Origin of the sequence: Streptomyces sp. NPDC050610 (assembly GCF_040654875.1) — a bacterium.
In the GTDB taxonomy this organism is placed as follows: Bacteria; Actinomycetota; Actinomycetes; order Streptomycetales; family Streptomycetaceae; genus Streptomyces.
Genome location: NZ_JBFAIV010000034.1, coordinates 1 through 56027, shown reverse-complemented (window position 1 = coordinate 56027; position 56027 = coordinate 1). Strand labels below are relative to the sequence as shown.

Genomic DNA, 56027 nt, shown 5'->3' with positions numbered 1-56027 from the left:
CCGTGAAATGGGACGAGACCAAGGCCCAGCGGCTGTTCCGGTCGATCCGCGAGGACCGCCCGATCGCGGCCCGGCACGGCGGCGGGGCGCACGGCGCGACCCCGGTCGACGTGGCGCCCCAGCAGATCCGGGTACGGGTCCTGAACGGCAGCGGCCACCCCGGCCTCGGCCGCGCCGCCGACCATGCCCTGGCCGCCACCGGCTTCAACACGGACAAGGCCCCCACCACGGCCCAGGGCTCCCCGACGCCCCACACGGTCGTCGGCTACGACCCCCGCTGGGACCGCTCGGCCCAGTCCCTGGCCACGGCCCTCCCCGGCGCGGAACTCCGCCAGGTCCCGAATCAGGGCCCCGTACTCACGGTCACCCTGGGCACCCAGTTCACGGACGCGGCGAAGGGCGTACGGAAGGTACGGGCGCAGGAGCCGCCGCAGGACAGCGACAGCGCGCGGGCGGTGAAGGGGGACGAGGTGGTGTGCCCGTAGGGGGCGGGGCGGATAGGGGGCGTACCCGCTCGTCAGTACGCCGTGGGGCGGACAGCACGACAGTCCGCCGCGAATGATCTACCATCAGCGGAGCGACGCCGATCGCCATAGCGCCTCGTCACACCCTGCCTCCAGCCGTTACCGGCTAACGCGGGGCCTGACCCCGGGGGCAGCAGGGCAGATCACGCGCTTCACCGCAGAACGAGGCCCCTCCGCCGCAGCGCACTTCTCCTTCGGCGCCCCGTTCGCCCGTGCCTGGTACCTCAACGCACAGATCAACACCCGCCGGTCCGCAGCAAGGCGCGGCGGGTGTACTCACCGAGCATGACATTCCGATCATGGCTCCAGCCTTGATCCGACCACACGCGCAGCCAGAGAGGACCACCATCCATGTCTGAGATCATCCGCGCCGAAGTCGCCGTTTCGTACGGCGACCAGAGCGGCGCACCGCGCATGGCCGTCATCACCCACGACATCCCCGTCACAACGTCGGCGCCGGGCGGCAGCCTCTACCTCACTCCGGAGGAGAACGAGGCCGCGCTCAAGGCCGCGGCCCAGGCATTCGCCGCGGCCCTGCCCACCGACCGCGGATACGAAATAGCCGGCTCCCTGGTGAGCGAGACGAAGATCGCCGTCTGACCGCTCCACCCATCCCGCACCGCCGCCCGCGCGTTTCCCCGGAGACGTGCGGGCGGTGTTGCGCGCGGCCGCGTCAGGCCTCGTCCGGCTGCTGCTCGCGCAGTTCCTTGATCGCGCGGCGGCGGGCGAGCCGGTGCGTGCGGCGGATCTGCGCTTCCTTGAAACGTCGCTCGTTCCGCTCCGTGTCCGGGATCACCGGCGGTACGGTCCGCGGCTTGCCGTCGGCGTCGACCGCGGCGAACACGAGGTAGGCGCTGCCGACCTGGGTGGCGGGGGTGGACTCGTTCCAGCGCTCGGCCATGACGCGCACGCCGATCTCCATGGACGTGCGCCCCGTCCAGTTGCACTGCGCGTGGACGTGGACCAGGTCGCCCACGCGGACCGGCGAGAGGAACGCCATCTCGTCCATGGACGCCGTGACCGCGGGCCCGCCGGAGTGGCGGCCGGCCACCGCGCCCGCGGCGTCGTCCACCAGTTTCATGATCACGCCGCCGTGGACGGTGCCCATCAGATTGGTGTCGCTGCCGGTCATGATGTGGCTCAGCGTCGTGCGCGACGCCTCAGTCAGCTTGCCGGGGAGGTCTTCCCCCGGCTCTATAGGGCCGTGATCAGTCATGACACCAGCGTAAACGGCCGGACATGTCCCTCCGGGCGGGAGCGGCCGCACCCCCGTGACCTCGGCGTTCGGCTTGCCCGGTATCGCTGCGTCAGGGCCTTGGGCCTGATTGGTCATGTCCTCCACCAAATGCGGTCCCGGAATGCATCAGCTCTGCAACAGCAGGGCCCCGATCCGGTCCCCGCCCTGTGAGCCGCCGTGTCCTGGCAGGCACACTTCATCCCATGAACGATTGGCCCGAGGGACGGACCGGTGACGGCAGGGACCGGTATGGACGCGGCGGCGCCGGCTCCGAGCCGGAAGGTGCCCGAGCCATGCCGCATATCCGCCGCGGCACACAGCAGCCTTACCTGCCGCAGCAGCCCCAGGGATACGACGACGGCTACGCCGCCCACCAGGCCGGCGGCTACGACGACGGCTACAACACCGGCCAGGTGTACGGCCGGGGCGGCCAGCCCGGCGGACCGGGCGGGCCGGGCGGTTCCGGCGGGCCCGGCGGCGGCGCGTACGGCCATCCGCCGCGCACCAACCCGCCCAACTGGCGCAAGCGCATCAAGATCGGCGTACTGACGCTCGTCGTCGTGGTGCTCGCGGTCTCCGTAGGCACGTACTTCTGGGCCGACTCGAAGGTGCGCCGCGAGGTCGATCTGAGCAAGGTCGAGGACCGCCCGGGGTCGGGCGAGGGCACCAACTACCTGATCGTGGGCTCCGACAGCCGCGAGGGGCTGTCGGACCAGGACAAGAAGGACCTGCACACGGGTTCGGCCGACGGCAAGCGCACGGACTCGATGATGATCCTGCACACCGGCGACAACGGCTCCACGATGCTGAGCTTCCCCCGCGACTCGTACGTCACCATCCCCGCCTTCACGGGCAAGAAGTCCGGCAAGCGCTACCCCGCCTCCACCCACAAGCTGAACCAGGCGTACTCGGACGGCGGCCCGGAGCTGCTCACCCAGACCATCGAGTACAACACCGGCCTGCGCATCGACCACTACGCGGAGATCGGCTTCGGCGGCTTCCGCAGCCTCGTCGACGCGCTGGGCGGCGTGGACATGTGCCTGGACAAGGCGGTCAAGGACAAGGACTCGGGCGCCGACTTCAAGAAGGGCTGCCAGACCCTCGACGGCAAGCAGTCGCTCGCCTTCGTCCGCCAGCGCCACCAGGAGGCCGACCAGGACCTGGGCCGCATGCGCAACCAGCAGAAGTTCCTCAACACCCTGGCCAAGCAGGCCGCTTCGCCGACCACGATCCTCAACCCGTTCCGCCTCTACCCCGTCATCGGCTCGGGGCTCGACACGCTCATCGTCGACAAGGACATGGAGCTGTGGAACCTCACCTCGATGTTCTGGGACATGAAGGGCGTGACGGGCGGCGACGGCAAGCAGATGACGGTGCCGATCTCCTCGGCCAATGTCTCGACGCCGAGCGACGGGGTCGCGGTGAAGTGGGACAAGACCAAGTCGAAGCAGCTGTTCGACCAGCTGAAGAACGACGAGAAGGTCACCGTCTCGGACAAGTGAGCACGTCGGTGAGCAGGGAAATCCCGGACCGCCTGGCGGCGTCGTACTCCAGGACCTTCGGCGAGGAGGGCAGAGCCTGGATCGCGGCGCTGCCGGCGCTCGTCCAGCGCCATCTGGACCGGTGGGAGCTGGTACGGGACGGGGCCGCCGGAGCCGGAGAGGCGTCGCTGGTGCTGCCGGTACTGCGCAAGGACGGTACGGGCGCGGTCCTCAAGCTCCAGCTCCCCAGGCAGGAGACGACCGCCGCGCTCATCGGCCTGCGCACCTGGGACGGGACCGGCACGGTATGGCTGCTCGACCACGACCCGGAGAGCAGCACCATGCTCCTGGAACGGCTGGACGGCGCCCGTACGTTGGCCGCGCTGGAGGACGACGACGAGGCGACGGCGATTCTCGCGGGCCTGCTGGCGCGCCTGGTGAGCGTCCCCGCACCGGAGGGGCTGCGCGGCCTGGGCGACATCGCCGCGGAGATGCTCGCGCGGGTCCCAAGAGCTGCCGCGGCCCTGGCCGACCCGTCCGAACGGCGGCTGCTGCGCGGCTGGGCCTCGGCGGTGGCCGAACTGGCCGACGAGCCCGGCGACCACATGCTGCACTGGGACCTGCACTACGACAACGTCCTGGCAGCCGACCGCGAACCCTGGCTGGCCATCGACCCCGAACCCCTCGCGGGCGACCCCGGCTTCGACCTGTGGCCCGCCCTGGACAGCCGCTGGGACGACGTAGTCGCCAAGGGCGACACCCCCCGGATCATCCGCCGCCGCTTCGACCTGCTCACCGAAACCCTCGGCCTGGACCGCGCCCGGGCGACGGGCTGGACACTGGGCCGCCTGCTCCAGAACGAACTGTGGGACATCGAGGACGGCGGTTCCGCCCTGGCCCCGTCGTCCGTAGCGATGGCCGAGGCGCTCCAGCACTCCCCGTAACCGGCCGCGCCCCTGCTCCCGCCCCCGGCCGGTCACGTCAGGGACGCCGCCGCGTCCGCTACCAGGGAACGAGCTGCCGCACCCCGCGCGGCCCCTTGTGCCAGGCGGTCGAAGGCTCGGGAGTACAGCTCCACCTGGCTCGGCTGTGTGAGCGTGGAGGCGGCGTCCAGCGTGTCCGCGTGCACCCTGCCGTCATCGAAGATCGTGAAAGTCGGCATGGGCCACACCGTCCGTCGCACCGAGAACGGGACGATGCCCACGGCGACGTTCTGAAGGTCCATGACCCCGAGTAGGTGGTCGAGCTGCGCCGCCATGGTTTCGGCGCCGCACAGCCGATATCGCAGCACCGATTCCTCCAGCACGAATGAGAACCGGTGTGCGGCGTTGTTCAGCACCGCGTTGCGCCTCATACGGGCCGCCACAGCGTCGTCCACGTCATTCGGGGTGCCCCGGAAGTCCGCGATGGACGCCAGGAGAGCGGCGGCGTATCCAGGGGTCTGGAGGAAGCCCGGAACCACGTCGGAGACATAGACACGGAAGACCTGGGTCCGCTGGTACAGGACCCGGTGGATTCCTGCAGCCTCCTGAGGCCGCTCCGCTGGAGCCGCTTCCACTCCACATGGGCGTCGGCGGACTGCCGACTCGCCGCGATCAGATCAGGGGCCTGGTCGTCGGCGGCGCAGGCCCGGCACCATGCTCGGATGTCCGCGTCGGAGGGAGGCGTTCTGGCGTTCTCGATGCGGGATGACTTCGACTCCGACCAACCGCAGCTGACGGCCAGCTTCCGCCCGCTGATCCCCGCGTCCTTCCGGATCTCGCGCAGCCGCCCCGCGAGTTCCTCGCGTGCCTTCTGGACGCGTGAGGAGGAGGGGGATGGAGGCATGGAGCCGGGTTTCCGTCAGACCTCGTACCGGTGGTGCGGGACAGCCCGCTCCCAGACCGATTCGAAGGCGGCGGAGCACAGCTTCACGGATTCCGGATCCGCCGTGATCTCGTCCTCCACGACCGCGCCGTCGCCCGAGAAGTGGTGCACCCGGAGCAGTCCGTCGTCGAACAGCCAGAAGTCGTTGCCCGGCAGCGGGATGGCCGTGGCGCGTCGCCTGGGCAGCCAGCGGACCTGCTCCCCTGCCGTGACGTTGGCCCGCGTGACGTAGTGCTCCCACCGGATGTACTCCGATACGGGCTCGGAGACCACTCGCGCCCTTCGGATCACCACTCCCCTGGCCACAGTGTCCGCGATCAATTGGTCGTAGGGATGCCACCAGGTCTCGCGGGCCTCCCAGTCGATCCGCTCGCCTCGCTTCCACGCCTCGAAGCGGTCCGTGGCCGCGTATGCGTCACGGAGTTCCAGGTGAACGGCGGATCGCTCGCACCGGCCGAGCAGTTCAGCGAAGCTGGGCGCGCTCGACGGCATCGCACGCCTCCCTGATCATCGGAACCATCCGGGCGGGAATCCTGACGATGGCCTCGCTGTCGGGCACGGAACCGTTCGCGGGACTTGTCCCCTCGCACTCCGCCTGCGTCTCGGGGCTCGGCTTCCACCCCTGCAACAAGATCTCCTGAGCTTCCGCGTCCGCCCACACGGCAGGGCATTGGTCCCGGTCGGTTTCGGGGTCGATTCCCACGAACTCCACGGCCATGGCCGGCTCCCTGTCCAGGTGATCGCTCGGTCTTGCACAAGCTTCCTCGAACTGGGGAGATGACGTCAATACCACTACGAGGCAGGGCAATTGACGTGCAAGGTTCTGCAAGTTCGTGGCGCTCGCCGGCACCCGGTTCCTACGGTCGTCACATCGGCGCGAACTCGGCCTGGAGGGCGGGCTGCGAGGTGCCGCAACAGGGAGGACCGCAGATGCACGATGCACGCGCACTACTCACCCCCGCCGCGTTCGGGGGCGTCGTCGCGACCGTCCTCGGCAGCCATCCCGGCATGGAGGAGGCCGCGGCGGAGCGGATCGTGGCCGAAGCGCTGAAGTTCGTGGACGCTGCCGCGCAGTTCCCCGCCGTCAAGATCACGCCCTCTGCTGTGGTGGAGGAAGGCTGGCACGCCCTGATCCTGCACACGAACCTGTACGAGGGGCTGTGCGACCGCCTGGGGCGGTTCGTACACCACTGGCCCGGGCGTCCCGGCGCCGAGCGCCCCGACGAGCAGGCGCTGGCCCGTACGGTGACCATGATCGAGCAGGCCGGCCACACCGTGGACGGGGAGTTGTGGGCGGCCTCGGCCAGGGTGCCGGTGCCCGTAGCCGCCGGGGTCCCGGTGGCGCGGCCGGGTTCTGGACCGGCACGGGGAGCCGGAGTCCCGTCCTCGGGCGAGTGATCGCCCGCTCGCCTGCCGACGGACGAACGCCCCCGCCGCGGCCGGCAGGGGCGTTCTCGCGAAAGTCGCGTTACGGCAGGTTCCTCGCCATCACGATCCGCTGGACCTGATTCGTGCCTTCGTAGATCTGCGTGATCTTGGCGTCGCGCATCATGCGCTCCACCGGGTAGTCGCGCGTATAGCCGTAGCCGCCCAGCAGTTGGACGGCGTCCGTGGTGATTTCCATGGCGGCGTCGGAGGCGTAGCACTTGGCGGCGGCGCCGTAGAAGGTGAGGTCTTCCTTTTCGCCGCCGGCGGCGACGCGTTCGGATTTGGCGGCGGCCGTGTAGGTGAGCTGGCGGGCGGCTTCGAGTTTCATGGCCATGTCGGCGAGCATGAACTGGACGCCTTGGAAGTCGCCGATGGGCTTGCCGAACTGCTTGCGTTCCTGGACGTAGCCCTTGGCGTAGTCGAGGGCGCCCTGGGCGATGCCGAGGGCCTGGGCGGCGATGGTGATGCGGGTGTGGTCGAGGGTCTTCATCGCGGTGGCGAAGCCGGTGCCCTCGGCGCCGATGATGCGGTCGGCGGGGATGCGGACGTTGTCGAGGTAGACCTCGCGGGTGGGCGAGCCCTTGATGCCGAGCTTCTTCTCGGGGGCGCCGAAGGAGACTCCGTCGTCGGCCTTCTCGACGAGGAAGGCGGAGATGCCCTTGGTGCGCTTGTCGGGGTCGGTCACGGCCATGACGGTGTAGTAGTCGCTGACGCCCGCGTTGGTGATCCAGCGCTTCACGCCGTTGAGCACCCAGGAGTCGCCGTCGCGGACGGCCTTCGTCTTCATGCCGCCCGCGTCGGAGCCCGCGTCGGGCTCGGAGAGGGCGTACGAGAACATCGCGTCGCCCTGGGCGAGCGGGCCCAGGTACTTCTTCTTCAGCTCCTCGGAGCCGGAGAGCATGACCGGGAGGGAGCCGAGCTTGTTGACGGCCGGGATGAGGGAGGACGAGGCGCAGACGCGGGCGACCTCCTCGATCACGATGACGGTGGCCAGGGCGTCCGCGCCGGCCCCGCCGAATGCCTCGGGCACGTGGATGGCGTGCAGGTCGGCCGCGGTCAGCGCGGTGCGGGCCTCTTCGGGGAAGCGGCCCTCCTCGTCCACCTCGGCGGCGAACGGGGCGATCTTCGCCTCGGCGAGTGCGCGCACCGAGTCGCGGAGCATGTCGTGCTCCTCGGACGGCCGGTACAGGTCGAAGTCCTTTGATCCCGCCAAGGTGTTCTCACTCCCCTGAGAGTTAACTACCGTTTAGTAACTGCGATTCTAGGGCCTGTCGTCAACCTCCGGTCGTTCGCCCGGAGGGCGGGCTCCGCGTCGTCTGGTGCGTGCTCTCGCAAGGCGGAGGGCCGTCCCTGTACTGGGCGTACTGGGATGAGCCCGACAACGCGGCGAGAGTGCGTGCCAGGCGGGGCGGAGCAGACCGGAGGTTGACGACAGGGCCTGGAGCCGCCACCCCGGCCTGGCCTACGTGAGCTTGCCGACAGCTATGCTCGGGCACGGATCAGCCCGTACGCATGTTGGAGCACTCATGGCCCCCAAGATCACCGTGATCGGCACCGGCTACCTAGGGGCCACGCACGCGGCCGCCATGGCCGAACTCGGCTTCGAGGTGCTGGGGCTGGACGTGGTCCCCGAGAAGATCGAGATGCTCTCGCAGGGCCGGGTCCCGATGTACGAGCCGGGGCTGGAGGAGCTGCTGCGGCGGCATGTCGCCGGGTTCGAGGGGGCCAGCGGGCGGCTGCGCTTCACCACCTCCTGGGAGGAGGTCGGCGAGTTCGGCGATGTCCACTTCGTCTGCGTGAACACCCCGCAGAAGCACGGCGAGTACGCCTGCGACATGTCGTACGTGGACAGCGCCTTCGAATCGCTGGCCCCGCACCTGCGCCGGCCCGCCCTCGTCGTCGGCAAGTCCACGGTCCCCGTCGGCAGCGCGGAGCGGCTCGCCGCCCGCCTCGCCGAGCTGGCCCCGGCCGGCGCCGACGCCGAGCTGGCCTGGAACCCGGAGTTCCTGCGCGAGGGGTTCGCCGTCCAGGACACCCTGCACCCGGACCGCATCGTCGTCGGCGTCGCCGGCGAGAGCGCCGAGCGGCGGCTGCGGGAGGTCTACGCCACCCCGCTCGCCGAGGGCTCGCCCTTCGTCGTGACCGACTTCCCGACCGCCGAGCTGGTCAAGACCGCCGCCAACTCGTTCCTCGCCACCAAGATCTCCTTCATCAACGCGATGGCCGAGGTCTGCGAGGCCGCCGACGGCGACGTCGCGAAGCTCGCCGAGGCGATCGGGCACGACGAGCGGATCGGCCGGAAGTTCCTGCGCGCCGGCATCGGCTTCGGCGGCGGCTGCCTCCCCAAGGACATCCGCGCCTTCATGGCGCGCGCGGGCGAGCTCGGCGCCGACCAGGCGCTGACCTTCCTCCGCGAGGTCGACTCCATCAACATGCGGCGCCGCGGCCACATGGTGGAGTTCGCCCGCGAGGCGGTCGGCGGCTCGTTCCTCGGCAAGCGCATCGCGGTCCTCGGCGCCACCTTCAAGCCGGACTCCGACGACGTACGGGACTCCCCCGCGCTCAATGTGGCGGGCCAGATCCACCTCCAGGGCGGCCAGGTCACCGTCTACGACCCCAAGGGCATGGACAACGCCCGCGCCCTCTTCCCCACCCTGGGGTACGCGCCGACCGCCGTCGAGGCCGCGCAGGGCGCGCACGCCGTGCTGCACCTCACCGAGTGGCGCGAGTTCCGCGAGCTGGACCCCGCCGAGCTGGGCAAGGCCGTCTCCGAGCCGTTCATCCTCGACGGGCGCAACGCGCTCGACCCCGCGCTGTGGCGCGCGGCCGGCTGGACGTACCGGGCGCTGGGGCGGCCCCGCGCCTGAGCCCCGCCCGCAGGGATACGCGGACGCCCGGGACCGTCGCGGTCCCGGGCGTCCTTCGTGTGCGTCCGCGTCAGTGGCCCGCGGTCTTCTTCGCGCTCACCTCAGCCGCGTTCACCATCACATACCGGTGGTTGAACTGGACGGTGTAGTACTTCTTCGCGCCCTTGACCACCGTCTGCTTCGACGGGGAGAAGTCGACGGCGCCGACCGGCGGCTGGTCGGCGACGTACGCCTGGCCGGCCGGGATCGCGTAGTTCTTCGCCTTCAGGGCGTCCTGCTTGGACGGGGACACGCCCTTGGGGTACTCGGCGGCGTCCGGGTAGGCGGTGCCGTACACCTTGGCCGCGTCCTTGCCGGGCGCCTTGACGATCCGTACGCCCTTGGCGGGCGTCGTGTTCTTGCCGCCCGGGTTGTGGATCCAGCCCTTCTGGCCGCCGAACCAGATGGCGGTCCAGTCGCCCCGCTTCTCGGCGACCACGAACTTCTGGCCGGCCTGGACGGTCGTGGTCCAGTCCGAGACATCGTTCGTGCCCTTGTCGTCCTTGCCCCCGTGCACGACGGGGTCGAGGATCAGCGGAGCGTCCTCGCGGGGCTCGCCGCGGACGAACAGGGCGCTGGACGGGCCGGTCACCGGGCCGCACTTCTTGATGACGCCGGACGGGTCGTCATTGGGGCAGATGTTGTGCGTCTGCTGGTTCTCCTTGAACCCCGGCGTGATCGTCACCGCGGTCCCGACGGGGCCGACGCCGCGCTTGCCCTCGTCGATCGGGGCGCCGATCATCCGCATGAAGCGGGTCCAGTCCCAGCCGTTGCCCGGGTCCCAGTGCATGCCGGCGATGGTGTCGTCCGAGGGGCCCGTCACATTGTCGTGGCCGAGGATGTGCTGGCGGTCGAGCGGCACGTCGTAGCGGTTCGCCAGGTACTTCACGAGCTTGGCGGTCTGCTCGTACGCCGCCGTCGTGTACCACTCGGCGCCGTGGGCGGAGAAGCCCTCGTGCTCGATCTGCACCGCGTGCAGGTTGCTGTCGTAATTGCCGTCGCCGAACGCGACGTCCTTGTTCGGCACCATCTGCGTGACCTCGCCGTCCGAGGACCGCATCACGTACTGCGACGAGGACCCGCCCGCCGTCTGGAAGGTCTTGATCGCGTCCTCGTACGACCCCTCGGTCGTGTGCAGCACGATCTGCGTGATCTTGATGCCGTTGGCCGGCCGGTTGGAGACCTGGCCGTTGGAGGCCGCCGCCGGTACGAACTTGCAGTTCATCGACGGCGGGCACTCCGCCTTCGGCGACCCGGTGTCCTTCAGCTTCAGCTTGCTGTACTGGGTGACCGCCGGCTTCGCGGACGGCTGGGCCTTCATCGTCACCGACCGGCCGTCCGCGGCGTCGCGGTGGGCGCCGGACTTGATGGTGGCGAACACGCCGTCTACGTACGACGACGCCGCCTTCCGGTCGGTCAGGCGGCTGTACTTGGCGACCGCGGCGGTCCACTGCGCCGGGTCCTGCGCGGTGGTGCCGGTGAGCTGCTTCTGGTACGCGGCGAGGAGCGCCGCGCCGCCGCGGATGTTCTCCTTCTGGTCGTGCTGGAGCTTGTCGGCGGAGGCGCCGGTCAGCTTCGCCGCGGACCGCAGGGTGTGCAGCTCGGGGTGGTCGGTGAAGGAGCTGAGGTCGGAGCGGCCGGCGGCGCCCGCGGCACCGCCGGTGACCATCTTCGACGTCACGTCGGTGAGGTTCATCAGACCCCAGCCGCCGGTGTTGCTGTAACCGGTGTGGTGCTGCCAGCCGGACTCCTGGTGCGCCACGCCGAGGAGGACGGGCAGCGGCACCTTGAACTCGTCCGCGGCCGCGGCGAAATCAGCCTGCGTGGTCGGCGACTTCGGGTCGTCCTCGGTCATCGCCTGCGCGAAGGACGGCAGGAAAGCGAAAGCGCCTACGGCCAGTGCGCCGCCGACGGCCGCCGTCGGCAGCCAACGCTTTTTCCGCTTGTGCAAAGGGGTTCCCTTCAATGCGACGGTGCGCGGGGCTCCCTCGTCAGGGGGTCATCGACTCGCCCGGTACGCACCCAAAGGTGTGGGGGTAAGCGCGCAATTCCCGTACGGGCTCGCCGAAGTGGGCGGTGACCACCTCGACGGAGACGGTTCTCGGCGCCGAATGACATCAGATCAGAAAAACATTCGGGAACTCACGGCGGGGTGGTCGATGACACAATGATGAGCAGCGTTTGGCGACCGAACAGCCCATTGCGGGCAGCGCGATCCGTACCTTTATCCGGACCTTTCCCCCTTTCGGGTCGCCGCCGCGCTCCGGCCGCTTCCCCTTTCCCTATGGCCCCCGATCCCTTTCGCGCCGCTGCCTTATTCGGGCTTGTCCGGTATTTCGGGGTTCCGGGTCTTGGCCGGGGTCGTACGCCGCCCGCCCGCCTTGTTCGCCCGGTACGCGCGCATCTTCGCCCGGCTCCCGCACACCGCCATCGAGCACCACCGGCCGCGCCCCGCCGGGCTGCGGTCGTAGAAGATCCACTGGCAGTCATGGGCCTCGCACGCCTTGAGCCGGGGCCAGGTCCCGTCCGCGGCGGCGGTCGCGACGGCCGCGGCGATACGGGCCGTGAGCGCGCCCAGCCCCGTCAGGCCGTCCGCCGGGCGCAGCGCCGCCGCGCCCTGCCCGTCCACCGCGAGCACCAGCGGGCCATCGGCGAACAGCCGGTCCAGGCCGGCGACGCTGGAGGGCGCGAGCTCCGCGCCCGTATGGGTCAGGCAGACGGCCCGGAGCGCCTCGCGCAGTTCCTGGGCCCCGGCCCGTTCACGCTCGGCGAGGCCGAAGCGGGCCAGTGCGCCGGCGTCCGTCAGGGCGTCCGCTCCGGTCTCCACGTCCAGGGTGTTGACCAGGTCCTGGACGAGGGCGAGACCGCCGGGCGCCGTTCTTTCCGCGCTCATGCTTGCGACGTTACCGCCATTGGGGCAGTATGCAGTAACGGTTACCAACAGATCGCTCTTACCAGTAACTTCCCCTCAGGAGGAACTATGGCCATCGCCACACTGGGCGCCGTCGCACTGGACTGTCCCGACCCCCACGCGCTCGCCGCCTTCTACGCGGAGCTGCTGGGCGGGAAGGTAGTGGTGGAGGAGGGCGGCCGATGGGTGGATCTCGTCGGGGAGGACGGAGTCGTGCTGGCCTTCCAGGAGGCCCCCGACCATGTGCCGCCGCGCTGGCCGGACCCCAGTGCGCCGCAGCAGTTCCACCTCGACCTGCGGGTGCCGGTGATCGACGAGGTGCACGAGCGCGTCCTGGCGCTCGGGGCGCGGCTGCTCGACGACAATGGCGGCGAACCGCGTGGATGGCGTGTTTACGCCGACCCAGCGGGGCACCCGTTCTGTCTGTGCGGTCGATGATCAGGCGGCTGACCAGGTAGTCAGCCACACGGTCAGCCGACCGCAATGACCGGGAAGGCCGGGAGAGCGCGCAGGATGCGGCCGGAATCCGGCCATGAGACAGAGCAGGAAGCAGAGCGGGAAACCGCGCAGAAACCGAGGAGGAGTCTCCATGCCCATCGCGAAGATCCGCGTCACCGTCGTGGACTGTCCCGAACCGCTGCGGCTCGCCGAGTTCTACGCGCACATCCTCGGCGGGCGGATCGAGGGCGACGCCGACGCGGACTGGGTCGACCTGCACACGCCCGACGGACAGCGCCTCGCCTTCCAGCGCGCGCCCGGACTCACCCCGCCGAAGTGGCCGAACGCGGACGACAACTCCCAGCAGATCCACCTCGACCTGGACGTCGACGACATGGAGATGCGCCAGGAGCAGGTGATGGCGCTGGGCGCGACCGCGCTCGACCTCGACGACGACGGCGGCAAGCGCGATTTCCGGGTCTTCGCGGACCCCGCGGGGCATCCGTTCTGCCTGATCAGGCCGTAACGCGCGGGGTCGGGGCCCAGTGAGAGCCCCGGCCCCGCGCGGAAGAACGTCCCGTCAGGGAACGCCCGTCAGAAACGCGCCCCGTCGAGGCGGCCGATCGTCGCCATCGACGGGGCGCGGCGCTGCCCGCCGGCGCGCGCCGTGAACTCCGCGCCGCGCAGCACGCGCAGCGTGTTCTCCCAGGTGAGCTTGGCGATGTCGGTCTCCGACCAGCCGCGGTCGAGGAGTTCCGCGATCAGATACGGGTAGCGGGAGGCGTCCTCCAGGCCCCTCGGGCGGGGCAGCGGGCCGTCCGCGCCGTCCTCCCCGGCCGCGGGCGACGACTCCGGGCCGCCGTCGTAGCAGCCGCTGAGCCCGACATGGCTCGCCCCCGCCACCTCCCGTACGTGGTCGAGGTGGTCGGCGACGTCCGACAGCGTCGCCGGGCCCGCGCCGCGCGCCATGCGCTCCGGCTCGAACGTGACCATGCACAGCCCGCCGTTGACCGGCAGCCGTTCCAGGATGTCGTCCGGGACGTCGCCCGGCCGGCCGGTCAGCGAGGCCGCCGCCGAGTGCGAGAAGAGGACCGGGGCCTTGGAGAGGGCCAGGGCGTGCCGCATGACGTCGACGGAGCTCATGGAGAGGTCGATGAGCATGCCGAGCCGGTTCATCTCGCGGATCACCTCCTCGCCGAAGAGGGTCAGGCCGCCCGTCCTCGGCTCGTCCAGCGCCGAGTCGGCCCACGGGGTGCTGCGGTCGTGGGTGAGCGCCATGGCGCGCACGCCGAGGCCGTGCAGCCCGCGCAGGGTGCCCAGCGAGCTGTCGATGGCGTGGCCGCTCGCGGCTCCGAGCAGCGAGGCGATCCGGCCGCGGTTGCGGGCGTCGGCGATCTCGTCGGCGGTGAGCGCGAGGCGCAGCGACTCCGGGTAGGCGCGGACCAGCGTGTGCACGAAGTCGATCTGGTCGAGGGTCGCGCTGAGCGCCCGGTCCCCGGCCGCTTCCGTCGGCACGTGTACGGACCAGAACTGCGCCCCGACGCCGCCCGCGCGCAGCGCCGGGAAGCTGGTGTGCAGCGTGGCGTCGTCGAGGTCGAGGTCGTAGTAGCGGCCCGGCGTCAGGTCGTGGCCGGAGCGCTGCCGGAGCGTCCAGGGGATGCCGTTGTGGCCGTCGGCGATGGGGCGTACGGCCAGCAGCTGCCGCGCCCGGGTCACGGAGACCGGGTCGGCGGCGGGGTGGTCGGCCTCGGTCGTGAGGTCGGTCTCGATCGCGGTCCCGGTCCCGGGGCCGGTCGCGGAGCCGGTCCCGGTCGCGGGCTCGGCTCCGGTCGCGGGCCCGGCGGTCGCGGGCGCCGGGTCCGGCGCGGGGGCGGAGGCGGGGGCAGGGGTGAATGCTCGGGGGCTCCCCTGGAGGACGGGGGCTGTGTCGGCCATGAAGGGGCTCCGTGCTCGTCGCGGCGCAGTACGGCCACGGTGACACGTGGGCCCCCGTTACTACGAGATGCGCGGCGCGTATGGGCTAAGCGTGGGCTGAGCGTGGGCTGAGCGCCCTCGGGGGACGTCCTGACACGCTCCCGCACCCCTCGCCGCCCGCCGGCGGAGGACAGCCGCCCCGCCCGTGCGAAGGGGCGCCGACCTCCGGCGCCCCCGCGTACGTCAGTCCTGCGCCCCCGCGTGCGTCAGTCCCGCGCCCCCGCGTGCGTCAGCCCCGCGCCGCCGCCCCGTCCAGCTGCTCGATCGTCGCGTTCGACGGCCCGCGCTCGCTCTGGAGGCCGCGCGCCACGTCCTCGGCGGCGCGGAGCGTGCGTACCGCGTTCTGCCAGGTCAACTTGGCCAGGTCGGCATCCGACCAGCGGCGGCGGAGCAGTTCCGCGATCAGGTTGGGGTAGCCGGAGACGTCTTCGAGGCCGGCCGGGGTGAAGGCCGTGCCGTCGTAGTCGCCGCCGATGCCGATGTGGTCGATGCCCGCGACCTCGCGCATGTGGTCGAGGTGGTCGGCGACTGTCGCGGCGGTGGCCATGGGCCGGGGGTGGGCGGCCTCGTGCGCGCGCTGGACCCGCATGCCCTCGGCGGTGGTGTCGAGGTGGTGGAGGCCGTGAGCGCGCATGTTCTCGTCCGCGGACCGGGTCCAGGCGACCGCCGCCGGGAGGATGAACTTGGGTACGAACGTCGCCATCGCCGTGCCGCCGTTGGCCGCGAGGGAGGCCAGCACGTCGTCGGGGATGTTGCGCGGGTGGTCGCACACGGCGCGGGCGGAGGAGTGCGAGAAGAGCACCGGGGCCTCGCTGACGCGCAGCGCGTCGCGCATCGTGTCGGCCGAGACGTGCGAGAGGTCTACGAGCATGCCGAGCCGGTTCATCTCGCGGACGACCTCCTCGCCGAAGCGGGTGAGGCCGTTCGCGCGCGGCTCGTCCGTCGCCGAGTCCGCCCACGCGACGTTGTCGTTGTGGGTGAGGGTCATGTAGCGCACGCCGAGCGCGTACAGCGCGCGCAGGGTGGCGAGGGACTCGTCGATGCTGTGGCCGCCCTCGGCGCCCATGAGGGAGGCGATGCGGCCCTGGGCCCGCGCCTCCTCCATGCCGTCCGCGGTGAACGCGAGCCGCAGGTCGCCGGGGTGACGGTCGGCCAGCTGCCGTACGCAGTCGATCTGTTCGAGGGTCGCGGCGACCGCGTGGCCGCCGGGCATGTCGCTGCGTACGTACACGGACCAGAACTGCGCGCCGACGCCGCCGGCCCGCAGCCGGGCCAGGTCGGTGTGCAGGCGGTCGCGCTGGTCGGCGGCGATGTCGAGCCGGTCGAGGTCGTAGCGGACCTGTTCGCGCAGCGCCCAGGGGAGGTCGTTGTGGCCGTCGACCACGGGGTGGTCGGCGAGCAGTTCGCGGGCCCGGTCCAGGAAGTCGGCCGCCGCGGCCGTCCCGGAAGCCCCGGCCGTCCCGGAAGTTCCAGCCGTTCCGGAAGTTCCAGCGGTCCCGGCAGTTCCTGCCGTATCGGTCGTCTCGGACACCTCTGACTCCTCCGTCATCGTCACTTGCCGCCGAAGCCGAAGCCGCCCGACCGGCCGTTCTCCACCTTGGCCCGGAGCCGCTTGCCCTTCTCCGTGGCCTGCTCGTTCAGCTCGTCCTGGAAGTGGCGCACCCGGGCCAGCAGCTCGCTGTCGTGCGCGGCGAGCATCCGGACCGCGAGCAGCCCCGCGTTGCGGGCGCCGCCCACCGAGACGGTGGCGACCGGGACCCCGGCCGGCATCTGCACGATGGAGAGCAGGGAGTCCATGCCGTCGAGGTACTTCAGCGGCACGGGCACGCCGATCACCGGCAGCGGGGTCACGGAGGCCAGCATGCCGGGCAGGTGGGCCGCTCCCCCGGCGCCCGCGATGACCGCCTTGAGGCCGCGGCCCGCGGCGCGCTCGCCGTAGTCGATCATCTCGCGCGGCATCCGGTGCGCGGAGACGACGTCGACCTCGTACGGGATCTCGAACTCGTCGAGGGCCTGGGCCGCGGCCTCCATGACGGGCCAGTCGGAGTCCGAGCCCATGACGATGCCGACCAGCGGGGCGGCGCCGGAGCCCGTCGCGGGGGTGGTGCCGGGTGACGTGGGCGCGCTCATTCGGTGATCGTTCCTCGCAGGTATCCGGCGGCGTGGCTCGCGCGCTCCCGCACGTCCGCCAGGTCGTCACCGTAGGTGTTGACGTGCCCGACCTTGCGGCCGGGCTTCACGTCCTTTCCGTACATATGGATCTTGAGGCCCGGGTCGCGCGCCATGCAATGGAGGTAGGCGGCGTACATGTCCGGGTAGTCGCCGCCGAGGACGTTGGCCATCACGGTCCACGGGGCGCGCGGACGGGGGTCGCCGAGCGGCAGGTCCAGCACGGCCCGTACGTGGTTGGCGAACTGCGAGGTGACCGCGCCGTCCTGGGTCCAGTGGCCGGAGTTGTGCGGGCGCATCGCCAGCTCGTTGACGAGGATGCGCCCGTCGGGCGTCTCGAACAGCTCGACGGCGAGGTGGCCGACGACGCCCAGCTCCTTGGCGATCTTCAGGGCCAGTTCCTGCGCGGCGGCGGACAGCTCGCCGGACAGGCCCGGCGCGGGCGCGATCACCGTGTCGCAGACGCCGTCGACCTGGATCGACTCGACCACCGGGTAGGCGACGGCCTGGCCGTGCGGGGACCGTACGACGTTGGCGGCCAGCTCGCGCGTGAAGCCGACCTTCTCCTCTGCGAGCACGGGCACCCCGGCCCGGAACGGGTCGGCGGCGTCCGCCTCGCTCCGTACGATCCAGACGCCCTTGCCGTCGTAGCCGCCGCGCACCGTCTTGAGCACGACCGGGAAGCCGTCGCCCTCCGCCGCGAAGCGCGCCACGTCGGCGGGGTCCTCGACGATCCGGTGCCGGGGGCACGGCGCCCCGATCTCCGTGAGCTTCGCCCGCATCACGCCCTTGTCCTGGGCGTGCACCAGCGCGTCGGGGCCGGGGCGTACGGGCACGCCGTCGGCCTCCAGCGCGCGCAGGTGCTCGGTGGGCACATGCTCGTGGTCGAAGGTGATCACGTCGCAGCCCTGTGCGAAGGCACGAAGAGTCGCGAGGTCGCGGTGGTCGCCGATGACGACTTCGCCGACGACCTGCGCCGCGGACTCCTGCGGGGTATCGCTGAGCAGCTTGAACTTGATGCCGAGGGGGATGCCTGCCTCGTGGGTCATACGGGCGAGCTGACCGCCGCCGACCATGCCGACTACCGGGAACGTCACGCGGACCAGAGTATCCGTCCGGCCGGATACCGCCGTCCCCGGCCTTGGATGTTCCTCCAAGCACCTCTATGCTCGACGGAAGTTTGACGCGTACCCGACGTGTTCGGCCGTCGGCTGGTTGCCGGCCGGTCGCCATGCGACCGCACCGCCGTGACCAGCCGGAGCGCTCCGGCGGCCACCCCATTGCCCAGCCACGGGAGCACGCCCTCGGGTCGCTGGTTAGCATGAAGAAGCTGGACCTACGCTGACTGACACCGACTTCCGCCGGACTCTGGAGCTTGAAGATCACTATGGGTGAACCGAGCGCACTCCGTTCTCGGGCGGATCGGCTGATCCGCGAGGTCGCCAAGTTCGGGGCGGTCGGAGGCGCGGGCGTACTCGTCAACCTCGCGGTCTTCAACCTCGTCCGGCACACCAGCGAGCTGCCGGTCGTGCGCGCCAGCGTCGTGGCGACCGCCGTCTCGATCATCTTCAACTACGTGGGGTTCCGCTACTTCACGTACCGCGACCGCGACAAGCAGGGGCGCACGAAGGAACTCACGCTGTTCCTGCTGTTCAGCGCCATCGGCCTGGTGATCGAGAACGGCACGCTCTACACCGCGACGTACGCCTTCCACTGGGACAGCCCGCTCCAGAGCAACGTCTTCAAGTTCCTCGGCATCGGCATCGCCACCCTCTTCCGCTTCTGGTCCTACCGGACCTGGGTGTTCAAGGCGCTGCCCGCCCGCGAGGCGGTGGAGACCGCCGAATCGTTCCTCACCGACCCGCGGAACCACGTGCGGGTCATCAACAAGTGACCGCGGGGGCGCCGCCGCCCCTCACGGCTCCCGCGTCTCCCGCGCCTGGTCCGCGTCCCGGCTCAGGAACAGCGCGAAGACCGGCGGGTACCCCTGGAGCAGTTCCAGCCGTCCGCCGTCCGCCTCGGCGAGGTCCCGGGCGACGGCGAGCCCGAGGCCCGTCGAGTTCCGGCCGCTGACCGTACGCTCGAACACCCGCGAGCCGAGGTCCGGCGGCACTCCCCGGCCCTCGTCGGAGACCTCCACCACGGCCTGGTTGCCGGTGACGCGGGTGCGCAGCGCCACGGTGCCGTCCCCGTGCATGAGCGAGTTCTCGATGAGGGTGGCCAGCACCTGCGAGACCGCGCCGGGCGTGCCGACGGCCCGCAGCCCCTGCTTGCCGGAGCGGACGATGGCGCGGCCCTCGCTGCGCGAGGCGGGCCGCCACTCCTCGATCTGCTGCTTGACGACCTCGTCGAGGTCGAAGGTGACGGCGGAACCGGACTGCGGGTCGCGGGAGTTGGTCAGCAGCCGCTGCACGACGTCGGTGAGCCGCTCCACCTGGGTCAGCGCGATCGTCGCCTCCTCCTTGACCGTGTCGGGGTCGTCGGTGAGCGTGATCTCCTCCAGCCGCATGGAGAGCGCGGTCAGCGGTGTGCGGAGCTGGTGCGAGGCGTCCGCGGCGAGCCGGCGCTCGGCGGTGAGCATCCGGGCGATCCGCTCGGCGCTGGCGTCGAGGACGTCGGCGACCCGGTCCAGCTCGGCGACGCCGTAGCGGCGGTGGCGCGGCCGGGGGTCACCGGAGCCGAGCCGCTCGGCGGTCTCGGCGAGGTCGGTCAGCGGGGTCGCGAGCCGGTTCGCCTGCCGTACGGCCAGGAAGACGGCGGCGACGACGGCGAGCAGCGCCACCCCGAGGATGACCATCAGGGTGCGGCCGATCTCCTGGCTGACCGTGGTGCGGGACTCCACGACCGTGATGGTCTCGCCCCGCTCGCCCTTCTGGGTGGCGGTGATGACCTCGCCGGCGGGGTGCTTGCCCAGTTCGATGGCGGCGCGGCCGGGGATCTCGATCTTGGCGTAGCGGTTCGGCGTGATCTGCTCGCGCAGCACGCCGGAGGCCACCCGCTCACCGCCCATCAGCCGGCTGTCGACGATGCTGACCAGCCGTACGGCCTCGGACTGCACGCTCTCCTGCGCGCTGCTCTCGATCGTGCGGGTCTCGACGATGACGAGCGAGATGCCGAAGACGGCGATCACGACGAGCACCACGGCGAGCGTGGAGTTGATCAGACGGCGGCGCACTGTGCCCTCCGGGGCGGGGTGGTACGAGTCTCGGCCCCCGGGCGGGGCGCCCGCGCGGGGCGCGCCGCGCCGTGGCGCATCCGCCCCGCCCCGCCGGCCGCTGACCGCACGGCCGCCGGCCCCGCCCGGCGGGCCCTGGGGCCTCGCTGAGCGGGCTCAGCTCTTCTCGAAGCGGAACCCGACGCCGCGCACCGTGGCGATGTAGCGCGGGTTGGCGGCGTCGTCGCCGAGCTTCTTGCGGAGCCAGGAGATGTGCATGTCGAGCGTCTTGGTCGACGACCACCAGGTGGTGTCCCAGACCTCGCGCATCAGCTGGTCGCGGGTGACGACCCGGCCGGCGTCGCGGACCAGGACCCGCAGCAGGTCGAATTCCTTGGCGGTGAGCTGGAGTTCCTCGTCGGCCATCCAGGCGCGGTGCGACTCGACGTCGATCCGCACCCCGTGGGTGGCCGGCGGCTGCTGGGCGGACTCGACCGCGCCGCGGCGCAGCAGGGCGCGCACCCGGGCGAGCAGCTCGGCGAGCCGGAACGGCTTGGTGACGTAGTCGTCGGCCCCGGCGTCCAGGCCGACCACGGTGTCCACCTCGTCGGCGCGGGCGGTGAGCACCAGCACGGGGAAGCCATGGCCTTCCGTGCGCAATCGGCGGCAGACCTCCAGCCCGTCCATGCCTGGGAGACCGAGGTCGAGTACGAGCAGGTCCACGCCTCCTTGGAGGCCGGCGTCGAGCGCCGTGGGACCGTCCTCGCGCACCTCGACCTCGTACCCCTCGCGGCGCAGCGCGCGTGCGAGCGGCTCCGAGATGGACGCGTCATCCTCGGCGAGCAGTACTCGGGTCATGGGGTGATGGTAGTCCGCCGAACCGCACGTCAGAGGTGCCCGCACCCCGCCCTGCGAGTTCACTCACCCAACTGGCCTTTAACCTTCGAATATAGGCGGGTAGTTCCCGAATCTCCTGTGATCCATGTCTCAACTCCTTTCTTATCCGGGCGGGGTGTGACGTATGGTGACGGGACGTCTGCAGCACCACGGGGGGACCTTCGGCTCTTAACGCGCGCCGTGGGTCTCTGTTGTGCGCGGGGCCGGCACACCCAGCCCTGATTCACAGTGAATGACCTGTCGGCCGTGTCCGCCGCGCGCCCGCGCGCGACGGACATGGATGCCGGTGTACGGCTGTCCCATCCGATGCTTCGTTCCGGGGTGTCGGTCCCCCGGACGTGGGATGCGGGCGGTGCCGTGCCGGTACCGGCCCACCCCCATCCGGGCGTGCGAGATCTTTCTACGCGCGTCCCGACCACACAAGGATCGACCATGGCGTCCAGCCTGACGAAGGGCACCGCCGAACAGGGAACCCCTGATTCCGGCGGCAAGACCTTCTTCGGCCACCCCCGCGGCCTGGCCACTCTCTTCATGACCGAGATGTGGGAGCGCTTCAGCTTCTACGGCATGAGGGCACTGCTCGTCCTTTACCTGATCTCCGGTGGACCGGATGCCAAGACCGGCGGTCAGGGCGGCGGACTGGCGATGTCGCTCGCCACGGCGTCCGCCATCTACTCCGTCTACATGGCCACGGTCTACCTGCTGGCCATGCCCGGCGGCTGGATCGGCGACCGGATCTGGGGCCCGCGCAAGACCGTCGCCATCGCGGCGAGCGTCATCGTCTGCGGCCACCTGGTGCTCGCCATCCCCGGCGCGCCGACGTTCTTCGTCGGCATGGTGCTGGTCGCGGTCGGCTCCGGCCTGCTGAAGGCCAACATCTCGACGATGGTCGGCCAGCTGTACGACGGCCCGCAGGACCCGCGCCGGGACAGCGGCTTCTCCATCTTCTACATCGGCATCAACGTCGGTGGCGTCGCCGCCCCGATCGCCGTCGGCACCGTCGGCCAGACCATCAACTGGCACCTGGGCTTCGCGGTCGCCGCGCTCGGCATGGCGCTGGGCCTGATCCAGTTCCTGATCGGCACCCGCCACCTCAACCCCGTCAGCAGCCAGGTCCCGACGCCGCTGGAGCGCGAGGAGCGCAACGCCTGGCTCCGCAAGGGCCTGATCTGGGTGGCCGTCGCGGCCGTCTTCTACATCGTGGTCGTCTCCGCCGGGCTCTTCACGATCAACTGGGCGCTGATCCCGATCGCGCTGATCGGCCTGTTCACGCCGATCGCCGTGCTGTTCCGCATCAAGCGGGACAAGGAGCTCACCGACGTCGAGCAGACCAAGATGAGCGGCTACATCTGGTTCTTCGTCGCCGCCGCCGTGTTCTTCATGATCTTCGACCAGGCCGGCTCGACGCTGAACGTCTTCGCCGACAAGAACACCGCCTCCAAGGTCCTCGGGCTGGGCTTCCCGTCCTCGTGGTTCCAGTCGGTGAACTCGGCGTGGGTGATGGTGCTCGCGCCGTTCTTCGCCTGGATGTGGATGGCGCTGAACCGCCGCGGCAAGGAGCCGACCACCACGGTCAAGTTCGCGACGGCCATGCTGCTGATCGGCGCCTCGTACGTCATCTTCATCGTCCCGATGCTGATGACCCAGGACGGCTCGAAGGCCAGCCCGATGTGGCTGCTCACCGTCTACATGGTGCAGACCATGGGTGAGATGTGCCTCTCCCCCGTCGGCCTCTCGGTGACCACCAAGCTGGCGCCGCAGAAGTACGCCAGCCAGATGCTGGGCGTCTGGTTCCTCGCGGTCACCGCCGGAGACTGCGTGGTGACCCTCGCCGTCACCGCGGGCGCGGACCTCAACGGCGTCGCGGTCATCGCGGTGGAAGCGGCGCTGGCGGCACTCGCCGGTGTGGCGATCTACTTCAACCGCAAGAAGGTCAGCGCGCTCCTGGGCGACGTCCGCTGACGTCTTCGGACACCTGCTGACAGGGCCCCGGCCGCGGTTCTCCACCGCGACCGGGGCCCTTTCGCGTACGTCCTGGACAGCCGGCGGCCTCAGCGCCGCAGCCGCCGCCAGGGGGTGAAGGTGAAGACCGCGGCGCCGAGGAGCACGGCGCACCCCGCGATCAGGCCGAGGGCCTTGAGGCTGCCGTGGTCGCCCGCGCCGGTCGCGGCGAGACCGCCGGACGCGGCCGAACCGCCCGCGGAGCCGGCGCCCGTGCCGCCCGCGGAGGCCGGGTGGCCGCCCGTGCCGCCGCTGGAGCCGGCCGAGCCGCTGGAGCCGCTGCCGCCGGAGACGCCGCCCTGCTGCGCGGTGGTGTCGAGCTGGAGGGAGGGACCCGGGTCCTTCGCCGGGGTGCAGGTCGTGGTGGTGCCCAGCGCGTTGACGGTCAGGACGCCCGGGGTCAGCGTGGCCTTTCCGCTCGCACCGGGCTTGTACGCGCCCTTGAGGTCGGGGATCGCGATGGGCTGGCCGGTCTTGATCGGGTCCTTGTTCGGCGCGCCCTCCGTCTTCACGGTCCCCTTGTCCGCGCCGCCGACCTTGACGGCCATCGAGGGCTTCACCGAGTTGGCGGGGATGTCGGCCGGGCTGTCCATGACGGACTTGCCGAACTTGACCGTCAGGTCGTAACTCCCGCCGTTCTTGGCCGCGTTGATCTGCACCGGCGAGGTGGCGTTCTTGTCGCCGATGGGCGTCTTGCACTGGTAGTCGACGCTGACTTCCTTGCCGGTGAACGAGCCGCTGCCGGGGTCGCCGCCGCTGGAACCGCCGGTTGAGCCGCCGGTTGAGCCGCCGCTGGAACCACCAGTAGAGCCGCCAGTCGAGCCGCCGCTGGAACCACCAGTGGAACCACCAGTAGAGCCGCCGCTCGTGCTCGTACCGCCGGCGGTGCTCGTACCGCCGCTCGTGCTGCCGCTGCCGTCGGTCACCTTGATGGTGGCGCCGGGCTTGACCGCCTCCTTCGCCGAGCACTTGGTGTCGGTGGAGATCGGCTTGTTGACGTTGATGCTGTACGCGCCGGGCGTCAGCGTGACGTCACCGGCCTTCGTCAGCTTCACCTTGCCCTTCATGTCGGGCAGCAGCATCGGGCTGTTCTTGGGGATCGGCGGGTTCTGCCGGGGCCCCTCCATGGCGACCTCGGCGCTCTGCGCGCCGCCGAGCGTGAGCTTGCCGGTCGGCTTGACCGTGTCCTTGCCCAGATCGAGGATGTTCGGGTTCTTGGAGGCGGCCTCCACCGTCTTCCAGACCACCTCGACCTCGTCGCCGACCTTCGCCGTGGCCGGGGCCTTGATGTCCACCTTGGTGGTGCCCTGGATCGGCGGCAGGCCGGAGATCGGCGGCGGCAGGCACTCGGTCTTGTACGAGACTTCGGCGGCGTGCGCGGTACCCGAACTCAGTCCCACGCCCGCGCCGCCGAGCAGCAGCGCGACGCCTGCCGCGGCTGCTCTCCGATGCGTTCTCACGTAGTCCCCTTCGTTTTCGTCTGCGTCGTCGGATGGTCGTCACTCGGTGCGGAAGTCTGGGGCGGTGCGGAAGTCTCGGACGGTGCGGAAGACTTGGGCGGTGCGCCCGGCAGGGTGTCCGGGGTGAACCAGGGCAGCGAGCCGGTCTCCTCCCGTACGCCCGTACGCCCGCGGCCCTTGCGTCCTGTGGCCGGGCGGCGCGGGAGAGCGGCGGCGAGGGCGGGGCGCGGGATGCGCGGGAGGCCGGGGACGCGGCGGTGGGCGGAGCGCGTGCCGACCGTGGGGGGCCTCGGCCGCAGCCGGTCGACGACCGCCATGCCGATGCGGAAGACCGCCGCCGGGATCACCACGCACAGCAGAATCCAGAAGAGGGTGACGCCCCACGGCCGCCCCACCGGCCACGGCTGCTCGACCAGCATCTTGCCGCCGTACTTGAGCGAGACGAGGTAGTCGCCGTACGCGCCCGCCGACAGCTCCACCGGCAGCTCGACCCGCGCCTTCTTGCCCGGCGGTATCGCGCCGCGCCACTGCTGCTCCTCCCAGGAGGGGGCGAGCACGCCGTGCGAGGTGCCGACCTGGAAGACGGGGTCCTTGGCGGCGGTCGAGCCCAGATTGGCGACGGTGACCACCAGTTGGCGCTGTGGCGGTGCGCCGAACCAGGTCAGCACCCCGCCGGAGCCCTTGAGCCGCGCGCCGAGCACGCTCAGCCGCTCGCCGCCGGACTGGGCGGGCAGCGGCGCGACCGGGTGGCCCGCGACGCTGAAGTCGGCGTCCGCGGCGGCCGCCTCGCCGGTGACGGTCGCCGCGTGCACGACGCACGGGCAGGGCTTGGGCGGCTCGCTGACCGCCAGCTTCTCGCGGAACGCGCCGTCGGCGCCGGTGGTGACGGCGCGGCCGTCCGCGTTGGCGCAGGCGTTGGTGCCGCCGATCATCTTCTGGCCGCAGATCAGCAGCGTCAGCAGGGTGTGCGGGCGCCAGCCGGTGCCGCTGACGGTGACGCTGCCGCCCGCGCCTGCCTCCCGCTTGTCGACGGTGACGACGGGCCCGTCGGCGGCGGGCGCCGCCGCGTTCGCGGTTCCCGCGAGCGGCAGGGCGAGGGCGAGCGCCGTCAGCAGCACGGCCAGGGTCTTGGGGCTGCCCCGGCGATCCCGGCGGCCGCGCGGCCCGTCGCCGCCCGCGCGCCGGAGCGCGAAGCGCCGTACGGCCGTACGCGCGCGGGATGCCGAGGGGCGGGGGGATGGGGGGTGAAGGGCTGGGGGGCGCTGCCCCGTCGCCTGTCGCTGCGTACTGCCGATCACGTTCTCGCTCCTGACCCCGTACCGGCCAATTCCTCTCGCTCCCCCGTCTCTTCGCCGGCCGGTCCCCCGGCCGGCGGCGGTGCGCGTCTGCGCCTGCGGCGCGCGAACCAGGCCGCTCCGCCGAGGCAGAGGCCGGTGGCGAGGACGGCCGCCCAGCCCCAGGGCAGGGCGCGGTAGTCGGCGCTCGCCGTGGCGTGCGCGCCGCCGCCCGCGGTCGCGGTGAGCTCGACGCGCACCGAGTCGAACGACGGCGCGTCCGCCCACTTCTCCGAGAGCCGCACCCGCTGCCCCGGCCGCAGTTCGACGGGGAGCGTGCGGGCGGGGCGGCGCAGGACCTGGCCGAACACTCCGTCGGCGCTGACCGCGAGGCGCGGCGTGAGGGTGACGTTGCCGTGGTTGACGAGCGCGTAGCGGATGCGCGCGGCCGCGCCCCGGCCGGTGACGCGCACGTCCTCGACGGACAGCGCGGCGAGCGTCGGCCCGCTGACGCGCAGCGCGAGCCGCACCCCGGCCTGCCGGCCGTCGCCGCTGACGACGATCGCGCCGGGATGGTCGCCGGGCACCGCGTCGGCCGGGACGGTCACGGTGAACGGCACGTCGGCCCGCGTGCGGGGCGGGACCTTGACGGTCTTCGACGCGAGGGACAGCCACGCTCCGGCGTCATGCCCGGCCCCGCCCGTCCTGCCCGCGCTCCCGGCTCCGTCGGCGTCCGTGCCGCGCAGCCGCACGGTGCGCGGCGCGGCGCCGGGGTTGGTGATGGCGATCTTGTCGGTGAGTACGGTGCCGGGCGCGCCCTCCAGGTAGAAGTACGGGCGGCCGGACGAGCCCGCTCCGGCGCCGCCGGGCGCGGGCGCGGCGGACCACGCGTCGGGGGCGGCGGCCGTCGCCGCCGCGGGCGCGCCCAGCAGCGCCGCGGCGGTGACGGCCGCGACGACGGCGCTGCGGGTACGGGACGGCATGTGCGGGCTCCCTGCGGCTCGTACGCGATGGCGCGCGGGGCGGGACGGCTGCGCCGGGACGGCGTCGCCGCCCCTCTTCCCGCACCGTCCCTCCCTCCACAGGGAGTCCCGCCGGGAGTTCCGTCGGAGGTTCCGCCGGGAGTTCCGCTGGGAGTTCGGCCGGGGCCGCTCGCCCCGGCGCCGGATGGTGGGGGTGACCGTTGTGCGAAGTGTTCCGATGTGTGGGATGGGGGGGCCTACGGGCCGGCGGGCGGCCCGCGGTGAACGAGAGCTAGCGGACGGCCTTCTGGCGGCGCGTCAGCCACAGGGTGCCCGCCACTCCGGCGAGCAGCACGGTGCCGCCGAGCGTGCCGAAGGCGACCGCGTTGTCGGAGGGGCCGGTCTGCGGGAGCTGGCCGCCGGTCGAACTGGAGCCGCCCGAGCCGCTGGAGCCCGTACCGCCCGACCCGCCGGTGCTGCCGCCCGTGGACCCCGAACCGCCCGAGGAGCTCGAACCGCCCGTGGAACCGGAGCCGCCCGTGGAACCGCCCGAGCCCTTGACGTCGAGGCTGAGCGACGGCTTGGGGTTGTTGTTCGGCGTACAGGTGGTGGTCGTGCCCATCGCCTTGATGGTGAGGGTGGAGGCGGTGAAGGTGACCTTGCCGCTCTTCTTGGGCGTGTACGTGCCCGACAGGTCGCTGATCTTGATGGCGGTGTTGGCGGGTATCGCCGCGTCGTTGGGCGGGCCCGTGACGGCCACGGTGCCGGTCTCCGCGCCGCCGAGCTTGATGAGCGCACTTGGCTTCATCGCGCCCTTGCCGAGTTCGATGGGGCTGGAGGAGACGCCCTTCTGGAAGGACATGGTGAGCTTGTACGAGCCGCCGCTCGCCACGCTCTTGATGTCGATGGGCGAGACCGCGCCCTTGTTTCCGATCGGTGTCTTGCACTGGTAGTCGACGTCGACCGTGTCGGCGTGCGCCGCGGGGGCGGCCAGCAGGACTGTCCCGCCGGCCAGCGCCGCCGCGACCGCGAGCGCGCCGCCCCGGCCTACCGCGTGGCGTTTCGTGTGGGACACGTCGGGTTCCCCTCTCGTCAAATACTCCTCAAACGCCCGTCGTGCGCCGCCGCGAAATGTTACTGACGGCACATCAGATCGGGCGCCGACAGTACGCCGGGGACCATGGAGAGGGAAGACAAAGAACACGCCGGATCGCGACGGGCGCGGGGGCGCGTGGGAGAGGGCGTGCGGAAGGGGCGGCACGCGACGGCCGCCGAACAGGGGCCGGATACGAAACCAGATGCGAAAGGGGACGCGGGACCCGGGCCCGTCATCGCGACCCGGCCCCTGACAGCGCTCAGGACGGAGCCGCGAGCTCCGCCCAGACGGTTTTCCCGGCGCTCTCCGCGTTGCGCACGACTCCCCAGTCGAGGCAGAGCCGCTGCACGATAAACATGCCGTGCCCGCCGGGCCGCCCGGCGCGGTGCGGAGTGCGGGGCGCGGGCGTGCCGGAGCCGAGGTCGACGACCTCCAGGCGCAGCACCTTCCCGCTACAGGCCACCCTGAGCTCCTCGGGGCCTTCCGCGTGCAGGCAGGCGTTGGTGACCAGCTCGGAGACGACCAGCAGGACGTCTTCGGCGGCGGCCCGCTGGTCGGCGGTGGCCGCGGGCAGCCAGCCCCAGTCGTGCAGCGCCTCGCGCGTGAAGTCGCGGGCGCGCGGTACCGCCCCGCTGGCTCCGATGAGGTGGAGTCGGCGTACCTGCCCGGCCGGGGACGGGGCCGCGGCCGGAGCGGCGCCGCCCGGCTCCGGACCGCGGTCGCCCGGCGGGGACGACCGGGTGGTGCTCATCAGCGCTTCACCTCACCGAATCACCGATTACAGGACTGACGGATACCTGGCACATTCAACGGATTCAGGTCTCTCCTGCCCGTCCGATCGGTGAGAACACCCACTTCTTCGATACGGGTCGTGTGACACGGGTAACGCCTGGGTTGCACACAGGGACAGGAGAGGTGACGCTCAGTCCGCGAGAGCGGCTTCGAGCGTGTCATGAACGGTGAAGACCGCCTCGGCGCCGGTGATCTCGAAGACCCTGGCGACCACGGGCAGCATTCCGGCCAGATGGACCCCGCCGCCCGCCGCCTCGGCCTTGAGCCGGGCTCCCAGGAGCACGTTGAGTCCGGTGGAGTCGCAGAATTCCAGCTGCGAGCAGTCGACCACGAGGCGCGAGCAGCCCTCGTCGACGCAGCTCTCCAGCGGTTCGCGCAGCAGCTCGGCCGTGTGGTGATCCAGCTCACCGGCCGGGGTCACCACCGCGCTCACTCCATGCCGACGGACCCCGACATGCAGCCGGCCCCTGCTTGCACTGCCGACCATCCCGCGGTCCATGCGCACCCCTTCTCGGTTGCTTGCCTGGCGCTTGGGGAAGCCTACGCCTTCAAAACGGCGTCCGGTAGCCAAAGATCCGTCATTTTAGGGCGAATACGGACAACTCGCACTTGCCATGGGTAGGTAAAGACCGGTAGGGCTAGTACGAACGACAAACACGGCCGGCTTTGGAGGCGCCGCACACCGCAGCAACTGGTCATGGCTTCGGCAGCCATATGCCGAGAATGATGGAGGACACCATGTCACCCCGGCTCGACGAACCGCGCACCGATATCCCTCGGGAGACCGCCTCGTCGACACCCCCGCCCGAGCCCCGTGCCGAGCAGGCCGCCCCGGCCGCCGAGACCGCGGACATCGCGGACGCGGCAGCCGCCCTCGGCGACGTGCCGCTCGACGAGCTCCCCGAGATCCCGCCGTACGACGAGGTCGGACCGGTGGACGCGCGGGCCCTGTCCAAGACGCTCTTCGAACGCCTCGAATCGCTGGAGGAGGGCACCCACGAGCACGCGTATGTACGCAACACCCTGGTCGAACTCAACCTCGCGCTCGTGAAGTTCGCCGCCTCCCGGTTCCGCTCGCGCAGCGAGCCGATGGAGGACATCGTCCAGGTCGGCACCATCGGCCTCATCAAGGCCATCGACCGGTTCGAGCTCAGCCGCGGCGTCGAGTTCCCCACCTTCGCGATGCCGACGATCGTCGGCGAGATCAAGCGCTTCTTCCGCGACACCAGCTGGTCGGTGCGGGTGCCGAGGCGGCTTCAGGAGCTCCGGCTCGACCTGGCCAAGGCCGGCGACGAGCTGGCCCAGAAGCTCGACCGCGCCCCCACCGTGGGCGAGCTGGCCGCACGGCTCTCCCTCACCAACGAGGAGGTCGTCGAGGGCATGGCCGCGAGCAACGCGTACACCGCGAGCTCGCTGGACGCCCAGCCCGAGGACGACGACACCGAGGGCGCGCTCGCGGACCGCATCGGCTACGAGGACCACGGGCTCGAAGGCATCGAGTACGTCGAGTCGCTGAAGCCGCTGATCGCCGAACTGCCCCCGCGGGACCGGAAGATCCTCTCGCTGCGGTTCGTCGCCAATATGACGCAGTCCGAGATCGGCGAGGAGTTGAACATCTCTCAGATGCACGTCTCCCGGCTGCTCTCGCGCACGCTCGTCAAGCTCCGCAAGGGCCTGATGATCGACGAGTAGGAGCGGCGCCGCTCCTTACCGGCCCCCCACGGCTTCGAGGCCCCGGCTCCAGCGGATTCCACCGCTGTCGAGCCGGGGCCTCGCCCGTACTCTCGTCCGTTACCCTGCCCGTTCTCCCTTGTGCCACACCGCCGAGACCAGCGGGACTCCCGGCCGGTAGGCGAGGTGGACGTGGCTCGGGGCGTCGAGGAGGGCGAGGTCGGCGACGGCGCCCACGGTGACGCTGCCGACGTCCGTACGGCGCAGGGCGCGGGCGCCGCCCGCGGTGGCCGACCAGAGGGCCTCGTCGGGGGACATGCCCATGTCGCGTACGGCCAGCGCGATGCAGAAGGGCATGGAGCTGGTGAAGGACGAGCCCGGGTTGCAGTCGGTGGACAGCGCCACGGTCGCGCCCGCGTCGAGGATGCGGCGGGCGTCCGGCCACTGGGCGCGGGTGGAGAACTCGGCGCCGGGCAGCAGCGTCGCGACGGTGTCGCTGTTGGCGAGCGCGTCGAGGTCGGCCGCGTCGAGGTGGGTGCAGTGGTCGGCGGAGGCCGCGCCGAGTTCGACGGCGAGCCGCACGCCCGGCCCGTGGTTGAGCTGGTTGGCGTGGACGCGCACGCCCAGCCCCTTCTCGCGGCCCGCGGTGAGGATCGCGCGGGACTGGTCGGCGTCGAAGGCGCCCTTCTCACAGAAGACGTCGATCCAGCGGGCGTGCGGGGCGCAGGCGTCGAGCATCGGGCCGGTGACGAGGTCCACGTACCCGGCCGGGTCGTCGGCGTAGTCCGGCGGGACGATGTGCGCGCCGAGGAAGGTGACCTCGTCGGTGTGGGCGGCGGCGATGCGCAGCGAGCGGGCCTCGTCCTCGGTGTCGAGGCCGTACCCGGACTTGGTCTCGATGGTCGTGGTGCCCTGGAGCAGCGCCTCGCGCAGATAGTGGACGAGCCCCGCCTCCAGCTCCGCGTCGGTGGCGGAGCGGGTGGCGGCGACGGTGGTGCGGATGCCTCCGGCGCTGTAACTCCGGCCGGACATACGGGCGTTGAACTCGGCCGTCCGGTCGCCGGCGAAGACCAGGTGGGAGTGGGAGTCCACGAAGCCGGGGATCGCGGCGCGGCCGCCCGCGTCGTGGACGGCGTCGGCGGCGGGCGCGTCGGCGGCGGGGCCGACCCAGGCGAAGCGGCCGTCCGCGATGACGACGGCGGCCTCCTCGATCAGTCCGAGCGGCCCCCGGCCGAGGGCGGGGTCGTTGGTGACGAGGCTGCCGATGCCGGTGATGAGGGTGGACGCGGGGGGTGTCATTTTTCCTCTCCGTGGGGTGGGCGCAGCGCCGCGATGGCCTCGGTGAGGGCCGCGGGTACATCGGGGACCAGGGTGTGCTCCCCGTCCCGTACGACGTGCCGTCCGCCGACGACCGTATGGCGGACGTCGGCGCCGGTGGCGGCGAACACCGCGGTCTCCGCGCCGAGCCGGGGCAGCGCGCCCGCCGTGCGGACGGTGTCCAGGGCGACGGTGGTCAGGTCCGCGAGCGAGCCGGCGGCGATCTCGCCCGCGTCGTGCCAGCCGAGGGCCGCGTGCCCGTCCGCGGTGGCGGCGCGCAGCAGGGCGGCGGCCGTCCAGTGCCCGCGGGCGCGGGTGCGCAGCCGTTCGTCGAGCTCCATGGCGCGGGCCTCTTCGAAGAGGTCGATCACGGCGTGGCTGTCGCTGCCCAGCGACAGCGGGGAGCCCGCGCGCTGGAGCCGGGCGGCGGGGCCGATGCCGTCGGCGAGGTCGCGTTCGGTGGTGGGGCACATGCAGGTGCCGGTGCGGCTGCCGCCGAGGAGGGCGATGTCCTCGTCGGTCAGGTGGGTGGCGTGCACGGCGGTGGTGCGGGGCCCGAGCACGCCGTGGTCCGCGAGGAGCCGGGCGGGGGTGACGCCGTGGGCCCGCGCGCAGGCGTCGTTCTCGGCGGTCTGCTCGGAGAGGTGGACGTGCAGCGGCGCGGAGCGCTCGGCGGCCCAGTCGGCGACCGCCCGCAGTTCGTCGGCGGGGACGGCCCGTACGGAGTGGACGGCCGCGCCGATCCGGGCGTGGCCGGGGGCCTTGAGGGCGGCGGCGCGCTCGGCCCAGGCGTCGGCGGTGCCGTCGCTGAAGCGGAGCTGGTGGCGGTTGGGGGGCTCGCCGAAGCCGGAGGAGAGATAGGCGGTGTCGAGGAGGGTGATGCGGATGCCGGCCTCGGCGGCGGCGGCGATCAGCGCGTCGCCCATCGCGTTGGGCTCGTCGTAGCGGGCGCCGCCGGGCGCGTGGTGCAGGTAGTGGAACTCGCCGACGCAGGAGATCCCGGCGAGCGCCATCTCGGCGTACACGGCGCGCGCGAGGTTGTAGTACGTGTCCGGGGTGAGCCGGGCGGCCACCTGGTACATGACCTCGCGCCAGGTCCAGAACGTGCCCGAGCCCACCTGGACGGTGGAGCGCAGGGCGCGGTGGAAGGCGTGGCTGTGGGCGTTGGCGAGGCCGGGGAGGGTGAGGCCGCGCAGCGCGACCGCGCCGGGCGGCGGCGTCTCGGTCCCGGTCCGTACGGCCGTGATGCGTCCGTCGGCGGTGTCGATCGCCACGCCCGGTTCGACGTTGGTCCCCAGCCAGGCGTGTTCCGCCCAGTACGTCACCTGCACGCGAGGCCCTCCACTACGTCGGCGAGTGCGGCCACCCCGGCCAGGCAGTCGTCCTCGGCGGCGGTTTCGGCCGGTGAGTGCGAGACGCCGGTGGGGTTCCGTACGAACAGCATGGCGGTGGGGACCGTACCGGACAAAATGCCCGCGTCGTGGCCGGCGCCGGTGGCGAGGACCGGGGCCTTCCCGCCGAGGAGGCCGCCCAGCTCGTCGCGGAGGGCGTGGCCGAACTCGATGACGGGCGTGAAGGACTCCCGGACCACCGCGACGTCCACGCCGTCGCGCTCGCCGCGCTCGGCGGCGGCCTGCTCGATCTCGGCGACGACGCGGTCCAGGGTCTCCTGGTCGGCGGCGCGCGAGTCGAGCCAGCCGCGCACGAGGGAGGGGATGGCGTTGACGCCGTTGGGCTCGACGGCGACCTTGCCGAAGGTGGCGAGCGCCCCGGCGAGCCGGGCCTTCTTGCGGGCGGCGAGGACGGTGTTGGCGTAGGTCAGCATCGGGTCGCGGCGGTCTTCGAGGCGGGTGGTGCCCGCGTGGTTGGCCTCGCCCCGGAAGTCGAACCGCCAGCGGCCGTGCGGCCAGATCGCGGAGGCGATGCCGACGGCGTCGCCGGAGAGGTCCAGCGCGCGGCCCTGCTCGACGTGGAGTTCCACGAACGCGCCGATCCGCGCCAGCCGCTCCGGGTCGGGGCCGATGGCCTCGGGGTCGTACCCGGCGCGCTCCATGGCCTCGGGCAGCGAGACGCCGTCCGCGTCGCGCAGCTCGCGCGCCTGCTCGGCGGTGAGCTGTCCGGCGGCGAGGCGGGAGCCGACGCAGGCGAGCCCGAAGCGGGCGCCCTCCTCGTCGCCGAAGTTGACGATGGCCAGCGGCTTGGCGAACTCCGCCCCCCTCCGGCGGAGTTCGTCGAGCGCGGCGAAGGAGGAGACGACGCCGAGCGGCCCGTCGAAGGCGCCGCCGTCCGGGACGGAGTCCAGGTGCGAGCCGGTGACGACGGCGTCGCCCGCGGCCGGGTCGCCGAGCCAGGCCCACTGGTTGCCGTTGCGGTCCAGCTCGTACGCCAGGCCGCGGGACTCGGCCTGGGCGCGGAACCAGGCGCGGCAGTCGGCGTCGGCGCCGTTCCACGCGTGGCGGCGGTAGCCGCCGGTGGCCGCGTGGCGGCCGATGGGGGCGAGGTCGCGCCACATCTCGTGGAAGGAGGGCGGCGCGGCGGCGCCCTCCCGGGCCGTCACTCGCCCTCCCGCATGGGGATGCGGACGCCGCGCTCCGCCGCGACCTCGTCGGCGCGCTCGTACCCGGCGTCCACGTGCCGGATGACGCCCATGCCCGGGTCGTTGGTCAGCACGCGGCGGATCTTCTCGCCCGCGAGCTTCGTGCCGTCGGCGACCGAGACCTGGCCGGCGTGGATGGAGCGGCCCATGCCGACGCCGCCGCCGTGGTGGAGGGAGACCCAGGAGGCGCCCGAGGCGACGTTGACCATGGCGTTGAGCAGCGGCCAGTCCGCGATGGCGTCCGACCCGTCGAGCATGGCCTCGGTCTCGCGGTACGGGGAGGCGACCGAGCCGCAGTCGAGGTGGTCGCGGCCGATGGCGAGCGGGGCCTGGAGCTCGCCGGAGGCCACCATGTCGTTGAAGCGCTCGCCGGCCTTGTCGCGCTCGCCGTAGCCGAGCCAGCAGATACGGGCCGGGAGGCCCTGGAAGTGGACGCGCTCCCCCGCCAGCTTGATCCAGCGGGCCAGGGACTCGTTCTCCGGGAAGAGGTCGAGGATCGCCTTGTCGGTCTTGTGGATGTCGGACGCCTCGCCGGACAGCGCGGCCCAGCGGAACGGGCCCTTGCCCTCGGCGAAGAGCGGCCGGATGTAGGCCGGTACGAAGCCGGGGAACGCGAACGCGCGCTCGTACCCGGCCAGTTGGGCCTCACCCCGGATCGAGTTGCCGTAGTCGAAGACCTCGGCGCCCGCGTCCATGAACCCGACCATGGCCTCCACGTGCCGGGCCATCGACTCGCGGGCCCGCTGGGTGAAGTCGGCGGGCTTCTCGGCGGCGTAGGTCGCCATCTCGTCGAAGTCGATGCCGAGCGGCAGGTAGGCGAGCGGGTCGTGGGCGCTGGTCTGGTCGGTGACGATGTCGATCGGCGCGCCCTCGGCGAGCATTCGCGGCAGCAGTTCGGCGGCGTTGCCGAGCAGCCCGATGGAGAGCGGGCGGCGGGCGTCGCGGGCCTCGGTGGCGAGCTGGAGGGCGTGCTCCAGGGAGTCGGCCCGTACGTCGAGGTAGCGGTGTTCGATGCGGCGCTCGATGGCGCGCGGGTCGCAGTCGATACAGATCGCGACGCCGTCGTTCATGGTCACGGCGAGCGGCTGGGCGCCGCCCATGCCGCCGAGCCCGGCGGTCAGGGTGATCGTCCCGGCGAGCGTGCCGCCGAACTTCTTCGCCGCCACGGCCGCGAAGGTCTCGTACGTGCCCTGGAGGATGCCCTGGGTGCCGATGTAGATCCAGGACCCGGCGGTCATCTGCCCGTACATGGTGAGGCCGAGGGCCTCCAGCCGCCGGAACTCCTCCCAGTTGGCCCAGTCCCCCACCAGGTTGGAGTTGGCCAGGAGGACGCGCGGCGCCCATTCGTGCGTCTGCATGACGCCGACGGGGCGGCCGGACTGGACGAGCATCGTCTCGTCCTGCTTGAGGGTGGTGAGCGTGCGCACCATGGCGTCGAAGGAGCGCCAGTCGCGGGCGGCCTTGCCGGTGCCGCCGTAGACCACGAGCTGGTCGGGGTGCTCGGCCACCTCCGGATCGAGGTTGTTCTGGAGCATCCGCAGGGCGGCTTCCTGCTGCCAGCCCAGGGCGCTGATCTCCGTGCCGCGCGGTGCCCGTACGGGTCGTGGTCCTGACATGGGCCGTGCCTCCCTGACGTCGCATGGATCGAGCTATTCACATCTTTGCCAGACTGAATATCGCTAGTCAACAGGTCGGCGGGGCGGGGCATGCCGGTCCTGCCGGTCCTGCCGGTCCTGCCGGTCCTGCCGGTCCTGCCGGTCCTGCCGGTCCTGCCGGTCCTGCCGGTCCTGCCGGTCCTGCCGGAGTATCGGCTCGGGCGGAGTATCGGCTCGGGCGGCCTCAGAGGGTGAACCCGCTGGGGAACGGGTCCGTGGGATCGAGCAGGTACTGCCCCATGCCCGTGATCCACGCCCGGCCCGTGACGGTCGGGAGCACGGCCGTACGGTCGCCGACCCACGTGGTGCCGGTGAGGCGGCCGGTGAACCGGGTGCCGATGAGCGACTCGTTGACGAAGTCCTGGTGCAGGGGCAGTTCGCCGCGCGCGTACAGCTGGGCCATCCGGGCGCTGGTGCCCGTACCGCACGGCGAACGGTCGAACCAGCCGGGGTGGATGGCCATCGCGTTGCGGGAGTCCGAGCCGTCCCGGCCGGGGACCGTGAACTGGACGTGCCGGCAGCCTGAGATCGCCGGATCGGTGGGGTGCACGGGCCGGTCGTGCTGGTCGATGGCCGCCATGACGGCCAGCCCGGCGGCGAGGATCTCGTCGCCGCGGGCCGACGAGAAGGGCAGGCCGAGGGCTGTTAACGGGGTGATGGCGTAGAAGTTGCCACCGTAGGCGAGGTCGTAGCGGACCTCGCCCAGCCCGGGGACCTCGACGCGGGCGTCGAGGGCGACGGCGAAGGACGGCACGTTGTGGATGGTGACGTGCTCGGCGCGGCCGTCGCGGACGGCGACGCGGGCCTCGACGAGCCCGGCCGGGGTGTCGAGGCGGACGGTGGTGGTGGGCTCGGCGACCTCGACCATGCCCGTCTCGACGAGGACCGTCGCCACCCCGATCGTGCCGTGCCCGCACATCGGGAGGCAGCCGGACACCTCGATGTAGATCACCCCCCAGTCCGCGTCGGGCCGGGTCGGCGGCTGGAGGATCGCGCCGCTCATGGCGGAGTGCCCGCGCGGCTCGTTCACCAGCAGCCGGCGGATGTGGTCGAGGTGCTCCATGAAGTACGCGCGGCGCTCGGCCATGGTGGCGCCGGGGATCGGGCCGACGCCGCCGGTGACGACGCGGGTGGGCATGCCCTCGGTGTGCGAGTCGACGGCGCTGAAGCAGCGCGCCGCGCGCATCAGCGACCGTCCTCGATGGCTTGAACGGCTTGGACAGCCTGCTTCATATCGGCGTCGAGCTGGGCCAGCCGGTCGGGCGGGAGGGGGCCGCGGGGCGGGCGGCACGGCCCGCCGGGGCGGCCGACGAGGTCCATGCCGTGCTTGATCGCCTGGACGAACTCGGTCCGCGAATCCCACCGGAAGGCCGCGACCAGCGGCTCGTACAGCGCTCTGGCCTCGGCGAGGCGTCCGGCGAGGGCGAGTTCGTAGAGGCGTACGGACGCGGCGGGGAAGACGTTCGGGAACCCGGCGAACCAGCCGGTCGCCCCCATCAGGAGCGCTTCGAGCACGAGGTCGTCGGCCCCGGCGACGGGCTCCAGGCCGGGGGCCTGCTCCCTGATGTGCAGGATGCGGCGGACGTCGCCGGAGAACTCCTTCACGGCGACGACGCCGTCGATCGCCGCCAGCTCGCGGAGGATCTCGGGGGTGAGGTCGACCTTGGTGTCGAGAGGGTTGTTGTAGACCATGACGGGCAGCCCCGCTTTGGCCACTTCCGTGTAGTGGTGCACGATCTCGGCGGTGTTCGCCCGGTAGAGCGTCGGCGGCAGACAGAGCACCCCGTCGGCCCCGTCCTCGGCCGCCGACTCGGCCCAGGCGCGCGCCTGATGGGCCCCGGGCCCGTGCACGCCGACGACGACGAGCGCGTCGCCGCCGACGGCTTCGACGGCCGTACGGGCGACAGCGCGCCGCTCGGCGTCGGTGAGGGAGGAGTACTCGCCGAGGGAGCCGTTCGGGCCTACGCCGTGCACGCCGTTGCCGACGAGCCAGCGGCAGTGCTCGGCGTACCGGTCCAGATCGGGGCGCAGCCCGGCGGGGGCGGCGGGGTCCTCGGCGTACGGGAGGGTGGTGGCGACGATGAGGCCGGTGAGGGTGGTGGGTGCCTTGGGGCTGGGCATGGGGCTTCCCTTCGGTGGCTGGGTGGTGGTGCGGGTACGGCGGGGCTGTTTACGGAGCCGTGGCCTCGGGTTCTTCGCGGGGCCCGGCCGGGTCGTCCATGCCGGCCAGGTCGTCCAAGTCGCCCAGGCGGATGGGGTGGGCGATGGGGCGGCGGTCGGCGGCGTGCGGGTCGGCGAGGGCCGGTACGTCGGGTGAGCCGGACGCGCTCAGCAGGCTGTCGGCGATCTCGGCCACGTTGCGCCCGCACACCCGCCCTTGGCAGAGCCCGAGCCCGGCCCGGCAGGTCAGCTTGAGCACCCGCATCCCGTCCGCCCCCCGATCGAGCACGGCATCCCGCAACTGCCCGTACGTCACTTCCTCGCAGCGGCAGACCACGGTGTCGTCCGTCAGCCACGACCGCCATCCGTCGCGGACCGGGTGCGCGTCGGCGAGCAGGGCGGCGAAACGGCGAGTGGAACGGACGCGGGCGACGAGGGCCGACAGGGAGGTGGGGGGTGTGGGGTGCGTGGGGTCGGTGCGCGACGACGGCGGGGCGGGAGCTGCGGGGGCGGCAGCCGACGTGGGCGGGGCGGGCGGCGCGGTCACGGCGGGGACCGCAGGCGCAGCGGGCGACGTGGACGCGGCGGAAGCAGCGGGGACGGAAGCCGACGCGGGCGGGGCGGGCGGCGCGGTCACGGTGGCAGCCGCAGGCGCGGCGGGCGACGTGGACGGAGCGGGAGGAGCGGGGGCGGCAGCCGACGTGGACGGAGCGGGAGCAGCGGGGGCGGCGGGCGACGTGGACGCGGCGGGGACCGCAGGCGCAGCGGGCGACGTGGGTGGGGCGGCAGCAACGGGGGCGGCAGCCGACGTAGGCGCGGCGGGAGCAGCGGGAGCGGCAGCCGACGTAGACGCGGCGGGGACCGCAGGCGCGGCGGGCGACGTGGGCGGGGCGGGGACCGCAGGCGCGGCGGGCGACGTGGACGCGGCGGAGGTCTCAGGCGCAACAGGAGCAACAGCAGACGCAGGCGCGGGCGACACAACCGCGTCGGCAGCCGCAGGCGCGGCGGGCGACGTGGGCTCGGCGGGAGTCTCAGGCGCGGCAGGCGGCCGAGACGCGGCGAGCGCGCCGGCCGGCCCCACGGCGGTGGCGCGCGTTGCCTCCAGGCTCAACGCAGCCGCTACTCCCGCGAGTTCACCCTCGGCGGCAGCCGCATCGGCGCCCGCGATGCCGGTGAGTTCTCCGGCGGCGTACACGCCCGGCACGGTGGTGGCCTGGCGCGCGTCCACGACGACGTGGCCGTGGCGCAGGGCGCAGCCCGCGGAGAGGGCGAGTTCGAGTTGGGGGGTGAATCCGTAGCCGACGCACACGGCGTCGACGCCTTCGAGGCGGCGTTCGCTGCCGGGCCTGATCCGCCACCGCGCGTCGAGGCGCGCGACGGTGACGGCCTCGACGCGATCGCGGCCGTGCGCGGCGACGACCGCGCCGCGCGCACGGTAGGGGACGCGGTGACGCGCCAACTCGGCGGCGTAGAAGGAGAGTTCCGAAGCCTTGGCGCGGCCTCCGTCGCGGGCAGCGGCAACCGGGTGCCGTAACCAGCGGGCCGGGGAGCCCGCCTCGTACACGCCGAGCACGCGCGCGCCGACGGCGAGCAGGGCGGTCGCGACGGGCAGCAGGAACGGTCCCGTCCCCGCCACGACGACTCGCCGCCCGATCGCGGCCCGCTGCCCCTTCGCGAGCGCCTGGGCCGCACCCGCCGTCACCACTCCGGGCAGTTCCCAGCCGGGAAACGGCAGTGCCCGGTCGTACGCGCCGGTGCACAGCACGAGCGCGTCGGCGGCGAGCGTACGGGCCGTACGGCCGGTTCCGTCGGCGGGCCCCTGCTGGAGGTGGACGAGGTGGCGGCGGCCGGGCCCCGGTTCCAGGGCCCAGACGTCGGCGCGGTCCAGATACTCGATACGGGGGTGGTCGGCGATCGCCCGCTCCAGCGGATGGTCCCGCCCGCCCGAGGGGAACTCCACCGGCGGCCGCCGATGGAACTGGCCCCCCACCCGGCCGCCTCCGTCGACGAGCACCACCCGCGCCCCGCCACGGGCCGCCGCCGACGCCGCGGCCATCCCGGCGGGCCCGGCCCCTACGACGACGACCAGCGGCTCCGCCGGGGGCCGCCGCTCCCTGTGCCCGGCCTGAGCGTCGGGACGGCGCGGCCCGCACCCCGCTTCCGTGTCGGCCGCGGCCGGAGCCGCGATCCCCGGGCCCGCCGCCTCCCTGCCCGCCGCGTCCGAGCCACCCGCAGCAACCGCACCCGTGACAGTCGTGCCCAGGCCCGCCGTACCCGCGGTCGCGGCGCTCCCGCTCGCCGTACCCGCAGCCGTGGGCACGTCCCCCGGCCCCGTCCCGGAGGCAAGGCCCTCGGCCCACCGACCGGCATCACCGATACCACCACCATCACCGACATCACCGGCTCCGCCCCCGCCCGGCCGCCCCTCCGCCGCCGATTCCGGCGCCCCCGCCCGCCGGAGAGCCCTCTGCGCGCCACCCTCCCCCGCAACGGACCCCCGCCCCCCATAAGGGAGTTCAGCTCCCCGCTGCGTCTCGATCCGATCGCCGTCCGCGACCTCCCGGCGGCACGCCCGTACGTCCGGAAGCCCGTTGACCGCCACCAAGCAGTCGTGGCAGACGCCGATGCCGCAGAACAAGCCGCGGGGGCGGCCCCCGTCCCGCGTCGTGCGCCACGACACGCGGCCCATGGCCAGCAGCACCGCGGCCACCGTATGGCCCGGCAGGGCCAGTTGGGGGCAGCCGTCCACTTCGACGTGCACGATCCGCTTCGGCTGCTGCGCTGTCATGGGGCGGCGGCCTCCAGTCCCGGGCGGGCGACCCGGAACGGCTCCGGGTCGAGGTGGGGTTTCTCGCCCGCGTACAGCTCGGCGAGGAGTTCGCCCGTCGCGGCGGCGAGGCCGATGCCGGCGCCCTCGTGGCCGGTGGCGTGCCACAGGCCACGGCGGCGGGGGTCCTCGCCGATGACGGGGAGGTGGTCGGGGGTGTACGGGCGGAAGCCGCCGTACGCGCGCATCACCGGTACGTCCCGCAGTGCCGGGAAGAGCCCGGCCGCCTTGCGCGCGAGGGCGCTCAGCACGGCCGTGCGCACCGTCTCGTCGAAGCCGACGCGCTGCCTGCTGGAGCCGATGAGGACGGTGCCGGCGCGGGTGGCCTCGACGACGGTGGAGGTCTGGAGCGCGGCGTCGCCGCTGCCGACGGCGCCGACGTAGTCGGCGTCGTACACCTTGTGCCGCACGGTGCCCGGCGGCAGCGGCGCGGTGACGAGGACCATGCCGCGGCGCGGCAGCACCGGCAGCGGCGCGCCCGCGGCCGCCGCGAACGCGCCCGCCCACGGGCCGCAGGCGTTGACGACCGCGCCGCACGGCACGGGCCCGGCGGAGGTCCGTACCGCGCGCACCGCGCCGTCGGCGCGGCACTCGACGCCGAGCGCGCGGACGCCCGTACGGACGGCTCCGCCGCGCGCCCGTACGGCGGCGAGCAGCGCGGTGGCGGCCAGTACGGGCTGGAGCTGGGCGTCCTCGGGGTAGAACACGGCGGCGCGCACGTCGCGCGTCAAGTGCGGCTCGTACGAGGCCACTTCACTGGCCGGGACTTCGACGGCGGTCACGCCCGCCGCGCGCTGCGCCGCCGCGAAGGGGCCGAGCGCCCGCGCGCCCGCCTCCTCGGCGGCGACGACGAGCCCGCCCTTGGGCTCGTACTCGCACTCCGCGCGCCCCGGTCCGAGCTCCTCGCCGAGTGCCGCGAGCAGCCGCGGCCAGCGGGCCAGGGAGTCGCGGGCCAGGTCGAGTTCGGGGCCGGGCGGCTTGTCGGAGACGAGGAGGTTGCCCTCGCCGCGCGCCGTGGTGCCGGAGCTGACCGGCGCGTGGTCGAGCACGGCGACGCGCGCGCCGCGCCGGGAGAGCGCCTCGGCGCAGGCCGCGCCGATGACGCCGCTGCCGACGACGGCGACGTCGGGGTGGAAGGGGAGCAGGGGGAGCCGGAGAGCGCGCACGGGCGTACCGCCGTTCCGCCGAAGGGGCGCCGTGACGCTATTGCGGCTCCGGTGGAAGGTCAACACCGCATGGGGGCACGGAACAGGCCACGGAACGGTGGCCCCAGCGCCCGCTCAATGGTGAAGTGGGCTGATGAACCAAGGAATCTCAGACGCCGAACGGTCGGCCGCGCGCCGCGACGCCGCGGTGCGGGCCGCCGTGGAGCAGGGCTTGATCGGGCCGGGCGAACCGGTCGTCGGACTGTTGGACGTGGCGGGCATCCGCGCCTCCGCCAGGGCGCTGCGCGCGGCGTTCGAGGAGGTCAGCGCACCCGGTACGGCGGTGCTGCACGCCTTCGCGGTGAAGGCGGCGTCGCTGGTGCCGGTGTTGCGGCTGCTGTCCGAGGAGGGGCTGGGCTGCGAGGTGGCGAGCCCCGGCGAACTGGCGCTGGCCCGCGCGGCGGGCGTGCCGCCGGACCGTACGGTCCTGGACTCGCCCGCCAAGACCCCGGCCGAATTGCGCGAGGCGCTGGCGCTGGGCATCGCCGTCAACGCCGACAATCCGGACGAACTGGCCCGCCTGGACTCCCTGACCCGCTCCGCACCGACCGCCTCGCCACTCGGCCTGCGAGTGAACCCGCAGGTGGGCGGCGGTTCGATCGGCGCCCTCAGCACGGCCACGAAGACATCGAAGTTCGGGGTGGCACTGCGCGACGAGGGCGCGCGGGAGTGGGTCGTACGGGCCTTCGCCGACCGCCCCTGGCTGACGCGGCTGCACGCCCACGTGGGGTCGCAAGGCGTGCCGCTGGAGCTGATGGCGCGCGGCGTCCGGGAGACGTACGAACTGGCGGAGGAGATCAACCGCACGGTGGGCCGGCAGCAGGTCGACACGGTCGACCTCGGCGGCGGACTGCCGGTGAACTTCGGCTCCGACGAGATCGATCCGACGTACCGCGCGTACGCCCGGCTGCTGGCCGAGACCGTGCCGGGGCTGTTCGACGGCCGGTACGGGCTGGTCACGGAGTTCGGCCGGTCCCTGCTCGCGAAGCACGGCACGATCCTGGCCCGCGTCGAGTACGCCAAGTCCGCGGGCGGCCGGGCCATCGCCGTGACGCACGCGGGCGCCCAGGTCGCGATGCGCACGGTCTACGCGCCCCAGTCGTGGCCGCTGCGCGTCGCGGCATTCGACGAGAAGGGCCGCCCCAAGACGGGCGACCTCCTCCCCCAGGACGTGGCCGGCCCCTGCTGCTTCGCCGGCGACCTGATCGCCGAGAACCGCCCCCTCCCCCGCCTGGAGGCAGGCGACCACGCCGCGCTCCTCGACACGGGCGCGTACTACTTCTCGACCCACTTCGCCTACAACAGCCTCCCGCGCCCCGGCGTCCACGGCTTCGCGACGGACGACGACACCGTGCGCTTCACGCCCGCACGCGCCCCGCAGTCCATCCCGGACCTGGTCGCCGAGAGCGGCGGAGACTACGCGACGGGCCTCAGCGAGCTGGGGTGAGGGGCGCCACGGCAGGAGGGTGAACGGCCGTTCGGTGCCTGCGCGCGGTGTCGGAATGGCCGGACCGGCCCATGCCGACGAAGGCCGCGAACCCGGGCCGCTCGATGGCCGGCGGCATGGAGTCGTCCTCGTCCACGTACCGGGCGAGGTCGGGGTCCGACCTCAGCAGGGCGAGCGCGCGGGACGCGCGGTCCGGGGGGAGCCGGTCCAGCAGGTGGCGCAAGCGCTCGTAGTCCTCCGCGGCCGTCATGGCTCCGAGCGTACGCGGCCGGGTGTGCCGGGCCCGGGCTCCTGCGCGGCTCTCACCCGAACGTGCCCGCCCCCGCCCCGCCCTCGTCCCCGCCCCGTCATACCCCGGTATCACCTCCCCTTTGGCTCCGTCGTATGACGCCCCGGCGCCCCTCGCCGCCATAGCGTCGACCGCAGTGATCCGCCGGTCGTGGCGGGGTACGGGAGGAGCGCAATGTCGGCGTACGACAGCAGGCAGAACAATCGGCGGCCGGGCCGCCGCCGCGTCCTGGCGGGGGTCGCCGTGCTGGCGGCCGCGGGGGTGCTGGGGACGGTCGGGGCGGCGGCGCCGGCCGAGGCGCGGGGCGGGGACGCCCCCGCCGTACGGGTCCAGCGGGCGGCGCGCGCCGAGCTGCCCGCGCCCACCGGGCCGTACCGGGTCGGGACCAGCTCGCTGCACCTCACCGACCACAGCCGGGCCGACCCCTGGAAGCCCGCGGAGCGGCGGGAGTTGATGGTCAGCTTCTGGTATCCGGCCGCTGGAGGCGGCAAGCGGACCGCCCCCTACATGGACCCGAAGGCGGCGGCGCACTTCGGGTCCGAGGAAGGGGCCGCGTCCTTCAATCACCATCTGCCCGTCGGCAGGACGGACTGGGCCGCCACCGGCACGCACGCCGCCGAGGGCGCGCCCGTCGCGCGCGGCGGGAAGCGGCCCGTCGTGCTGTACTCGGCGGGGCTCGGCGACCCGCGGACCTGGAACACCGGGCTCGTCGAGGAGCTGGCCTCGCGCGGCTACGTCGTCGTGACCGTGGACCACACCTACGAGGCGTCGGAGGTCGCCTTCCCCGGCGGCCGGCTCGCCCCCTCCGTCTTCCCGGACCTGCTCAAACAACCCGGTCTCGACATCGGCGGCGTGCTGCGCAAGTCCATGAAGACCCGGGTGGCCGACTCCCGCTTCGTACTCGACCGGCTCGGTTCCCTGCGCCACGAGCGCGGGCTGCCGCGCGGTCTCGCCGGCTCCCTCGACCTGCGCCGCATCGGCATGGCCGGGCAGTCCGCGGGGGGCTTCACCGCCGCCCAGACCATGCACGACGACCGGCGCGTCAAGGCCGGGATCAACATGGACGGTCAGATGGACTTCCCGGACGCCAAGGGCGAGGGCAGTGAGCTGAGTTCGGTGGCGCGGGACGGGCTGGACCGGCCGTTCCTGCTGATGGGCACGGACGCGGAGGGTTCCGGGGACCACACCCGGCAGCCGTCGTGGGGCGCGTTCTGGAAGAACACCCACGGCTGGCGCGGGAATCTGACGATGCGGGGCGGGCAGCACGGTTCGTACACGGACGCCGCGGCCCTCCTCCCGCAGCTCGCCCGCCAGGGGGCGGTCCCGGCGGACGTCCTCAAGCAGGGCATCGGGACGGTACGGCCGGAGCGGTCGGTCGCAGCCGTACGCGCGTACACGGTGTCCTTCTTCGACCGCTGGCTGCGGGGGCAGGACGACCATCTGCTGGACGGGCCCTCGCAGCGCTTCCCCGAGATGACCTACGCGGAGTAGCGGGCCGTCCTCACTCCGCGAACAGCCCCCGCTCCGCGGCCTTGGCGTCGAACTCCTCCAGCCGGGACTGCGCGTCCGGCAGTTCGTCGCACATGGCCTCCAGCAGCACCCGCCCCAGCAGCATCGGCGCGCACGCCGTGTCGAAGGCCAGGCCGGTGCCCACGGCGGCCGGGAGGAGGAGGTCGCTGTGGTGGGCCACGGGGGCGAAGGCGCTGTCGGCGACGGTGACCACCCGCAGGCCGGCGCCGCGCGCGTACTCCAGTGCCTCGACGACCTCGCGCGGATGGCGCGGCAGCGCGAAGCAGAGCAGGGCGGTGCCGCCCGCCCGTACGGCCGCGTCCACGCGGTCCGCGAGCATCGTGCCGCCCTCGTCGAGGAGCCGTACGTCCGGGTGGACCTTCCGGGCGAAGTAGGTGAAGCCGGCGGCCTGGGCGGAGGCGGCGCGCAGGCCGAGTACGGGCAGCGGGCGCGAGCAGGCGAGGAGCCGGCCGGCCTCGGCGACGGGGGCGGGGTCGGCGAGGAGCGCCGCGAGGTGGCGGAGGTTGTCGATCTCGGCGTGGACGGCCTGCTGGTATTCGTTGTACGAGCCCTCGCCCGCGAGCTGCCCGGCGGGCGCGACCTCGCGCAGGTGCCGGCGCAGCGCCGGGTAGCCGTCGAAGCCGAGGGCGACGGCGAAGCGGGTGACGGAGGGCTGGCTGACGCCGGCCAGCTCGGCGAGTTCGACGCTGGAGTAGAACGGCGCGTCGCCCGCCTGCCGCACCATGCAGTGCGCGATGCGGCGCTGGGTGGGGGTGAGCCGGTGTCCTTCGAAGAGCTTCTGGAGCCGCGCGGCAGCTCCGGACACCCCTTCTGAGCTGCCGTTATCGGTGGCGCTCCCGCCGTTGTCACGCATGCTGTCCTCCTGGCGTTCTCCGCCGGACTATTGACATCTATTCACTCACCTATGACTGTGCATGACTATATGCAGCCCCGGGCCCCGCCCGAACGCACAGCCATAGGGAGGCACGGGATATTGGCCATCGAACGCCGCTCCATCGACGTCGTCCCGGACGACGAACGCCATGGCACCGCCTTCAGCCAGTTCACGCTCTGGCTCGGCGCCAACCTCCAGATCACCGCCGTCGTCACCGGCGCCCTCGCCGTCGTCTTCGGCGCGACCGCGTGCTGGGCGCTGGCCGGGCTGCTGCTCGGCAATCTGCTGGGCGGCGCCGTCATGGCGCTGCACTCCGCCCAGGGGCCGAAGCTCGGGCTGCCCCAAATGATCTCCTCCCGTGCCCAGTTCGGGGTGCGCGGCGCCGTCGTGCCGCTGCTCCTGGTCATCTTGATGTACATCGGTTTCTTCGCCAGCGGCACGGTCCTCGCGGGCCAGGCCGTCGGCGAGCTGACGCACCTCGGGGACACCGCGGGCATCGTGATCTTCGCACTGGTCACGGGCGTCACCGCGGCGGTCGGCTACCGCCTCATCCACGCCCTGGGCCGCGTCGCCTCCCTCGTCTGCGCCGTCGCCTTCCTCTACCTCGGCGCGCGCCTGCTCCAGCGGGCCGACCTCGCGACGCTGCTGCACGACCGCTCCTTCGGGCTGCCCGTCTTCCTGCTCGCGATCTCCCTCGCCGCCTCCTGGCAGCTCGCGTTCGGCCCGTACGTGGCCGACTACTCCCGCTACCTGCCGCGCTCCACCTCCGGCCGGGCCACGTTCTGGTGGACGCTGGGCGGCTCCGTGCTCGGCGCGCAGTGGTCGATGACCTTCGGGGCGCTGGCGGCGACGGCCGCGGGCGGCGCGTTCGTCGGGCACGAGGTCACCTACATCGTGGACCTGGGCGGCGACGCGGCGCTGGTCACCGCGGCCCTGTACTTCGTCATCGCGTTCGGCAAGCTCACCATCAACGTGCTCAACACCTACGGCGGCTTCATGTCGATGGTGACCAGCATCGGCGGCTTCCGTGAGCAGCGGACGATCACACCGCGCGCCCGCGCCGCGTACATCGCCGCGATCATGGTCGCGGGCACGGCGGTCGCACTGCTCGGCAAGGACAGCTTCCTGTCCTCCTTCAAGGACTTCCTGCTCTTCCTGCTGACCTTCTTCACGCCCTGGAGCGCCGTCAACCTGGTCGACTTCTACCTGATCTCCAAGGAGCGCTACGACATCGCGGCGCTGAGCGACCCCGCCGGGCGGTACGGCGCGTGGCGCGCGCCCGCCCTGATCGCGTACGGGGTCGGGGTGCTGGCCCAGTTCCCCTTCCTGGCGACGTCGTTCTACACCGGACCGCTGGTCGGCCCGCTGGGCGGCGCGGACATCTCCTGGATCGTGGGACTGACCGTGCCGGCCGCCCTCTACTGGCTGCTCGCGCGCGGCGACGGCGGCCCCGCCGTGCCGGGGGAAACGGCCGACGGTTCCGCCGTGCCGGGGGAAGCGGCCGATGGTTCGGCCGCGCCGGAGCGGACGGGCGGCGCCCCCGCCGCGCTCGACGAAGCGGCCGACGACCGCGCCGCCACGGAGCGGGCGCCCGGCCCCCGCACCGTCTGAGCGAGTGGCCGCCGACCCGCACCGCCGGACGAAGCGGCCGACAGCCCCGCGGCCTCACAGCGGGCGGCCGATGGCCCGCCGCCCCGCCGCGTACACGGCCGACGGCCCCGCTACGCCAGGAGAAGCGGCCGACGGCTCCGGCTACACCGGGGGCAGCAGCTTCTTCTGCGGCTTCCCCATCGCGTTCCTCGGCAGCTCCTCGATGAAGCGGACCCGGCGCGGCCGCTTGTGCGCCGAGAGCCGCCCGGCGACGAAGTCGATCAGCTCCGCGTCGCCGACCCCGTCGGCCACCACATAGGCGACGATCTCCTGCCCGAGGTCCTCGTGCGGAACGCCGACGACGGCCGCCTCGCGCACCGCCGGATGGTCGAGCAGGGCGTTCTCCACCTCGCCCGCGCCGATGCGGTAGCCGCCCGACTTGATCAGGTCGGTGGAGGCGCGGCCGACGATGCGGTGCGCGCCGTCCGCGTCGATGGCCGCGATGTCGCCCGTACGGAACCAGCCGTCGGCCGTGTACGCGGCGGCCGTGGCCTCGGGGCGGCCGAGGTAGCCGTCGAAGAGGGTCGGGCCGCTGATCTCCAGCTCGCCGATCTCCGCGCCCGGCTCGGCGGCGATCCGGGTGCGTACGCCCGTGATCGGCGTCCCCACGTACCCGGGCCGCCGCTCGCCGTCGGCGCGGGCGGCCACGGTGATCAGCGTCTCGGTCATGCCGTACCGCTCCACGGGCCGCTGCCCGGTGAGCGCTTCGAGATCGCGGAAGACGGGGGCGGGCAGCGCCGCGCTCCCCGACACCAGCAGCCGGGCCCCGGCCAGGGCCCGCGCGGCGGCGTGGTCGCGGGCCACCCGGCCCCAGACTGTGGGCACGCCGAAGTACAGGCTGCCGCCCGCCGCCGCGTACGCCTGCGGGGTCGGGCGGCCCGTGTGCACGAGGCGGCAGCCGGTGCGCAGCGCGCCGAGCACGCCGAGGACCAGCCCGTGCACGTGGAAGAGCGGCAGCCCGTGGACGAGCGTGTCCTCGGCGGTCCACTGCCAGGCGTCCGCGAGGCCGTCGAGCCCGGCGGCGACAGCGCGGTGCGGGATGAGCGCGCCCTTGGGCGCGCCGGTGGTGCCCGACGTGTAGAGGATGAACGCGGCCGCCGCCTCGGACGGCCGCGCGCCCCGGAAGTCGGCGCGCTCGGCCAGGTCCACGGTGAGCTCCTCCCCCGCCCCGAGCACGAGTTCCGCGCCCGAGTCGCGCAGGATGTGGTCCCGCTCGGCGGGGCCCGAGTCCGGCGGCAGCAGCACCAGCGGCACCCCGGCCAGCAGGCCGCCGACCACGGCGGCCACCGTCTCCAGCGTGGCGTCGGCCCGTACGGCCACGGACTTCGCGCCCGCGATACGGGCCGCCACCGCGCCGCCCGCGCCCAGCAGCTCCGCGCGGGAGCAGGAGCGGTCCGCGACGGACAGCGCGTCGGGGCGGTCGGGGGCGTCGGGGTCCGTAAGCGAGGTCAGCAGGGAGGCGGAGTCGTGCACGGCTGCTCCTTCCACGGGGCCCGGGCGGCCCCACCGTGAATACGGGGGTTAGCCCCACTTCCACGGGGCCTCGCCGACCGTATCGTTGCCGGTATGACGGCCCGCGACCCAGAGCTGAAGAAAGAACTCGACGCCACCTTGCAGACCCGCAAGGAACTGGGCGTGGAGTACGAGTCGGAGCTGGTCGACTCGTTCCTGGAGAAGGTCGAGCAGAAGCTCGACGGGACGCTCGACAAGCAGGTGCGACGCCGGCTCGCCGAGCACCAGATGTCGACGGCCCGGGGCCCGCAGCAGCGGCCGGGCGGCGGCCCCGGCGTGGACAGCTTCGGCGAGCGGTTCGGCTTCGCGACCGTCTCGCTCGTGCTCGCCATCCCGCTCTCCGCGATCGGCACGGCCAACGCGGGCCTGGCCGGACTGCTCGTGACCTGGGCCGGCATCGTCGGCGTCAACGTCGTCAACGCGGCGGGGTACGTGCCGTGGTTCCGGCAGCGCTTCGGCAAGGCGGACGACAACTGGTCGTGAGCCCGTTCATGACGGCTCGTTGACGGCCCGTGTCGATGCGTACGGCCATGGGGGACGTAAGACGGCCCGTGCTCATGAGTACGGGCGCAGGGAACGGCCGGCCGGGGAGTGGCGCGGGGACCGCCGCACCCCGGCCGGAGCCGGGGGCGGGACGACGGCGGTCCCCGCGAGGGGCGCGGACCGGGTGAGGACCGGCGCTCGCGCCCGGGCGCCCATGGAGGTCCGGGAGCCGCTCCGGAGGTCCTTGGCACCACACGGGTGTCGGTTCGAACGGATGTCCTCGCCGACACCTCTCAATATGCCGGACCCGTGTTAAATGCGTGCTGCGGGCGCGTGACTCATACGTACCGTTTACGCGAAAGAAGCGGCCCCTGTCGGCCCGTTCACTCCGCGCGCGACATCCTGGGCACTGCCCTTCAGGGCTCCTTCGACGCCATGCGCAGCATGAACACCCGCGCGGAATCGGCCCGCACGGGCCTTTCCGCTGTCCGGCCCTGGGGGCCTACCGGCCGGCTGGGCTCACGAACGGCTCGCGAGCCACTTCTCGGCCTGCTCCGCGTACTGCGGCGCCCATTGCGGGCTCCAGCGCCGGAAGTAGACGTGCATGTTCAGCGCGTGCAGCACATGCCCGAGATCGATGCGCCGCTCCCAGTCGTCCGGCAGCGGGCACGCGGCGGCGTAGGACGCCAGGAAGACCTCGCGGCCGGCCCCGAACGCGTCGAAGAGATGCTCGTCGAGCTTGCCGAAGTCGCGGAACCTGTCCGCGTACGTGGCGTGTTCGAAGTCGAGAACGCAGCTGATCCGCCCGTCGCGCACCAGGAAGTTCGGCAGCCACAGATCGCCGTGGGTGAGGGCCGGGACGTTCGCCGAGTCGTCCAGCCCCGCCACGGCGGCGCCGATCGCGGACCGGAGGGCGTCGGCGTCACCGATCAGACCGAGCTCGGCCCCCGGGATCAGCGCCTCCACCTCGGCCTCGACCGACTCCTTCAGGGATGACGCCACGGGCCCGCCCAGCACGTTCCCGAAGTGGGGCCCCCTGATGGCGTGCAGCCGCCCGATGATGTCGCCGAGATCCCTGACCAGCGCCATCCGCTGGTCGAGGCCGAGGGATTCCCACACCTCGCCCGCGGCGTCGCCCTCCTCGTACTCCTGGATGAGCAACGGACCGCCCATGGACGGCTCGTGCTCCACCAGCCGCCGGTACCGCACCACGGGGATGCCGTGTTCCGCCGCCACCTCGGCATTGGCTACGAGCCGCCGCAGGTGCCCGGGGTCCGGCTCCCGCTGCGGGACCTTGACCAGCAGCCGGCCCTCGTCGGTGTCGGCCACCCACTGCTTGCTCGTATAGCCCTTGTCGAGTGGGCGGACCGATGTGACCCGGCTTCCCGGACACTCCCTCCGCAGCAGGTCCCGGATCGTGCTCGCGGTATCGGCGGACATGGAGATCTCCTGCTGTCGGCGGCGGGAAGACGGGTCGGCGCCCGCGTCGGAGAGATCCTGCGGCGCCCCCGCATCAGGCCAACTTAGGCCATGTGCAAGGCCGGTCGCGCCCCGCCGGCCCTGTTCCCGCATACCTTCGAGCCCCGACCCACCGGGGCGGGTCGGGGCTCGAAGGCGGCTCGGCGGCGGGCGGTCCGAGGCGCCTGCTCGACGGGCGCAAGCGCCCGCCGAGTCGGCCGCGCCACTTCCTACTTGGCGGTCTTCGCCAGGAACGCCAGCAGGTCCTGCCGGCTCACGACGCCCTTCGGCTTCCCCTCGACCAGCACGATCGCGGCGTCCGCGGTGCCCAGCACGGCCATCAGGTCCGCGACCGGCTCGCCCGAGCCGACCTGCGGCAGCGGGCCGCTCATGTGCTTCTCCAGCGGGTCGCCGAGCGAGGCGCGCTGCGCGAACAGGGCGTCCAGCAGTTCCCGCTCGACGACCGAGCCGATGACCTCGGCCGCCATCACGTCGGGGTGGCCGGCGCCGGGCTTGACGATCGGCATCTGCGAGACGCCGTACTCGCGCAGCACGTCGATGGCCTCGCCGACGGTCTCCTCGGGGTGCATGTGGACGAGCGAGGGCATCGCGCCCTCCTTGTCCCGCAGCACGTCGGCGACGCGGGCCGTCGGGCCGCCCTCCTCCAGGAAGCCGTAGTCGGCCATCCACTCGTCGTTGAAGATCTTCGACAGGTAGCCGCGGCCGCTGTCCGGCAGCAGCACGACGACCACGTCGTCGGGGCCGAGCCGCTTGGCGACCTCCAGCGCGCCCACGACCGCCATCCCGCAGGAGCCGCCGACCAGCAGGCCCTCCTCCTTGGCGAGGCGGCGGGTCATCTGGAAGGCGTCCTTGTCGGAGACGGCGACGATCTCGTCGGCGACCGACTGGTCGTAGGCGGTCGGCCAGAAGTCCTCGCCGACGCCCTCGATCAGATACGGGCGTCCGGAGCCGCCGCTGTAGACGGAGCCCTCCGGGTCGGCGCCGATGACCTTGACCCGGCCGTCGCTGGCGTCCTTGAGATAGCGGCCGGTGCCGCTGATGGTGCCGCCGGTGCCCACGCCCGCGACGAAGTGCGTAATGCGCCCCTCGGTCTGCTCCCACAGTTCCGGGCCGGTGGAGTGGTAATGGGAAAGGGGATTATTGGGGTTGCTGTACTGGTCGGGCTTCCAGGCGTTGGGCGTCTCGCGCACCAGCCGGTCGGAGACGTTGTAGTACGAATCCGGGTGTTCGGGATCGACGGCGGTCGGGCAGACCACCACCTCGGCCCCGTATGCCCGCAGCACATTGATCTTGTCGGTGGAAACCTTGTCCGGGCAGACGAAAACGCATTTGTAGCCCTTCTGCTGGGCCACGATCGCGAGCCCCACCCCGGTATTGCCGGAGGTCGGCTCGACGATGGTGCCGCCAGGGCGCAGCTCGCCCGACTCCTCGGCGGCCTCGATCATGCGCACGGCGATCCGGTCCTTCACCGAACCGCCCGGATTGAAGTATTCGACCTTGGCAAGGACTGTCGCCGTAATGCCCTCGGTCACGTTGTTGAGCTTGACGAGCGGGGTATTGCCGACTAGCTCGATCATCGAATGGTGAAACTGCACGGTGGTCTCCGCGGTCGGGGGCAGCCGTCGTCGCGTGCCCGTAGTACCAGCCTATTGCGCATCCGTTCACCGGAACGTCGCGTTGCGCGCACGGCCGCTCGGGGCAACTACCTGTTAGCAGGATGTGCGGCGCGGTCGCGCTCGGTAGCGGCGGCGCCCGGCACTCAGCGGTGGAACGGGAGGAGACCCGGCCTATGTCGATGTCCAGGGCGAGGGTCGCGCGGCGGATCGCGGCGGCGGCGGCGTACGGAGGCGGCGGAATCGGACTGCTCGGCGGGGCGGCGGTCGGCCTGCTGCTCACCGAGGTCCGGCTGGCGAAGCGGGTCGTCGGCGGCGCGAACGAACCGCCGCCCGGCGCCGACGGCCGGTACGGCGCCTCCTTCGTGCACCGGCTGCACCAGCCGCCGCTGCGGCTCGGCTTCCTCGGCGACTCCACGGCGGCCGGCCAGGGGGTGCACAGGCCGCGCCAGACGCCGGGCGCCCTGCTCGCCACGGGGCTCGCGGCGGTCGCCGAACGGCCGGTGGCGCTGCGCAACGTGGCCGTGCCCGGCGCGCAGTCCGACGACCTGGAACGGCAGACGACCCGGCTGCTCGCGGACCCCGGCCCGCCCCCCGACGTCTGCGTGATCATGATCGGCGCCAATGACGTGACGCACCGGATGCCGCCCGCCCGGTCGGTGCGGCTGCTGTCGGAGGCGGTGCGCAGGCTCCGGGAGGCGGGCTGCGAGGTGGTGGTCGGCACGTGCCCGGACCTGGGCACGATCGAGCCCGTATATCAGCCGCTGCGCTGGGTGGCGCGGCGGCTGAGCCGTCAGCTGGCGGCGGCGCAGACGATCGGCGTCATCGAGCAGGGCGGCCGTACGGTCTCGCTGGGCGATCTGCTGGGCCCGGAGTTCGCGGAGAACCCGCGGGAACTGTTCGGTCCGGACAACTACCACCCCTCGGCGGAGGGGTACGCGACGGCGGCCATGGCGGTGCTGCCGACGCTGTGCGCGGCGCTCGGACTCTGGCCGGCGGACGAGGAGCACCCCGACGAGACGCGCCGCGAGGGCATCCTGCCGGTGGCCCGGGCGGCGGCGCAGGCCGCCGCCGAGGGCGGCACGGAGGTCACCGGGGCCCGCGGCCGGTGGGCGCTGCTCAGGCACCGCAAGCGGCGGCTGCCGTCGGACGCGGGTACGGGCGCGGGCACGACGGAACACACGGCGACGGGGTGAGCGGGGGCGCGGGCGAGCAGCCGCGCGCCCGTACGGTCGAAGGCGGTCCGGGCCGGAGTCGCCGCCTGATGGCTCGGGCCCGGGCCGTAGGGCTCGGGCCCGGACCCTCGTCCTCGACGGCGTCTACGTCACCGCCACCGTCCTCGGCCCCAGGGCCCTGCCCAGCGCACCGGCGAACTCGCCCGTCGCCTCATCTGGACCGCCTGCGACGAACCCGACCGCCACTGAATCCGGCGCCATGCCCAACTCGGGGCGGGCCTTCCCGCCTCCGACCGACAGCGTTAGCGCGAGCCTGGCAACGCTGCGGGAGCCGTGACCGAGCATGCTCTTCGCTTGCCCAACCCTGTCGTAACAATTACGGTTACCCCGAAAAGGGAGGAGGGTGCGCGTGAGTGCCAACAGCAAGCTGACCGTCGCCATCCACGCGCTGGCGTGGGTGGGGCTTTACCAGAGCCGTGGGCATGACGTCGCCACCTCGGAACAGATCGCGGAGAGCGTGAACACCAACCCCGTGGTGATCCGGCGCCTGCTCGGCCGGCTCCGCGCCGCAGGGTTCGTACACTCACGGCGAGGCGCCGGCGCGGGGTGGATGATGAGCCGCGAGCTGACCGACATCACGCTGCTGGACGTGTACGACGCGATCGAGTCCGGCCCCCTGTTCGACATGCACCGGGCGGAGCCCAACCAGGGCTGCGTCGTGGGCGCCGGCATCCGGCCCGCCCTCTCGAACGTCTACAGCCGACTGGACCAGACGCTCCGCGGCGAACTGGCCCGGACGACGGTGGCCGACGTCCTGCGCGACACGCTTTCCGCCTCCTGACCACCGTGCGGTGTGCACGGCAGCCCCTTGGCCCCAAAATGTAACCATAATGGTTACATCAAACTCCGACGCGAACCGCCGCGCCGAACGCGAAGAGAGAAGAGAGAAGATGATGACCGAACCCACCAGCAGGAACCTCCCGACTCAGATCGTGTTCAACGCCTACTACCGGGTGCACCCGGACGACCGGCAGAAGTTCATCGACGCGGTCGTGCCCCATATCGGCTTCACCGCCGAGTTGCCGGGCTGTGTGTTCTACGTGTTCGCCGCCGACCTGCTCGATCCCAACACGTTCCACCTCTCGGAGGGCTGGGCCGACCAGGCCGCCCTCGACCGCCACAACGCCTCCGAACCCTTCCAGAACGCGCTGCGCGAGGTGATGACCAACGTCAGGATCCTGGATCACCAGGGCCAGCGCTACGAGATCGCCGATCAGGGCGCCGGGGACCCGCCCGGCGGAGTGGAGCTCACCGGCTGAACGCTGGGGAGTCGGCAGCCGCGCGACACCCACGCCTCCCGCGGGCAACGGGCGCCGGCCCCCCGACCGCGAACTCGGCGGGGCACCGCTCTCCGAAGCCCCGGAACGAACGCACGATCACGGGCACACACAACGAAGTTGACCCCATACCGTCAGCTCAGCCTTGCCTCTTCGCGCGGGTGTGCCGACGGGACGTGAGTGAGGCGTTTCCGGAACGTCAGCGGCCCCGGGAACAGTGGTGTCCAGAGGGCGGGAACGGCCGAAGAAGAGTCCCGCACGAGACGCAGGGAGAACCCGATCATGCGTACTTCCCGGATCCGCACCACCGCTCTGGCCACCGTCACCGCCGCACTGGCACTGGGCCTGACCGCCTGCGGCAGCGGCGGCGGCGACAACGGTTCGAAGGCGGCGAGCAGCAGCCACGACGCCGCTACCGCGCAGAGCCGCCTCGCATCCACCGGACACGACAGCGACAGCGGCAGCAAGGAAGGTCTGCGCCCGCAGAGCGCCTCCGGCGGTACGGACGCGGCCGCGAGCAAGAACTCGACGGCCGGCGGCGAGCAGTGCCGGGGCGACGAGATGCTGGTCAGCGCGGTGCACCGGTTCGCCGGACAGCAGGGCGACCACCTGCTCGTCACCGCGGTCAACAAGGGCG

The 56027-nt window shown here is 72.5% G+C and carries 50 protein-coding genes and 2 pseudogenes (1 of these 52 running past the window's edge); 20 read left to right on the top strand and 32 right to left on the bottom strand.

What is annotated here, in order from left to right:
* Together AB0I22_RS31885 and AB0I22_RS31880 are read left to right on the top strand one after the other, a co-directional pair.
* Positions 1–485 carry the 3' end of an LCP family protein gene (locus tag AB0I22_RS31885; protein WP_363134450.1) on the top strand. It extends 973 nt beyond the left edge of the window, so the window shows 485 of its 1458 coding nt (coding positions 974–1458); its start codon lies beyond the left edge, outside the window; the stop codon is at positions 483–485.
* 390 nt (positions 486–875) lie between these two features.
* Positions 876–1124, top strand: a complete 249-nt coding sequence (locus tag AB0I22_RS31880) for a hypothetical protein (RefSeq protein ID WP_363134449.1) — start codon at positions 876–878, stop codon at positions 1122–1124.
* A 73-nt stretch (positions 1125–1197) separates the two neighbouring features.
* Here the strand turns inward: AB0I22_RS31880 and AB0I22_RS31875 are convergent, their stop codons facing one another.
* Entirely contained in the window at positions 1198–1740 is a 543-nt protein-coding gene (locus AB0I22_RS31875; protein WP_363134448.1) for an acyl-CoA thioesterase, read from the bottom strand.
* Positions 1741–1964: 224 nt separating this feature from the next.
* Here AB0I22_RS31875 and AB0I22_RS31870 point away from each other — a divergent pair, with 224 nt between their 5' ends.
* Positions 1965–3263 (top strand): LCP family protein, encoded by a 1299-nt coding sequence (locus AB0I22_RS31870; RefSeq protein ID WP_363134446.1) that lies wholly within the window; start codon positions 1965–1967, stop codon positions 3261–3263.
* Positions 3260–4186 carry an aminoglycoside phosphotransferase family protein gene (locus tag AB0I22_RS31865; protein ID WP_363134445.1) on the top strand — a complete coding sequence of 309 codons (927 nt, stop codon included), beginning with the start codon at positions 3260–3262 and terminating at the stop codon, positions 4184–4186. Before AB0I22_RS31870 ends, AB0I22_RS31865 begins: the two co-directional genes overlap by 4 nt.
* A 32-nt stretch (positions 4187–4218) precedes the next feature.
* Here the strand turns inward: AB0I22_RS31865 and AB0I22_RS31860 are convergent.
* The 3 genes and pseudogenes from AB0I22_RS31860 to AB0I22_RS31850 all read right to left on the bottom strand — a co-directional run bounded on the left by AB0I22_RS31860 (position 4219) and on the right by AB0I22_RS31850 (position 5826).
* Positions 4219–5069, bottom strand: a pseudogene (locus tag AB0I22_RS31860) (helix-turn-helix transcriptional regulator).
* A gap of 15 nt (positions 5070–5084) precedes the next feature.
* Entirely contained in the window at positions 5085–5600 is a 516-nt protein-coding gene (locus AB0I22_RS31855) for a DUF6879 family protein (RefSeq protein ID WP_363134444.1), read from the bottom strand.
* Entirely contained in the window at positions 5572–5826 is a 255-nt protein-coding gene (locus AB0I22_RS31850) for a hypothetical protein (RefSeq protein ID WP_363134443.1), read from the bottom strand. The genes AB0I22_RS31855 and AB0I22_RS31850 overlap by 29 nt, the downstream gene beginning before the upstream one ends.
* Positions 5827–6038: 212 nt before the next feature.
* Here AB0I22_RS31850 and AB0I22_RS31845 point away from each other — a divergent pair, with 212 nt between their 5' ends.
* Entirely contained in the window at positions 6039–6506 is a 468-nt protein-coding gene (locus AB0I22_RS31845; protein WP_363134442.1) for a hypothetical protein, read from the top strand.
* Between the two features lie 70 nt (positions 6507–6576).
* Here AB0I22_RS31845 and AB0I22_RS31840 read toward each other — a convergent pair whose 3' ends face one another.
* Positions 6577–7749: an acyl-CoA dehydrogenase family protein gene (locus tag AB0I22_RS31840; protein WP_363134441.1), complete on the bottom strand. Its 1173-nt coding sequence runs from the start codon at positions 7747–7749 to the stop codon at positions 6577–6579.
* Between the two features lie 313 nt (positions 7750–8062).
* Between AB0I22_RS31840 and AB0I22_RS31835 the strand changes: the two genes are divergently transcribed.
* Complete coding sequence (locus tag AB0I22_RS31835) at positions 8063–9403, top strand: UDP-glucose/GDP-mannose dehydrogenase family protein (protein WP_363134440.1); 1341 nt, start codon at positions 8063–8065, stop codon at positions 9401–9403.
* 70 nt (positions 9404–9473) lie between these two features.
* Here the strand turns inward: AB0I22_RS31835 and AB0I22_RS31830 are convergent, their stop codons facing one another.
* The gene (locus AB0I22_RS31830) at positions 9474–11393 is read right to left on the bottom strand and encodes an N-acetylmuramoyl-L-alanine amidase (RefSeq protein ID WP_363134439.1); all 1920 of its coding nucleotides are present in this window, start codon (positions 11391–11393) and stop codon (positions 9474–9476) included.
* 363 nt (positions 11394–11756) lie between these two features.
* Entirely contained in the window at positions 11757–12335 is a 579-nt protein-coding gene (locus AB0I22_RS31825; protein WP_363134438.1) for a CGNR zinc finger domain-containing protein, read from the bottom strand.
* Between the two features lie 87 nt (positions 12336–12422).
* On the opposite strand from AB0I22_RS31825, the gene AB0I22_RS31820 reads away from it, so the two are divergent.
* Positions 12423–12791: a VOC family protein gene (locus AB0I22_RS31820; protein ID WP_363134437.1), complete on the top strand. Its 369-nt coding sequence runs from the start codon at positions 12423–12425 to the stop codon at positions 12789–12791.
* Positions 12792–12942: 151 nt separating this feature from the next.
* Positions 12943–13317: a VOC family protein gene (locus AB0I22_RS31815; protein WP_363134436.1), complete on the top strand. Its 375-nt coding sequence runs from the start codon at positions 12943–12945 to the stop codon at positions 13315–13317.
* A gap of 68 nt (positions 13318–13385) precedes the next feature.
* On the opposite strand, the gene AB0I22_RS31810 is transcribed toward AB0I22_RS31815, so the two are convergent.
* The 4 genes from AB0I22_RS31810 to AB0I22_RS31795 all read right to left on the bottom strand — a co-directional run bounded on the left by AB0I22_RS31810 (position 13386) and on the right by AB0I22_RS31795 (position 18031).
* Positions 13386–14726: a dipeptidase gene (locus AB0I22_RS31810; RefSeq protein ID WP_363134435.1), complete on the bottom strand. Its 1341-nt coding sequence runs from the start codon at positions 14724–14726 to the stop codon at positions 13386–13388.
* A gap of 268 nt (positions 14727–14994) precedes the next feature.
* The gene (locus tag AB0I22_RS31805) at positions 14995–16185 is read right to left on the bottom strand and encodes a dipeptidase (protein WP_363134477.1); all 1191 of its coding nucleotides are present in this window, start codon (positions 16183–16185) and stop codon (positions 14995–14997) included.
* 131 nt (positions 16186–16316) lie between these two features.
* On the bottom strand, positions 16317–16895 hold the full coding sequence (gene purE / locus AB0I22_RS31800) for a 5-(carboxyamino)imidazole ribonucleotide mutase (RefSeq protein WP_363134434.1): 579 nt from the start codon (positions 16893–16895) through the stop codon (positions 16317–16319).
* Positions 16892–18031: a 5-(carboxyamino)imidazole ribonucleotide synthase gene (locus AB0I22_RS31795; RefSeq protein WP_363134433.1), complete on the bottom strand. Its 1140-nt coding sequence runs from the start codon at positions 18029–18031 to the stop codon at positions 16892–16894. Before AB0I22_RS31795 ends, purE begins: the two co-directional genes overlap by 4 nt.
* A gap of 290 nt (positions 18032–18321) precedes the next feature.
* Between AB0I22_RS31795 and AB0I22_RS31790 the strand changes: the two genes are divergently transcribed.
* Positions 18322–18828 (top strand): GtrA family protein, encoded by a 507-nt coding sequence (locus AB0I22_RS31790; protein WP_363134432.1) that lies wholly within the window; start codon positions 18322–18324, stop codon positions 18826–18828.
* A 21-nt stretch (positions 18829–18849) separates the two neighbouring features.
* Here AB0I22_RS31790 and AB0I22_RS31785 read toward each other — a convergent pair whose 3' ends face one another.
* Positions 18850–20109: an ATP-binding protein gene (locus AB0I22_RS31785; RefSeq protein WP_363134431.1), complete on the bottom strand. Its 1260-nt coding sequence runs from the start codon at positions 20107–20109 to the stop codon at positions 18850–18852.
* 156 nt (positions 20110–20265) lie between these two features.
* Positions 20266–20946: a response regulator transcription factor gene (locus AB0I22_RS31780; protein WP_030890910.1), complete on the bottom strand. Its 681-nt coding sequence runs from the start codon at positions 20944–20946 to the stop codon at positions 20266–20268.
* Positions 20947–21417: 471 nt separating this feature from the next.
* Here AB0I22_RS31780 and AB0I22_RS31775 point away from each other — a divergent pair, with 471 nt between their 5' ends.
* Positions 21418–22947, top strand: a complete 1530-nt coding sequence (locus AB0I22_RS31775; RefSeq protein WP_363134430.1) for an oligopeptide:H+ symporter — start codon at positions 21418–21420, stop codon at positions 22945–22947.
* Positions 22948–23036: 89 nt separating this feature from the next.
* Here the strand turns inward: AB0I22_RS31775 and AB0I22_RS31770 are convergent, their stop codons facing one another.
* The 6 genes from AB0I22_RS31770 to AB0I22_RS31745 all read right to left on the bottom strand — a co-directional run bounded on the left by AB0I22_RS31770 (position 23037) and on the right by AB0I22_RS31745 (position 29069).
* Entirely contained in the window at positions 23037–24446 is a 1410-nt protein-coding gene (locus AB0I22_RS31770) for a hypothetical protein (RefSeq protein WP_363134429.1), read from the bottom strand.
* A complete protein-coding gene (locus AB0I22_RS31765; RefSeq protein WP_363134476.1) occupies positions 24443–25561 on the bottom strand; it encodes a neocarzinostatin apoprotein domain-containing protein in 1119 nt (372 codons plus the stop codon). Before AB0I22_RS31765 ends, AB0I22_RS31770 begins: the two co-directional genes overlap by 4 nt.
* 179 nt (positions 25562–25740) lie before the next feature.
* Positions 25741–26703, bottom strand: a complete 963-nt coding sequence (locus AB0I22_RS31760) for a hypothetical protein (RefSeq protein WP_363134428.1) — start codon at positions 26701–26703, stop codon at positions 25741–25743.
* Positions 26704–26974: 271 nt separating this feature from the next.
* Positions 26975–27757 carry an LPXTG cell wall anchor domain-containing protein gene (locus tag AB0I22_RS31755; protein ID WP_363134427.1) on the bottom strand — a complete coding sequence of 261 codons (783 nt, stop codon included), beginning with the start codon at positions 27755–27757 and terminating at the stop codon, positions 26975–26977.
* A 280-nt stretch (positions 27758–28037) separates the two neighbouring features.
* Positions 28038–28529 (bottom strand): ATP-binding protein, encoded by a 492-nt coding sequence (locus AB0I22_RS31750; protein ID WP_363134426.1) that lies wholly within the window; start codon positions 28527–28529, stop codon positions 28038–28040.
* A gap of 171 nt (positions 28530–28700) precedes the next feature.
* A complete protein-coding gene (locus AB0I22_RS31745) occupies positions 28701–29069 on the bottom strand; it encodes an STAS domain-containing protein (RefSeq protein ID WP_363134425.1) in 369 nt (122 codons plus the stop codon).
* A gap of 239 nt (positions 29070–29308) precedes the next feature.
* Here AB0I22_RS31745 and AB0I22_RS31740 point away from each other — a divergent pair, with 239 nt between their 5' ends.
* Positions 29309–30262, top strand: a complete 954-nt coding sequence (locus AB0I22_RS31740) for an RNA polymerase sigma factor SigF (protein WP_363134475.1) — start codon at positions 29309–29311, stop codon at positions 30260–30262.
* Positions 30263–30361: 99 nt separating this feature from the next.
* On the opposite strand, the gene hutI is transcribed toward AB0I22_RS31740, so the two are convergent.
* From hutI to hutU, 4 genes are read right to left on the bottom strand one after another with little or no spacing between them, the layout of a single operon-like run.
* The gene (hutI, locus tag AB0I22_RS31735) at positions 30362–31540 is read right to left on the bottom strand and encodes an imidazolonepropionase (RefSeq protein WP_363134424.1); all 1179 of its coding nucleotides are present in this window, start codon (positions 31538–31540) and stop codon (positions 30362–30364) included.
* On the bottom strand, positions 31537–32889 hold the full coding sequence (locus AB0I22_RS31730; protein WP_363134423.1) for a formimidoylglutamate deiminase: 1353 nt from the start codon (positions 32887–32889) through the stop codon (positions 31537–31539). Before AB0I22_RS31730 ends, hutI begins: the two co-directional genes overlap by 4 nt.
* Positions 32880–34070 (bottom strand): allantoate amidohydrolase, encoded by a 1191-nt coding sequence (locus AB0I22_RS31725; protein ID WP_363134474.1) that lies wholly within the window; start codon positions 34068–34070, stop codon positions 32880–32882. The genes AB0I22_RS31730 and AB0I22_RS31725 overlap by 10 nt, the downstream gene beginning before the upstream one ends.
* Positions 34071–34111: 41 nt before the next feature.
* Positions 34112–35770 carry a urocanate hydratase gene (gene hutU, locus AB0I22_RS31720; RefSeq protein ID WP_363134422.1) on the bottom strand — a complete coding sequence of 553 codons (1659 nt, stop codon included), beginning with the start codon at positions 35768–35770 and terminating at the stop codon, positions 34112–34114.
* 90 nt (positions 35771–35860) lie between these two features.
* On the opposite strand from hutU, the gene AB0I22_RS31715 reads away from it, so the two are divergent.
* Positions 35861–36004, top strand: a complete 144-nt coding sequence (locus tag AB0I22_RS31715) for a hypothetical protein (RefSeq protein WP_363134421.1) — start codon at positions 35861–35863, stop codon at positions 36002–36004.
* Here AB0I22_RS31715 and AB0I22_RS31710 read toward each other — a convergent pair.
* The 4 genes from AB0I22_RS31710 to AB0I22_RS31695 are packed head-to-tail and all read right to left on the bottom strand — an operon-like array spanning position 35994 to position 41962.
* Complete coding sequence (locus tag AB0I22_RS31710) at positions 35994–36995, bottom strand: proline racemase family protein (RefSeq protein WP_363134420.1); 1002 nt, start codon at positions 36993–36995, stop codon at positions 35994–35996. The two genes, AB0I22_RS31715 and AB0I22_RS31710, sit on opposite strands and share 11 nt — an antisense overlap.
* Entirely contained in the window at positions 36995–37930 is a 936-nt protein-coding gene (locus AB0I22_RS31705; protein WP_363134419.1) for a dihydrodipicolinate synthase family protein, read from the bottom strand. The genes AB0I22_RS31710 and AB0I22_RS31705 overlap by 1 nt, the downstream gene beginning before the upstream one ends.
* A gap of 49 nt (positions 37931–37979) precedes the next feature.
* Positions 37980–40757 carry an FAD-dependent oxidoreductase gene (locus tag AB0I22_RS31700; RefSeq protein WP_363134418.1) on the bottom strand — a complete coding sequence of 926 codons (2778 nt, stop codon included), beginning with the start codon at positions 40755–40757 and terminating at the stop codon, positions 37980–37982.
* Entirely contained in the window at positions 40754–41962 is a 1209-nt protein-coding gene (locus AB0I22_RS31695) for an FAD-dependent oxidoreductase (protein WP_363134417.1), read from the bottom strand. Before AB0I22_RS31695 ends, AB0I22_RS31700 begins: the two co-directional genes overlap by 4 nt.
* 133 nt (positions 41963–42095) lie before the next feature.
* On the opposite strand from AB0I22_RS31695, the gene AB0I22_RS31690 reads away from it, so the two are divergent.
* Entirely contained in the window at positions 42096–43448 is a 1353-nt protein-coding gene (locus AB0I22_RS31690; RefSeq protein WP_363134416.1) for a diaminopimelate decarboxylase, read from the top strand.
* Here AB0I22_RS31690 and AB0I22_RS31685 read toward each other — a convergent pair.
* Positions 43432–43698: a hypothetical protein gene (locus tag AB0I22_RS31685; protein ID WP_363134415.1), complete on the bottom strand. Its 267-nt coding sequence runs from the start codon at positions 43696–43698 to the stop codon at positions 43432–43434. The two genes, AB0I22_RS31690 and AB0I22_RS31685, sit on opposite strands and share 17 nt — an antisense overlap.
* 213 nt (positions 43699–43911) lie before the next feature.
* Between AB0I22_RS31685 and AB0I22_RS31680 the strand changes: the two genes are divergently transcribed.
* The gene (locus tag AB0I22_RS31680; protein WP_363134414.1) at positions 43912–45228 is read left to right on the top strand and encodes an esterase; all 1317 of its coding nucleotides are present in this window, start codon (positions 43912–43914) and stop codon (positions 45226–45228) included.
* Positions 45229–45238: 10 nt separating this feature from the next.
* Here the strand turns inward: AB0I22_RS31680 and AB0I22_RS31675 are convergent, their stop codons facing one another.
* Positions 45239–46120, bottom strand: coding sequence for a MurR/RpiR family transcriptional regulator (locus AB0I22_RS31675; protein WP_363134413.1), 882 nt, complete (start codon positions 46118–46120; stop codon positions 45239–45241).
* A gap of 69 nt (positions 46121–46189) precedes the next feature.
* On the opposite strand from AB0I22_RS31675, the gene AB0I22_RS31670 reads away from it, so the two are divergent.
* A complete protein-coding gene (locus AB0I22_RS31670; protein WP_363134473.1) occupies positions 46190–47752 on the top strand; it encodes a cytosine permease in 1563 nt (520 codons plus the stop codon).
* Between the two features lie 141 nt (positions 47753–47893).
* On the opposite strand, the gene AB0I22_RS31665 is transcribed toward AB0I22_RS31670, so the two are convergent.
* Positions 47894–49264: an acyl-CoA synthetase gene (locus AB0I22_RS31665; protein ID WP_363134412.1), complete on the bottom strand. Its 1371-nt coding sequence runs from the start codon at positions 49262–49264 to the stop codon at positions 47894–47896.
* A gap of 93 nt (positions 49265–49357) precedes the next feature.
* Here AB0I22_RS31665 and AB0I22_RS31660 point away from each other — a divergent pair, with 93 nt between their 5' ends.
* Positions 49358–49786, top strand: a complete 429-nt coding sequence (locus AB0I22_RS31660; RefSeq protein WP_363134411.1) for a hypothetical protein — start codon at positions 49358–49360, stop codon at positions 49784–49786.
* A 519-nt stretch (positions 49787–50305) separates the two neighbouring features.
* Here AB0I22_RS31660 and AB0I22_RS31655 read toward each other — a convergent pair.
* Both AB0I22_RS31655 and AB0I22_RS31650 read right to left on the bottom strand, forming a co-directional pair.
* Positions 50306–51226, bottom strand: a complete 921-nt coding sequence (locus tag AB0I22_RS31655; protein ID WP_363134410.1) for an aminoglycoside phosphotransferase family protein — start codon at positions 51224–51226, stop codon at positions 50306–50308.
* Between the two features lie 248 nt (positions 51227–51474).
* The gene (locus AB0I22_RS31650) at positions 51475–52860 is read right to left on the bottom strand and encodes a cystathionine beta-synthase (RefSeq protein ID WP_363134409.1); all 1386 of its coding nucleotides are present in this window, start codon (positions 52858–52860) and stop codon (positions 51475–51477) included.
* 194 nt (positions 52861–53054) lie between these two features.
* Between AB0I22_RS31650 and AB0I22_RS31645 the strand changes: the two genes are divergently transcribed.
* The 4 genes and pseudogenes from AB0I22_RS31645 to AB0I22_RS31630 all read left to right on the top strand — a co-directional run.
* Positions 53055–54074 carry an SGNH/GDSL hydrolase family protein gene (locus AB0I22_RS31645; protein ID WP_363134408.1) on the top strand — a complete coding sequence of 340 codons (1020 nt, stop codon included), beginning with the start codon at positions 53055–53057 and terminating at the stop codon, positions 54072–54074.
* Between the two features lie 388 nt (positions 54075–54462).
* On the top strand, positions 54463–54894 hold the full coding sequence (locus tag AB0I22_RS31640; RefSeq protein WP_363134407.1) for an Rrf2 family transcriptional regulator: 432 nt from the start codon (positions 54463–54465) through the stop codon (positions 54892–54894).
* A gap of 109 nt (positions 54895–55003) precedes the next feature.
* Entirely contained in the window at positions 55004–55372 is a 369-nt protein-coding gene (locus AB0I22_RS31635; protein WP_363134406.1) for an antibiotic biosynthesis monooxygenase family protein, read from the top strand.
* A 300-nt stretch (positions 55373–55672) separates the two neighbouring features.
* Positions 55673–56027, top strand: a pseudogene (locus AB0I22_RS31630) (hypothetical protein); the annotation flags it as partial.

Excerpts from the sequence above, each read along its gene's own strand:
- AB0I22_RS31880 (WP_363134449.1), top strand. The coding sequence starts at position 876 with ATGTCTGAGATCATCCGCGCCGAAGTCGCCGTTTCGTACGGCGACCAG.
- AB0I22_RS31875 (WP_363134448.1), bottom strand. The coding sequence starts at position 1,740 with ATGACTGATCACGGCCCTATAGAGCCGGGGGAAGACCTCCCCGGCAAG.
- AB0I22_RS31870 (WP_363134446.1), top strand. The coding sequence starts at position 1,965 with ATGAACGATTGGCCCGAGGGACGGACCGGTGACGGCAGGGACCGGTAT.
- AB0I22_RS31855 (WP_363134444.1), bottom strand. The coding sequence starts at position 5,600 with ATGCCGTCGAGCGCGCCCAGCTTCGCTGAACTGCTCGGCCGGTGCGAG.
- AB0I22_RS31850 (WP_363134443.1), bottom strand. The coding sequence starts at position 5,826 with ATGGCCGTGGAGTTCGTGGGAATCGACCCCGAAACCGACCGGGACCAA.
- AB0I22_RS31845 (WP_363134442.1), top strand. The coding sequence starts at position 6,039 with ATGCACGATGCACGCGCACTACTCACCCCCGCCGCGTTCGGGGGCGTC.
- AB0I22_RS31835 (WP_363134440.1), top strand. The coding sequence starts at position 8,063 with ATGGCCCCCAAGATCACCGTGATCGGCACCGGCTACCTAGGGGCCACG.
- AB0I22_RS31825 (WP_363134438.1), bottom strand. The coding sequence starts at position 12,335 with ATGAGCGCGGAAAGAACGGCGCCCGGCGGTCTCGCCCTCGTCCAGGAC.
- AB0I22_RS31820 (WP_363134437.1), top strand. The coding sequence starts at position 12,423 with ATGGCCATCGCCACACTGGGCGCCGTCGCACTGGACTGTCCCGACCCC.
- AB0I22_RS31815 (WP_363134436.1), top strand. The coding sequence starts at position 12,943 with ATGCCCATCGCGAAGATCCGCGTCACCGTCGTGGACTGTCCCGAACCG.
- AB0I22_RS31810 (WP_363134435.1), bottom strand. The coding sequence starts at position 14,726 with ATGGCCGACACAGCCCCCGTCCTCCAGGGGAGCCCCCGAGCATTCACC.
- purE (WP_363134434.1), bottom strand. The coding sequence starts at position 16,895 with ATGAGCGCGCCCACGTCACCCGGCACCACCCCCGCGACGGGCTCCGGC.
- AB0I22_RS31790 (WP_363134432.1), top strand. The coding sequence starts at position 18,322 with ATGGGTGAACCGAGCGCACTCCGTTCTCGGGCGGATCGGCTGATCCGC.
- AB0I22_RS31780 (WP_030890910.1), bottom strand. The coding sequence starts at position 20,946 with ATGACCCGAGTACTGCTCGCCGAGGATGACGCGTCCATCTCGGAGCCG.
- AB0I22_RS31775 (WP_363134430.1), top strand. The coding sequence starts at position 21,418 with ATGGCGTCCAGCCTGACGAAGGGCACCGCCGAACAGGGAACCCCTGAT.
- AB0I22_RS31760 (WP_363134428.1), bottom strand. The coding sequence starts at position 26,703 with ATGCCGTCCCGTACCCGCAGCGCCGTCGTCGCGGCCGTCACCGCCGCG.
- AB0I22_RS31750 (WP_363134426.1), bottom strand. The coding sequence starts at position 28,529 with ATGAGCACCACCCGGTCGTCCCCGCCGGGCGACCGCGGTCCGGAGCCG.
- AB0I22_RS31745 (WP_363134425.1), bottom strand. The coding sequence starts at position 29,069 with ATGGACCGCGGGATGGTCGGCAGTGCAAGCAGGGGCCGGCTGCATGTC.
- AB0I22_RS31740 (WP_363134475.1), top strand. The coding sequence starts at position 29,309 with ATGTCACCCCGGCTCGACGAACCGCGCACCGATATCCCTCGGGAGACC.
- hutI (WP_363134424.1), bottom strand. The coding sequence starts at position 31,540 with ATGACACCCCCCGCGTCCACCCTCATCACCGGCATCGGCAGCCTCGTC.
- AB0I22_RS31725 (WP_363134474.1), bottom strand. The coding sequence starts at position 34,070 with ATGTGGCGCGACCTCGCCCCCATCGGCCGCCACGCGGCCACCGGCGGC.
- hutU (WP_363134422.1), bottom strand. The coding sequence starts at position 35,770 with ATGTCAGGACCACGACCCGTACGGGCACCGCGCGGCACGGAGATCAGC.
- AB0I22_RS31715 (WP_363134421.1), top strand. The coding sequence starts at position 35,861 with ATGCCGGTCCTGCCGGTCCTGCCGGTCCTGCCGGTCCTGCCGGTCCTG.
- AB0I22_RS31710 (WP_363134420.1), bottom strand. The coding sequence starts at position 36,995 with ATGCGCGCGGCGCGCTGCTTCAGCGCCGTCGACTCGCACACCGAGGGC.
- AB0I22_RS31705 (WP_363134419.1), bottom strand. The coding sequence starts at position 37,930 with ATGCCCAGCCCCAAGGCACCCACCACCCTCACCGGCCTCATCGTCGCC.
- AB0I22_RS31700 (WP_363134418.1), bottom strand. The coding sequence starts at position 40,757 with ATGACAGCGCAGCAGCCGAAGCGGATCGTGCACGTCGAAGTGGACGGC.
- AB0I22_RS31690 (WP_363134416.1), top strand. The coding sequence starts at position 42,096 with ATGAACCAAGGAATCTCAGACGCCGAACGGTCGGCCGCGCGCCGCGAC.
- AB0I22_RS31685 (WP_363134415.1), bottom strand. The coding sequence starts at position 43,698 with ATGACGGCCGCGGAGGACTACGAGCGCTTGCGCCACCTGCTGGACCGG.
- AB0I22_RS31680 (WP_363134414.1), top strand. The coding sequence starts at position 43,912 with ATGTCGGCGTACGACAGCAGGCAGAACAATCGGCGGCCGGGCCGCCGC.
- AB0I22_RS31675 (WP_363134413.1), bottom strand. The coding sequence starts at position 46,120 with ATGCGTGACAACGGCGGGAGCGCCACCGATAACGGCAGCTCAGAAGGG.
- AB0I22_RS31670 (WP_363134473.1), top strand. The coding sequence starts at position 46,190 with ATGCAGCCCCGGGCCCCGCCCGAACGCACAGCCATAGGGAGGCACGGG.
- AB0I22_RS31660 (WP_363134411.1), top strand. The coding sequence starts at position 49,358 with ATGACGGCCCGCGACCCAGAGCTGAAGAAAGAACTCGACGCCACCTTG.
- AB0I22_RS31655 (WP_363134410.1), bottom strand. The coding sequence starts at position 51,226 with ATGTCCGCCGATACCGCGAGCACGATCCGGGACCTGCTGCGGAGGGAG.
- AB0I22_RS31645 (WP_363134408.1), top strand. The coding sequence starts at position 53,055 with ATGTCGATGTCCAGGGCGAGGGTCGCGCGGCGGATCGCGGCGGCGGCG.
- AB0I22_RS31635 (WP_363134406.1), top strand. The coding sequence starts at position 55,004 with ATGATGACCGAACCCACCAGCAGGAACCTCCCGACTCAGATCGTGTTC.